The following is a 42,207-nucleotide window of genomic DNA, read 5'->3' as shown; positions in this document are numbered from 1 at the left end:
TGCAGCCGGCGTAGGTGTCGATCGGCTTGGCCGAGCGCAGGTAGTCGATCGAGAAGTCCACACCCCGGGGTGCCTGGCCCGTGTAGGGGTCGACTTCAGCAATGGCCGCCAGATGCAGCACCGCCGCAGTTTCGGCGAACCCGGCCAATACGCCGCCGTGCAAGGCTGGCAACATCGGATTGCCGATCAGATCGGGGCGGAACGGCAGCTTGAACAGCGGCGAGTTGTTGCTGCGCGGCATGCAGCGCACACCCAGGAAATCCACATACGGCGAGCGCCCGGTGGGCAGTGCAGGGGTGTCGCCTTCGCGGGGGGGCGACCATGTCGAGGCGGCAGACGTCTTGTCGGCGCCGGGCTCGCGTGCTCCCTTGGCCGTGGCGCGCATGAAGGCCGCGTGCACGGTCGCCACGGGTTCATCGTGCCCGGCCTGATGCAGATCGCCGCGCACGAAGGCCACGCTGCGCGACAGCCGGTGGCACTCGGCCCGGCAGATCAGCTCGTGGCCCGCCGGGGCGGGGCGCAGGTAGTCCATGCGCAGGTCGAGCGTGGCGAAAGGCTCCGGTGCGTCGAGCGCCATCGCCACGGCGGAGCCGCAGGCCGAGTCGGCCAGCACGCTCAGACAACCCGGGTGGATCAGATGGTGTTGCGTGTCGCCCGTCCAATCGGGGCGCGGGGGCAGCACCAGCGTGGCCATGGCTGGTTGGTAGCCGCGCATCTCCATGCCCGAGGCGTTGACGAAGGGGATGATGGAGTGAAAGCGCTGAATCCAGTGATCAGTGGGGGCCTGCTTGGTGTCAGTCATGGTGGATGCGATACCCAAGGGGGAAGATGAGCAGCAGCGGATATTGTGCGGCGTCTTGAGCCGCGCGGGGGCTCATGCCGTTGGCGAACGGCCCCGATGGGCTCGCTGCCGCCAAGTCAGTACCAGTTGGCCGCTGAGCCACACCACGAAGAAGGCGAAGACCACGTCGCTCAAGAAGTGCCCGCCCTGGGCCATGCGACCCAAACCGATGACCGATCCGGCCACCAAGCCTGCGGCAAACCAGCGGCGGCGTCGGGCGGGTGGGGCGGTCAAGCCCAATGCCAGCAAGAAGTAGCCGTTGGCCGCGTGGCTGCTGACGAATGAGTGATGGCTGGTGCACGGCGCGCAGTAGCGGAACGGGGCACGGTAGGGCTGGTCACCACCAAAGCTCTGAACTTGCACCGGGCGCGGGCGTTGCCAATAGGGCTTGAGGCCGACTTCAACGATCAGGCCTGGCCCCAGCAAGGCTGCGCTCAGTGCCACCACGGCCATGCGGCGGGTGGCAGGGCGAACGGCGGCGGGGTTGAGTCGTCCTCGCAGCGCGATGCCGGCTAGCACGACGACCAGTGCCCGGCCGATCCAGGGCGTCCAGTCGTACATCCAGAGCACCACCGGATGCTGCGCCCAGGTGAAACCAGCGCCCGGTGTGTAGAACCATTGCGAGACGCGCAGGTCCGTGTCGGGCTCGGCCACGAACCACGCGATGCATGCCAGTAGCGTCAGGGCGGTGAGGCGATCGTGCAGCGTCCAGGCCGGCGCTACCGTGGTGTTGTGCTCAGGGTTTGGCATAGCCCATGAAGCCCGACAGCAAATAGGCATGCAGCTCGATATAGCGACCAGGGTCCACTTCGACGCGGGCCTGGGCCACGGCGGCGTGGTGCTCGAAGCGCGCCAGGATCGGCGCGGCGGTGGTGTCGGTTTGCGTCAGCAGCAACCATTGGCCGCCTGCTTTCGCTTGCAGACGGGTAGTCAACTCGTAATGGTCTTCCATGCCGCCGCGCGGGTTCCAGGCCACGGGGTGCACGTCGAGATCGCGCCACTGGTAGGCCGACTGCGCCAGCAGCACGCGGTCTTCTGCGAGCACGGTCGGCATCGGCTGCCCTGGGTGGCTCAACGCTGGCACGCCTTGGCGCACTTGCTCAAAGGCGCGATCCCAGCCACGCATGCGGGCGAAGGCGTCCAGCTTGGCCGGCAGGGGGCGGCTGGTCAGATGGGCGAGGTCGCTGGCGTGGGTGACGAGGCCCACCAGCACCAGGTTGCTGATGAGCACCCAGTTGACGGCACGTTGCCGACGTTGTCCGGATGCCTGGTGCAGCGCCAACGCCATGAGCACCACGCTGCCGACATGAGCGGGCGCTGCCCAATTGAGATGGGCATGCGCCTTGTAGGCCTGGGCCACGGCCAGCATCAGCAGGGGCAGCGTGAGTACCAGCAGGTAGAGGCGGGTGCCAGGCGGCGTGCCGGCGACATCTTGCGCGGGATGCTGGCGGCCGACGTGGCGCAGACCACGCCAAGCCCACCAGGCGCCAAGGGGTCCGAGCAGCAAGGTCTGGCCGAGCAGAAATTCGACGGCCTCGCGCACACCGCCGGCCCGGTGGGCGCGGGTGGTGATGTCAGCGGTGTGCTTGAGCGTCGGGAAGTCGTGCGCGGCGTTCCAGGCCAGATTGGGGGCCAGCCAGGCGAGGGCGATGACCACGCTGACCCACGGCCCGATGCGCCGCAGGCCGCGTCGCGGGCCCGGCACCCACCACAACGCCAGCAGCGCGCTCGCGCCAAAGGCCGCCATCGTGTACTTGGACAGCAAACCGAGCCCGCAGGCTACGCCCAGCGCGATCCACCAGCCAAGGCGGTCGGTGGTCTGGGCCTGCCACAACGTGAACGCGGCGGCGCTCCAGAACAACAGCAGCGGCGCGTCGGTGCTGGTGAACAAGCTGAGGATGCCGGTGAGCGGCAGACACAGGAACAGCACTGCCGCCGTGGTGCCGGCGCGGGGGTGGAGCGCGCGGGCCAGCAGCCCGACGAACAGCGCCGTCAGGGGGTAGAGCAAGGTCGAGCTGAGCTTGATGGCCAGCATGCTGTCGCCGCCCAGGTGGATGGTGACCCAGATGAGCGCGGCGATCATCGGCGGCTTGGAGTAGTAGCCCCAGGCCAATTGACGAGACCAGTCCCAATACTGCGCCTCGTCGTAGAACACGGTGAAGCCGATGTGGTTGATCAGCCAGGCGCGGTAGAGCGTGAGCACAAGCGCCAGCGCGGCCACCACGCGCCACGAGTCCAGCAGATTGCGCTGTGCCGGTTGATTGAACGGCTGGCTCATGGTGCCTCGCGCTTGACGAGCAGCACACCACGCTCGGAAAACAGCGTCGTGCAATCCGGACAAGACTTGCGCGCCAGGCGGTCTGCGCGCGTCAGGGCCAACTGACCGGGCATGGGGTCGGCCAGGGGGGTCTCGGCTTCACGGTAGACGCTGAAGCTCGGTTGGTGCAGCAGCCATTGAACAGCCGGCTCCGGGCGAGTGCGAGCAAATTCAGCCGCGTGCTTGATCGGGCCTTGCAAGACCTCGCCCAACCAAGGCGTGAAGCAACCCACCACCAGCAGCGCCGACAAGGCGCCACCCAAGGCCGCCGCGGGCATGAACTGCCGCCAGCGCAGCAGCACCATCAGCCAGACCACAAAGGCCAGCCCGGCGAGGATCGGCCACAGCTGAGGGGCCGCAGCGGCCGCACCCAGCGCCAGCTCGCGGTAGAACGGGTCGGCGATGCGCCCACCTTGCGCGAGCGACTGCATCAGCTGCGGCGCCCAGGGCAGACTCAGCAACAACGCGGCGATCAGCAGCAGAACCAGCCCGCGCGAGATGCGCAGCAAGGTGCCCGCGTAGCGATCAGCCGCCACGCTGGCCAACCCGATGAAGACCGGCGAGCTGCCATACAGCACGTAATGCGGCAGCTTGGTGCCCGAGAGCGAGAAGAAGGCCAGCACGAACACGGCCCAGATCCACAAGAATCGGCCCAGCGGCTGTGCCCAGTGGGTGCGGACGCGCGCCAGCAGTGCAGGCAGCAAGCCCGACCACGGCAGCCAGAGCACCGGGCCGAGCACGAAGTAGTAGAACGGACTGCCCTTGTGCCCTTCGAGCGACGAGGTGTAGCGCGACACGTTGTGCTTGAGTAGGAAGCCGTTGACGAAGTCCATGCCATGACGGTGCAGCGCGTAGGCGTACCAGGGCGCCGCGATGGCAATCAGCAGCGCCCAGCCGGGCAGGTCGAGCGCGGCGCGGCGCAGCTTGGGCCATTGGCCGCTACTCAGGCAGTACAGCGCCCCCACTGAGCCCGGGATCAGCACGGCCACCGGGCCTTTGGTCAGGATGCCGAGCGCGACCCACACATAAGTGCGGCGCAAGGCCGGCAGACCGCCGCCTTCGGCGCCGCGTTCGAGATAGCGCCACAGGTCGAGCATCGACAGGCACATCAAGGTGTTCAGCAGGCTATCGGCCGTGGCTGATCGACCAATGGCCAGCACACCCAGGCTGGTCGCCAGGACGAGGCCGGCCATGCGACCGGCGCGGGCACCGAGACGAGCCCGCGCGAATCCCCAGACCGAAAAAGCCCAGACGGCCGCGCACAGGGCGGAAGGCAGGCGGAACGCCACTTCGCTCACGCCCAGCGCCGACACGCTCACGGCCTGCAGCCAGTAGACCAGGATGGGCTTGTCGAAACGCGGCACGCCATTGAGCGTGGTGAAGCCCCAGTCGTGGTGGGCGATCATCTCGCGCGTGGCTTCGCTGAAAGCGCCTTCATCCACATCGAACAGCGGCGCGCCGCCCAGCCGCAAGAACAGCGCGGCGACCACGGCCAGGGCGAACAGCGCGTCGGCCCAGCCCAGGCGGCGCGGCGTGGGATTCGCGAGATTCATGTCTTGCACGCCAGACCCGTGATCAGCCTTTGTGATGCCAGGCTTCGTTGGCCGCAATGTGCTCGGTTTCGGCCGTGTGATACGACGCTGCCGGGTCCACCGACTTGGGTGCGTAGTAGATACGGATCAACAGTTCGGCCAGCACGCCAGTGGTCAGGAACTGCAGCCCGCCCAGCACGAACAGAAAGCCCAACCAGAGCAACGGGCGGCCGCCAATGCTGTGCCCCATGATCTTTTCGCCCAGCAGGTAGGTGAGGATCAGACTGCCGACCGAGCCCAGCGCCAGACCCAGGCCGCCGAAGAAGTGCCCTGGGCGCGAGGCATAGCGCAAGAAGAAGTGCATCGCCAGCAGATCGACGATCACCCGGAAGGTGCGCGAGATGCCGTACTTCGAGGCACCAGCCACGCGGGCGTGGTGGCGCACGGGTTCTTCGGCCATGCGGGCCGGCGAGGTGACAGTGGCCATCCAGCCCGGAATGAAGCGGTGCATTTCGCCGTACAGACGGATGCGCTTGAGCACTTCGGCACGGTAGGCCTTGAGGCTGCAGCCCAGGTCTTGGAACGGCAGCTCGGTGATGCGGCGGATCAGGCGGTTGGCGATGCGCGACGGGATCTTGCGCAGGAACATGCCGTCCTGCCGGTCCTTGCGCCAGCCGGCGACGAGATCGAGATCGTCGCGCAGCAGGCGGTCGACCAGCTTGGGAATGTCGCGTGGGTCGTTCTGCAGATCGCCGTCGAGCGTCACGATCACGTCGCCACGGGCGGCATCGATGCCGGCCTGCATGGCCGCCGTCTGGCGGAAGTTGCGCCACAACGGGATGACGCGGATATGCGGGCCGATGCGCTTGGCGGCCTTTTGCAGCGCGGGCACCGTGCCGTCGAGGCTGCCGTCGTCCACCACCACGAGCTCCCACTCGCAGGGGTAGTTGGCCAGCGCGTTCTGCACGGCATCGACCATGGCTTCGGCGTTCTCGACCTCGTTGTACATCGGCACCACAACCGACAGTCGGTGCGGCGGTATGCTGGTGGGCATGGTGTAGTTGTCGAGGTCGGAGGTGGTAGCCATAGGTCTATCGTGCAATGTTGAATGCTTGGGGAGTCGGTTCATGGCCGACTGTGGCGCGGCGCGAACCTTCGATTGTCTCAGCGACTGGCCTCGTCGGGCGGCGGAGCCAGATTCAGCTGCCCCGGACGCAAGCCGGCGGCCATGCCGCTCAGGGTGGACACCGCCAGCATGGTGACGTGCCAGCACAGCGCGGCCAGGGCGGCGGCCTGGGGCGCGACCGCATGCGAGCCGCCCAGCCAGGCCATGCCCGCCGCCACACCGGCTTCGTAGGTACCGAACCCGGCAGGGCCCTGCACCGGCAGGATCACCACCAGCTCGCCGCCCAGGGCGCCCGCCCAGGCAACGGCGAACGAACTGCCGCAGGCGGCCGAGATGAGCACCGCGCCGGCGGCCAGCTTCACCAGCCAGTTGCCCAGCGTGTAGACCCATGACAGCGGATGGTGGTGCGTGGGGTCTTCAAGCGCCAGGCGCAGCCGGGCGGCAAATTGAACCCAGCGACGCGGGTCGTCCTCGGCTCGTGCGGGCAGCAGTCGGCCGAAGATCCAATGCGCCACGGGGCGCATCAGCAGCGCGCCAGCCAACCACAGGGCGACCAGGCCAAGCCGGTGCGTCAGCGTGAAGCCAGGCCAGGCCAGCACGCCCAGCAAGGCAAGCACGGCGACGTCCTGAATACGCATCCACAGCCATGCGGCCACCGAATGGGCGGTGGTCAGGCCGAGCTCGCGCGCCGCGAACCACGGAAAGCTCAGCTCGCCGCCGCGAAACGGCAGCAGGTTGAGCGCGGCGTTGTACATCAGCATGACGCGCCACACGCCCTTGCCAGCGATCAGCCGGCGCGGCGCGGGCGCCATCACCACCTGCATGCGCGAGGCGCGCAAGGCGTAGCTCAGCAGCAGGCCCGCCAGGGTTTGCGCCCACACCATCGGGTCGATGCGAGTCAGGGTTTCGGGCAAGGCGGCGAGCGGCAACTTGTGCAGCAGCCAGCCCAGCAGGCCCAACCCCAGGGCCCAGCCAATGGTCTGTTTGATGAGGCGGGAGGCGCGCTTCATGCCGCGGGCGCTCCTCGTTGCGCCCACAGGCGGTGAGCACGCCACAGCGCGCCGGCAGCGCAGGCCAGCCCCAGCGCCCATTGCAGCGGCACGGCTTGCGGGTAGCCGGTCTGCTGCGTGCACATCGCCAACCCCGCGCCGAACCAGGTCAGGGTCAGCACCCAACGGCCGGGCCGCGAGGCGCACCAGCGTGTCAAGCCACTGGTGGCGGCCAGGGCCACGCTCATGCCGCCGAAGACCCAACCCAGCGCGCTGCCCACCAGTACGTCGAGCGGCCAGTGCGCGCCTACCGCGATGCGCGACAGAGCAATCAGCGTCGCCGCCACCAGCACGGGCACCAGCAGCAGTCGGCGCAGCGACCACGGGTTGGGCGACAGCAGCATCACCGCGGCGAAGGCAAACGCGCTGGCCGAGTGGCCGGACGGCATCGACCGGGTGCGCAGCACGCTGCCGATCACGTGCAGTTCACTGAGCGACAGCACCGCAGGCGGGCGCGGGGCATCGATGGCGTGCTTGACCAGATGAACCAGCAGCCCGCCAATCAGCAGGCACAACAGATAGGCCGCCATCCAGCCGGGTTGCCGCTCGGCCCAGATGCCGAACACCAGAAACATGCTCAGCCCCAGCCCCATCACGGTGATGCCCGACCACCAGGCGCTCGCCAGGGGGGCAACCGGCTGCCCGGGCGCTTGGGCATTCAGCAGGTGGTTGAGCCCCAGCATCAGGGGCTGGTTCAGATTGTGAGACTCCACCCAGGCCAGCGCCCCCAGCAGGCACGCCAGCACGGCCAGCAGCAGTGCCGTCGATGCGGAAACGAATGGTGATGGTGCGGGTTGGGGCGCTGAGGACATGAGGGCGCGGTCAGGCAAGCCGGAGCACGGATGGGGCGGCTCCAATCCGGAGCCGTCACCGGCAAAAAGGCAACCTGAAATGGTAAACGATAAGGCCGTGCGAAGGTCTGCACCAGGCTTGCGCCGAAGTCGGGCGCACGATCGCCTTCGCTGGTGCCTGGCCGGGCTGTGGAAGCGGTCACAATCGCGCCTGCATATTTTTTTGAATCCGGAGCCCAGACATGACTCAAGAATTCGTCACCTGCGACCTGTGTGATGCACGCAAGAACGACACCGACGGCCGCTTTCGCGTGCTGCCGCCGGTGTTTCGTGACTTCGGCAAGCGCGTCAAGTTCGCCGGCCCGGTCAGCACGGTGAAATGCTTCGAGGACAACTCCCTTGTCAAGGCTGCCGTTGATTCGCCGGGCAACGGCCGCGTGCTGGTGGTCGATGGCGGTGCTTCGCTGCGCCGCGCGCTGGTGGGCGGCAACCTGGGCAAGGCCGCAGCCAAGAATGGCTGGGCTGGCGTGGTGGTCGATGGCTGCGTGCGCGACGTGGCCGAGCTCGCCGATTGCGACGTCGGCATCCGGGCGCTGGCGTCAATGCCGCTGCCGACTGAAAAGCGCAATGAAGGCCAGCGCGACGTGGCCGTGCAGATTCAGGGCGTGTGGGTGCGGCCGGGCGATTGGCTCTACGCCGATGAAGATGGCATCGTCGTCATGGACGAGCCCGCCGCATGAGCCCTGCGGGCGTGAACGCGCCGATCTTGCGGGCCCAGGGCCTGCACAAGCGATTCACCGAGGGGCCGCTCGACGTGGCGGTGCTGCAAGGCGTTGACCTGGCCGTGGATCGCGGGGAGGCGCTGGCCATCGTGGGCGCCTCGGGCTCGGGCAAGAGCACGCTGCTGCACCTGTTGGGCGGGCTGGAAGCGCCCAGCTCCGGCTCGGTCGAGCTCATGGGGCGCAAGCTGGCCGATTTCGGCGCGGCCGAGCTGGGCGCCTGGCGCAACCAGCATCTGGGTTTCATCTACCAGTTTCACCACTTGCTGCCCGAGTTCAGCGCGCTCGACAACGTCGCCATGCCGCTGCTGATTCGGCGCCAGCCCATCGACGCGGCCCACGAGCAGGCGCGCAAGATGCTCGAAGCCGTGGGCTTGGGCGCGCGCACGGCGCACCGGCCGGCCGAGCTGTCGGGCGGCGAGCGCCAGCGGGTGGCGGTGGCGCGGGCCCTGGTGACGCAGCCGGCCTGCGTGCTGGCCGACGAGCCCACCGGCAACCTCGACCGCCACACGGCCGACAACGTGTTCGCCTTGATGCTCGACCTGGCCCGGGCACAGGGCACCGCCTTCGTGATGGTGACGCACGACGAAACCCTGGCGATGCGCTGCCACCGGCAACTGCATCTGGTGCTGGGCCAGCTGGCCTGACGGCGCAAGCCGCACCCCGGAGCTGCCGATGTCGATAAGCTGGATCGACACCCACTGCCACCTCGACGCCCCCGAGTTCGATGCCGACCGAGACGCCGTGCTGACACGGGCTCGGCAAGCGGGCGTCGCGCAGCTGGTGTTGCCGGCGGTGCTGGCGCCGCACTTCGGCGCGGTGCGATCGCTGGCGCATCAGCACGGCCTGGCCTATGCGGTGGGCGTGCATCCGCTGTACGTCGATCAATCGCCCGACGATGCGCTGCAAGCCGTGCAACAGGCGCTGGCCGAGGGGCGCGACGACCCGCATCTGGTGGCCGTGGGCGAGATCGGGCTCGATTTCTTCGTGCCCGGGCTCGACCCGGTGCGGCAAGAGCGCTTCTATCTGGCGCAACTCAGCTTGGCCCAGACGGCCGGCCTGCCGGTGATCCTGCACGTGCGGCGCAGCGCCGATGCCTTGCTCAAGGCGCTGCGGCGGGTGCCCGTGGTGGGGGGCATCGCGCATGCTTTCAATGGCAGCGAACAGCAGGCGCAAGCCTTTCTCGATCTCGGCTTCAAGCTGGGGTTCGGCGGGGCGCTCACCTTCGACCGCGCCTTGCAGATCCGTCGCCTGGCGGCCACGTTGCCGCTCGACGCCATCGTGCTCGAAACCGATGCGCCGGACATCCCGCCGCACTGGCTCTACAAGACGGCCGAGCAGCGCGCCGCGGGCGAGCGCAGCCGCAACGAGCCGGCCGAGCTGCCCCGCATCGCGGCGGAGCTGGCCGCCTTGCGCGGCATCAGCGTCGAAGAACTGGCGCGCGCCACCGCAGCCAACGCGCGGGCCGCATTGCCGCGTCTGGCCGCCTTGCCGGCTACGCCATGAGCACGGACTTGCGCGTGCCCGATCCGGCCGGGCGGCTCCAGGGGCTGCCGCCGGTACTGGCGCCGCACACCCGGCTCATCGTGCTGGGCAGCTTCCCGAGCGTCGCATCGCTGGCGGCGGGGCAGTACTACGCCCACCCGCGCAACCAGTTCTGGCCGATCCTGTCGGCGTTGTGGGGGGTCGATCTGCGCGCCCAGCCCTATGCCGAGCGGCTGGACGAGGTGCGCCGTCGCGGCCTGGGCATCTGGGACGTCTACGCCGCCTGCAAGCGCGAGGGCAGTCTCGACAGCGCCATCGAATCCCCCGAGCTCAATGACCTCGCCAGCCTGCGCGAGCGGGCCTCGCAGTTGGTGGCAGTTGCCCACAACGGCGGCGAATCGGCGCGAGCCATGCGGCACACTCGGGCCTTGGGCGTGCCGGTGCTGCGTTTGCCATCGACCAGCCCCGCCAACGCGTCGTGGAGTTTCGAGCGCAAGCTCGCCGCCTGGCGCGACGTTTTTGAACGCTGCGGCATCGCCTAGTGCGGCCGCTCCAATGAAGTCAGCATGAGCAGCAAAGGCAGCACATCCACCAAGAAGAAGCCCGCCACCGAGCCGGCGTGGGAAGACGCGACCATTTCGGAAGAGGGCGGCGTGCGCTATCTGCATCTGGGCACACCCTGGGTGCAAGGCGCCATGCGGGTGCGCAAGCCGCATGAGATCGAGCTCGAATACGTGCAGCGCATGATGGTCTGGCTGCTGTGGCGCCCGCTGGCCGGGTGGCGCAACGCGCATGCGGTGCAGTTGGGGCTCGGCGCGGGCGCCATCACGCGGTTCTGTCACAAGAAGCTGCGCACGCGCACCACGGTGGTCGAGCTCAACCCCACCGTGATCGGCGTGTGCCGGGCCTGGTTTCACCTGCCCTTCGACGACGAGCGCCTGACCGTGCTCAACCAGGATGCCGCCACCTACGTTGACGAGCCGGCCCACTTCGGCAGCGTCGATGCCTTGTGCGTCGATCTGTACGACCACGACGCCGCCTCGCCGGTGCTCGACGACGACGCGTTCTACGCCGGCTGCTACCGCCTGCTGGCGGACGATGGCGTGATGACCGTCAACCTGTTCGGCCGCAACGCCAGCTTCGACAACAGCGCGGCGCGCATTGCCAAGGTGTTCGGCGAGCGGGTGGCGCAGCTCAAGGCCACGAAAGAGGGCAACACCATCGTCGTGGCCTGGAAAGGTAAAGAACTTCCGGAGCGTGACGTGTTGACGGCACGCGCCGATACCATCGAGCGAGAGCTGGGCCTGCCGGCCCGTAAATGGGTCAAATTGCTGGGTTCTCTGCAGATCTGACTCCGCCGCGCCAGCGGACACTCGTGCCACCTTCGTCTTCGACAAGCTGAACCGTTCTTACATGACCGCCCACGCCAAGCCGATCAAACGCCCCGCGCTGCCCTCGGGCAAGCTCGACATGTCCTACCTGCTGGCCTGGATGGGCGAAGACGGCCTGGTCGATGCCGCCGAGTTGGCGCGCCTGAAACAGCGCTACTCGGCCGGCGCCAGCGCGCAGCACCCCCTGATCCGGCTGGCCATGGCGGGCCTGACCGACGCCCGCAACGGCGGGGCTCTCGATATCGAAATACTCACCAAATGGCTGGCCGAGCGCTGCCAGTTGCCGTATCTGCGCATCGACCCGCTGAAGGTGGACGTGGCCCGCGTGGCCGACGTGATGTCGATCAACTACGCCGAGCGCCGCCGCGCCTTGCCGGTGCTGGTGGGCAGCCACGAGATCACCGTGGCGACCAGCGAGCCGCTCGACCGCAGCTGGGTACCCGAGATCGAGGCGCACACCCGCAAGACCATCAAGCTGGTGGTGTCCAGCCCTGAAGAGCTGCAGCGCTTCACGACCGAGTTCTACTCGCTCTCGCGTTCGGTGCGGGCCGCGCAAAAGAGCGGTGAATCAACCGGCTTGGCGAGTTTCGAGCAGTTGGTGGAGCTGGGCAAGACCAAGGGGCCGCTCGACGCCAACGACCAGGGCGTGGTGCAGGTGGTCGATTGGCTGTGGCAATACGCCTTCGATCAGCGCGCATCCGACATCCACCTCGAACCGCGCCGCGACATGGGCGCCATCCGCTTTCGCATCGACGGCGTGATGCACACCGTCTACCAGCTGCCGCTGACCGTGATGGCCGCGATGACTTCGCGCGTCAAGCTGCTGGGCCGCATGGACGTGGTCGAGCGTCGTCGCCCGCAAGACGGCCGCATCAAGACGCGCAACCCCAAGGGCGTCGAGGTGGAAATGCGCTTGTCCACCATTCCGACCGCCTTCGGCGAAAAGATGGTGATGCGGATCTTCGACCCGGGCAATGCGGTCAAGTCGATGGACGCATTGGGCTTTGCGCCCCACGATGCGCAGCGCTGGGAGCAGCTCGTCACGCAGCCGCACGGCATCGTCCTGGTGACCGGCCCCACCGGCTCGGGCAAGACCACCACGCTCTACGCCACGCTCAAGCGCCTGGCGACCGACGAGGTGAACGTCTGCACGGTCGAAGACCCGATCGAAATGATCGAGCCGGCCTTCAACCAGACCCAAGTGCAGCCGGCCATCGACCTGAACTTCGCCGAAGGCCTGCGCGCCCTGATGCGGCAGGACCCGGACATCATCATGGTCGGTGAAATCCGCGACCTGGAAACCGCCGAGATGGCGATTCAGGCCTCGCTGACCGGGCACCTGGTGTTCTCGACGCTGCACACCAACGACTCGCTTTCGGCCATCACCCGGCTCACCGATATCGGCGTGCCCAACTACCTGATCGGCGCCACGGTGATCGGGGTGCTGGCCCAGCGCCTGGTGCGTACGCTGTGCCCGAGCTGCAAGGTGCCGGACGACGCACTCAAGATCGAGCAAGTGGCCGAGATCATCAAGCCGTGGCGCCTGACCGGCGGCTTCCAGCCCTACAAGCCAGTGGGCTGCCTCGAATGCCGCATGACCGGCTTCCGGGGGCGGGTGGGCCTGTATGAGCTGCTCAATGTGAACGAGGCCGTGCAGTCGTGCTTCCAGCCGTCGCTCGATGCGCCGCGCCTGCGTCGTCAGGCCGTGCAAGACGGGCTGCGCCCGCTGCGCCTGAGCGGAGTCATGAAAGTGGCCGAAGGCTTGACCACGGTGGACGAGGTGCTGCGCTCCACCCCGCGGTGGGAGACGTGAGCGCCGCGGCGGCGGCACCCTCGCGCCGTGCGGCCGGATTTGCCTTCGCGCTGGCCGGGGCCGTGGCCTTTTCGGGCAAGGCGATCGTGGCCAAGCTGCTGTACCGGCAGGGCATCGATGCGGTCACCGCCGTGGGCTTGCGCATGGCACTGGCCTGGCCGTTCTTCTTGCTGATGGCGTGGTGGTCGGGGCGTGGCAAGCCGGCCTTGACGACGCACGATTGGCTGCGCGTGGCGGTGCTCGGCGTGACGGGCTATTACCTCGCCAGCATGCTCGACTTTGCCGGGCTGCAATACATCAGCGCCAGCCTGGAGCGCCTGATCCTCTACGTCTACCCGACGGTCGTGCTGCTGATCGGCATGGTGCGCGGCCGCAAGACGGGCACGGGGCGCATCCATCGCATGCAATGGCTGGCGCTGGGCGTGAGCTATGCCGGGGTGTTGCTGGCGTTCGGCAGCGAGGCGTCGTCGTCACTGCAAGTTCGTGGGGCGCAGGTGCCGCTGGGCGGCGCGCTGGTGCTCGGCAGCGCCATTTCGTATGCGGTGTACCTGGTGCTTAGCGGCGAAACCGTGGCGCGCTTCGGCTCGCTGCGCCTCACCGGCCTGGCCAGCAGCCTGGCTTGCGGGTTGTGCGTGGCGCAGTACCTGCTGCTGCGTCCGGTTTCAGACTTGGCCCACCTGCCGCCAGCGGTGTGGCAGTGGTCGGTGGTCAACGCCACGCTGTGCACCTTGCTGCCGATGTGGATGGTGATGCGCGCCATGGAGCTCATCGGCTCCGGGCCCACGGCACAGATCAGCATGGTGGGGCCGATGTCGACCCTGGCGCTGGCCGTGGTGGTGCTCCACGAGCCGTTCACCGCCACCATGCTCGCGGGCACCTTGCTGGTGCTGGCGGGCGTGGCCTTGCTGGCCCGCTCGCGAACCGCGCTCAGCGCATCGCGTCCAGCGTCTTGAGGACGCAATCTAGCTGCTTCAAGAGCGGTGCCGGGGCGGCTTGATCGCCGCGCAAGATGGCCTGGATGAAGCCGGCCGTGGTGTCGGCGGCGTAGCCGTCGGGCAACTCGGGCAGGGTGGCGAGCACGCCTTCTTGCGGAGCGACCGACAGATCGTCGCGCTGCTGGCCGGCCAGGAACACATCGAGCTTCGGCTGGCGGCGCGGGTCGGCCACCGGCTCGCCTTCGGTGCCACGCAGCAACAGGCCATCGACCCCGGCGTGCTGCAAATACTCGGCGTTGCCCTTGCCGTATTCGGGGTGGGTGTAACTCACCACACGCAGGCTGCGGCCGCCCACGCAGGGCGACATCAGCTTCACCACGGTGTGCCCGGGCCCGCGCAGGCCGATCGTCCAGCGTACATCGAGCAGGGCGCTCATGGCGGGGCACAGCACGTCGATCGGCATGAAGGCCGGTCGCTGGGCGGACCAGGCTTGTTGCGCATCGGCCGCGCTGGCGGCGAGCGGCCAGTCGAGCGCCTCGAAAACCTGGGCCGTGGTGACGCGGCCGGGGTCGGTGCGCGGGCCGTGCACCAGCACCGGCACGCCTTCGCGGGCCAGCAGCGCGGCCAGCAATGCGGTGAAGTTGGGCAGCTTGCGGGCGCCGTTGTGCGAGGGCAGCACCACGGCCGGGCGAGCCTGCTTGGCGAGGTCGATGGGCAGACAACGTTCTTCGCTAGCCCGCACGAAGCCCAGCAGCTCGTCGTTGGTTTCGCCCTTGACGCGCATGGCCAGCAAGAAGGCCCCGATCTGCAAGTCGTTGGCCGATTTGTCGAGCACGGCGCCGAACAGCTCGTGCGCCTGATCGGCGCTGAGCGAACGGGCGCCATCCTTGCCGCGGCCGATGAGCTTGATGTAGCTGCTGATCGGTGTACGGGCGTCGTGGGGCGGGGCGTTGGCGGTGTCCATGGGCAAGGGGGCGGGATGAGACGATCAAGCCGCGATTGTCGTCGCCAAGAAAACCCGAGTCAGCGACCCGACAAAGCCCGTCGCAGTTTGTCCTTGTCGAGTTCGCGCTCCCATTTCGACACCACGACGCTGGCCACGCCATTGCCGATGAAGTTGGTCAATGCGCGGGCTTCGGACATGAACCGGTCGATGCCCAGGATCAGCGCCAGCCCCGCCACCGGAATGGACGGCACCACGGCCAGCGTGGCCGCCAGGGTGATGAAGCCCGCGCCGGTGACACCCGAGGCGCCCTTCGACGTGAGCATCGCCACGCCCAGGATGGTGAGCTCTTGCGTGGGGGTGAGGTCGATGTTCAGCGCCTGCGCCACGAACAGCGTCGCCATGGTCAGGTAGATGTTGGTGCCGTCCAGGTTGAACGAGTAGCCCGAGGGCACCACCAACCCCACCACCGACTTCGAGCAGCCCATGGCCTCGAGCTTGCCCATCAGCGGCACCAGGGCCGACTCCGACGACGAGGTGCCGAGCACGGTCAGCAGCTCGTCCTTGATGTAGGCGATGAAGCGCAGGATGTTGAAGCCCGTGAGCGCCGCGATGGTGCCCAGCACGACGAGCACGAACAGCGCGCACGTCAGGTAGAAGCTGCCCATCAGCGAGGCCAGCGGCTTGAGCGCGGCCAGGCCGTATTTGCCGATCGTGAAGGCCATCGCCCCGCCAGCCCCGATGGGCGCGAGCTTCATGATCGTGCCCATCATGGCGAAGAAGATGTGCGAGATGTCTTCGATGAACTGGTGCACCGGCTGGCCCATCTTGCCCATGTGCATCATCGCGTAGCCGAACAGCACGGCGAGCAGCAGCACCTGCAGCAGATCGCCCGAACCCGTGAAGGCATCGGTGAAGGTCTTGGGGATGATGTGCAGCACGAAGTCGACCGTGCTCTGCTCGGATGCCGCCTTGGCGTAGGTGGCCACGGCCTTGGTGTCCAGCGTCTTGGGGTCGACGTTGAACCCTTGCCCCGGCTTGAGGATGTGCACCACCAGCAGCCCCACGCCCAGCGCGAAGGTGGACACCACCTCGAAGTACAACAGCGCCTTGCCGCCCACGCGACCGACCTTTTTCATGTCGCCCGCGCCGGCAATGCCCAGCACCACGGTGCAGAAGATCACCGGGCTGATGAGCATCTTCACCAGTGCGATGAAGCCGTCGCCCAGGGGTTTGAGGCTGGCGCCCGTCTTGGGCGCGAAGAACCCGATCAGGCCGCCGATCAGGATGCCGATCAAGACCCAGAAATACAGGTGACTGGTGAGTCGCTTCATGGTGATTGCCTATCGTTGTCGTTGCGGTAGCCAAGTTCGGCGCCAGGCAGGCCGGCGCGTGACCGCAACTTTACGCTTGGCGGCTTTGCACGGTTGTCGCGCGATCAAGAGCCGCGCTTGCGCGACTCGGCGTCGAAGTAGTAGGTGACGCGCTTGCGAGGCGCCAGGTAGGCGTGCATCTCGTCGGTGAGCTGCTGCGGGCGCATGGTCTTGCTCACCACCACGTCGGGCTCTTTTTCAAGATCGACCAGCATGGCCTCGTCGCGGGGCACGTTGGGGTCGTAGACCAGCACGCTGGGTTTGAGCGGGCGGGTGCTGTTGACCGAGGTGACCATGCCGATGGTGCCGTTGGACAGCACCACGATCGTGCCGGGCGGGTAGATGCCCATGCAGCGCACGAAGGTCATGAGCGCGGCGTTGTCGTAGCGCACGCGCTGCTGGCCATACATGATCGACAGGGCCTCGTGAGGCGTGAAAGCCTTGGCGGGGTTGGCCGGGTTGCACAGGTCGTCGTAGTCGGACGCGATCGTCACGATCTTGGCCAGCAGCGAGATTTGAGGGCCCTTGAGCCGCTTGGGGTAGCCGCTGCCGTCAACCGCTTCATGGTGTTGCAGGATGACTTGCAGCGCCTCGGCCGACAAGCCGAGCTTTTTGCCGATCTCGACGCCGCTGGCCGAATGCTGCTGAAACACGCCTTGCTCGGCCTTGCTCAGCACCTCGCCCTTGCGCGTGACGCGCTCGGGCAAGTCGTGCGTGCCCACGTCATGAAAGATCGCGCCCAGGCCCAGCTGCTTGATGGCCGTGGCGGGCACCTTCAGCTCGCGCGCCAGCATCATCGACAGCAGCATCACATTGAGCGCGTGGTCGTAGACCTCTTCGCCGCCCACCTTGTCGGCCATCAGATGGATGGCGATATCGGCATCGACCAGCATCGAAGCGGCCATCGACTGCACGAGCGACTCGGCCTGCTGCTGGGCGGCGGCTGGCCGGGCGAACAGGTTCTTGGTGATCGACTTGACGGTGCGTGCGCTGTTGAGCAACGCGCCTTCGCAAGCCTTGATCTTGGCTCGCTGCGCGGTCAGCTGATCGAGTCGCTGGCGCTTGATGGCAAAGGCGGGGTCGTCCGGCGCGCGCGAGGAGGCGACCGTCGGCGGGGGCGATTCGGGGGCGGGCAAAGGAGAGCCGTCGCTCTTGCCGGGGGTGTAGCGGATCTGCTCCAGCCCCAGCGATTGCAGGGTGTGGATCTGATCCAGGCTCTTGATCTTGAAGCTCGAAAACGTGAACGGGTGATCCGTCCAGGGCAGATCCAGGTGCACGAACAGCCCGATGCACAGCTGGGCGGGCGTGACGTAGACGAATTGTTCAGACGCGGCGAGCTGATTCACAGAAGCACCCTAACGGATCTCTCTTCCATTTTCATATGGCTTGTATCGGCAAAGCCTCGCCCCGGTTGAGTCAACGCAGCTCGGTCTGTGCAGTATTTGGTTCGCCCGCTGCTCGCATGGATCGGGGGCGCCGGAGGCGGCCGCCCGGTCTAAGGCCTTTGCCGCGGTTGCCGATACAGGAGATGGATTCCTTCACCCGCGGCCGCCCACTCCACATGAGCAAAACCATATTTGTCGTTGACGACCCGCTGAGCATTCGCACGCTGGCGCGCATGGTGATCAAACCGTTTCCGCCATCGTCGCTGGTCGATGCCGTGGCGCGGCTGGGGTCGTTGAAGAGCTGAGCCATGCGTCGCATCCTTGCTTTCTTGATGCGCCCCGGCATGGCGCTGGCCGCACGGCTGTCGTCGCCGATGAAGGTCTTGTTGATCGCCTTGCTGATGCTGGTCGGCCCGGTGGTCGGGGCCATGCCTTATGTGTTCCAGCTGCATGCGAGCGCGGGTGTCTGGCTGGGCATGTGTGGCGCGGTTGGCGCGGTGAGTCTCTATCTGGTCTTGTCGATCAGTCTCAACACGCTGCATCGTGTTCAACAGACGTGCACGAGCCTGGAGTCGATGACGCAGGGCAAGCTCGATGTTGAAGTCCCGGTGCTCGGGCGTGACGAGCTCTCGCAACTGGCCGCGCACATCAATGCGATGACGGTCAGCCTGCGCGCCACGGTCGAGCGCATCGTGCAGTCGTCCACCCAGGTGGCGAGCGCGGGTGACGAGATGTCGATGGCGGCCCAGACGCTGGCGATTCGCACCGAAGACCAGAGCAACGTGATCCAGCAGACCACGCATGCCGTTCACGATGTGCTGGACGCCGTGCGCCAGACCGCCGACATGGCCACCAAGGTGGATGGCGTGAGCAACCGGCTGTGCGAGCAGGCCGACAGCAGCAAAGAGATCGTCGAAGGCGTGGTGAAGGCCATCGAGCGCATCAAGCACAGCACCCGTGAAATGACCGAGGCGCTGGGCATCATCGATGGCTTGACCTTCCAGACCAACATCCTCGCGCTCAATGCCGCGGTCGAGGCGGCGCGCGCCGGCGAGGCGGGGCGCGGCTTCGCGGTGGTGGCGGCCGAGGTGCGTGCCCTGGCCAAGCGCACGGCGGAGTCGGCCGCCGAGATCAAGAAGATCATCGAGCGATCGAACAGCGAGGTGGCCGTGGGCGTGCGCGAGGTGCAGTCGGTGAAGTCGGTGATCGACGTGGTCACCGAAGGATTTCGCGAGGTGTCGCAGCAGATGCGCGACGTGAGCGGCAACAACCTTGTGCAAAGCGCGGCGGTGGGGATGATCAGCCAGGGGCTGGATCAGCTTTCCGAGATCACCAAGGCCAACACCGAGCTGGTGGCCGAATCGGTCGGGTCGTCCGAGAACCTGCGTGGCAGCGCGCAGGAGCTCAAGGATCTGGTCGACAGCCTGACCGGCCGCGAGGTGGATGGCCGCCTCGGCGGCGCCGGGTTTGAAGACTTCGGCGCCGACGCCGAGCCCGGACGCGAGCCGGCTCATGCCACGTCGATCGACGGGGTCGAGTTCTTCTAGACGCCGGGCCGCTTCGTCAGGCCACGGCCTTGCTGCGCCGGATGATCTTTTTCAGCTCCGGGACGCACGAACCGCAGTTGGTGCCGCACTTGAGGCGGTCTTGCAGCTGCGTCAGGCGCATGTCTTCGGTGCCGCGACAGTCTGAGAGGATCTCGAGAATCTGCGGCTCGGCCACGTTGTAGCAGGTGCACACCTGTTTGCCGCGTGCCTTGAGCGCTGACGGCGCCTTGGCGCTGGGCGCCAACAGCATCCGGCCATAGACGTCGGCGGGCAGGTCGTCTTCGAGCAGGGTGCGTACCCAGCCTTCGGCGCGGGTGTCGCCGCCCAGCAAGAAGGCGTCGAGATGGCGCTGGCCGTTGCGCCGCACCAGCCGCATGGCGCGGCGTTGTCCGGCGCGTTTGTCCTGGTAGCGCAGCACCTCGACCCCTTGCAAGCCGAGGAGGCTCTCGATGCGGCCCACGATTTCGTCCGATGCCGGTTCGTGGGCGGCGGCGCGAAACAGCACGCCAACGCGAGCGGGGGCGCCAGACTCGTCGGGCGCATCGGGCTCGCGACCGAAGGGCACGCAGGTGGCAAACGCGAAGGCGCGCATCAGCGGCTTGAGGGCTTCGCGCGCGTGGTGCGCCTGATCGGCAGGCAGCCAGGCCATGGCGGTGAGGCGCCAAGGCAGCTCGGCCTTGAGCACCTTGATGGCAGTGTGCTTGAACTCGGGTTGTTTCGAGATGGGGCAGCGCTCGGGCGTGGTGAGCGCGTTGACGCCGGTGACGCGTGCGCCGGTTGCGGTGTGGCCCGACAGCGCTTCTTCGCCCCAGTGCATGGCCATGAAGGCCTGCATCGGCGCCATGCCATCGCTGGCCTGCGCGGGCAAGATGAGCGAGCCGCGCCGCGAGGTGGCGTGCACGAGATCGCCGCACTTCAAGCCCAGGCGTTGCATGTCTTGCCGATTGAGCTCGATCACCGGCTCGGGCACGTGGCCGAACAGGCGGCCCAGCGTGCCGGTGCGGCTCATGCCGTGCCATTGATCGCGCAAGCGGCCGGTGGTCAGCGCGAAGGGGTAGCGGGCATCGCTCGGCTCGGCCACGGGGTGGTAGGCCACGGCGGCAAAACGGGCGCGGCCGTCGGCGGTCGGGAAGACGCCATCACCGTATAAGCGTTGCTGGCCGGCGCGCTCGCCCTCGCGCAGCGGCCATTGCTGCGGGCCTTGGGCTTCGAGCATGGCGTAGCTCAGGCCGGTGATGTCGAGATCGCGCCCGCGGGTGGATTCGCGGTGCTCGTTCCAGATGCTCTCGGCGTCGTCGTAGGGGAAGAGCGTGCTCAGCCCCGGCGCATGGTCGCGCAGCCGCTCGGGCATGCGGGCTTCGAGGCGGCGGGCGAAGTCGACCACGATGGCCCAGTCGTGGCGTGCCTGGCCAGGCGCCTCGACGGCCGGGCGCACGCGGCTGATGCGGCGTTCGCTGTTGGTGACGCTGCCGTCCTTCTCGCCCCAGGTGGTGGCGGGCAGCAGCAGATCGGCGTATTCGCAGGTGGTGGTGGTGCCAAAGGCTTCTTGCACGATGACCAGCTCGGCGCGCTCCAGCGCCTTGCGCACCGTGGCCTGGTCGGGCATCGACTGGGCGGGGTTGGTGCAGGCGATCCAGAGCGCCTTGATCTCGCCGCGCGCGGCGGCTTCGAACATCTCGACCGCGGTGGCGCCGGGCTGGGCGGGCACGTCTTGCACGCCCCACAGCCGGGCCACTTCGGCACGGTGCTCGGGGTTGGCCAGGTCGCGGTGGGCCGACAGCAGGTTGGCCATGCCGCCCACTTCGCGTCCGCCCATGGCATTGGGCTGGCCGGTGAGCGAGAACGGCCCCGCGCCCGGCTTGCCGATCTGCGCGGTGGCGAGGTGCAGGTTGATGAGCGCAGCGTTCTTGTCGGTGCCGCTGCTGCTCTGGTTCAGGCCCTGGCAATACAGCGACAAGGTGGCCTTGGAATCACCAAACCATTTGGCCGCTTGCACGAGCTGCTCTTCGCTGATGCCGCAGATGCGCGCGGCCTCTTTGGGCGAGAAGTCGCGCACCACGTCGCGTAGCGCGGCAAAGCCGTTGGTGTGCTCGGCGATGAAGCTGTTGTCGGTGAAGCCCTCCCACATCAGCACGTGCAGCATGCCGTGGAACAAGGCGACGTCGGTGCCCGGCAGGATGGGCAGATAGAGATCGGCCACCTCGGCGGTTTCGGTCTTGCGCGGGTCGGCCACGATCACGCGCATGCCGGGTCGGGCGCGGCGCGCGTCTTCGAGTCGGCGGAACAGGATCGGGTGCGCGTAGGCCATGTTCGAGCCCACGATGAACACCGTATCCGCGTGGTTCAAGTCGTCGTAGCAAGCCGGCGGCGCGTCGGCACCCAGCGTGGTCTTGTAGCCGGCGACGGCGCTCGACATGCACAGCCGCGAGTTGGTGTCGATGTGGTTGGTGCCGATCAAGCCCTTGGCGAGCTTGTTGAAGACGTAGTAGTCCTCGGTCAACAGTTGACCCGAGATGTAGAAGCCCACCGCGTCCGGCCCGTGCTCGCGCACGATCTGCGCGATGCGGCGGCTGGCGTCGTCGAGCGCGTCATTCCAGCTGACGGGCTGGAGTGCGCCACCCCGTTGCGCGCGGCGCTGGGGCTGCAACAGCCGAGTCTGCTGGGCGATGGCGGCCGTGGCCGTCAGGTGCAGCGTGCTGCCCTTGGTGCAGAGCCGGCCGAAGTTGGCGGGGTGGTCGGGGTCGCCCGTGACGTTGACGATCCGCGCGCCGTCGGACTCGATGACGACGCCACAGCCGACGCCGCAATAGCAACAGGTCGAACGTGTGAGCTTCTTCATGGGCTGGCGTGGCGTCAGTGGCTGCAGACGCAGGCGCCTCCGCAGCCGGAGTCAACCGGGTCGATTGCCAGCGAGGTCAGTTCTTGGTTGTCGAGATAGACGGTGCCGTTGTCCACCTTCACGCTGAAGGCCGGCGTGGCGCCTTCGTCGGGGGCATGGGCGCGGCCCGTGTCGAGCGCGATGTTCCAGCCATGCAGCGGGCAGGTGACGGCCGTGCCGTGCACCAGCCCTTGCGACAACTGACCGGCCTTGTGCGGGCAGCGATCGAGCAGGGCAAAGACGCGGTCGTCAGCCGTGCGAAACAACGCCACCTGGGGGCCGGCGGCACGTTGCACGCGCCGGGCACCGAGCGTGGGGATGTCGGAGACTTGGCAGATGGCTTTCCATTCACTCATAGCAGGGCCTCAGGTTAAGTAGATGTGATCTAGCAAGATGCCGGCCAGGGTGATGGGGAGGTCGGCCGGCACTCAAAAATGAAATTACGCTGCCTTGCTTTTGGCGTACAGCCCGGTGATGCGTTCCATCTGGCTGAGGATGTTTTCGCTCGCGACGAAGACTTCTGCCGCATGCCGCGCTGATTGCACATCATTGGTGCGATGGGTCAGCGCGTTGTCCAGAATCACCCATTGCTGCGAGGCGATATCCAGCTCTGCACGAATGGCGACGGTTGATTCGCTGGCGCTGCGCAAGGTTTGCAAGGCAGCAGAAAACTCGCCACGCGCCTTCGAGATCTCGGCTTGTGCCATGCCGCCATCGACGCCCCAGGCCGACGCCAGGTAAAACTTGGCGGCGCGCTGCGAGAGCATGCGCTGGCGTCCAGCAAGATTGATGACCTTGCCCAAAGGCTTGCCAGCCAAGCGTTCGATTTGTGTCGTGGCCTGCTGCGCGCTCTGCAACACATTGTCTTCAAGCGACAAAAGTGCGGCAGCACGACCACGGTCGGGGGGCTGCTGGGTCAGCGCCGTTTTAAGGTCTTTCCAGTGCCCATCCAATTGCGACAGCGTTGCCGTGATCGAGCTGTCAAAAGCTGTGTTGGCAAGTTCGGAGAGCTGCTTGTCGAACATGCTGACAGACTGCGCGAGCGCGCGCTCGGCCTTCGATGGCTCGATCTCTTGTCCCCAGGCTAGCCAAGCCTTGAGCATGCGCTGCGAGAGCATGCGCTGACGACCGGCGATGTTGATCGCTTCGTTGAGGTCTGGCGGGCTGGCCAGGCTGCGGCCGGGAACAATCGGCCAGGCGAGCGCGATGCATGCGCTCGTTGAGAGATGCATAAAGTGACGGCGGTTCATGGTGCGGAGCGTAAAGAGCAGCGCGCACGGCAGCTTGTGTACGCAAGATCAGCCGGGTGGGCGCTGGCAACTGAAAACCCCGGAAGCGATCAGCCGACGGGCCTGCAGGCGCTTGACCTGCAGGCATCCGCGTCGCCCCGGGTTCTTGCTCCTGCAGATCAGGCGGTCAAAGGCGTGAACTGCCGGGTATCGACGCCGGCCTTGTCGAACTCGAACCAAGGGTCGGGCTCGCCTTCGAGCGAATATTGCAACTTCGCCCACAGCGCCTTGCGGCCATCGTGATCGTCAAGAATTTTCTTCTTGACGTAGTCCAGACCCACGCGGCTGACGTAGTGACAAGTCCGTTCGAGATACCAGCCTTCTTCGCGGTAGAGCTGCAGGAACGCGCCACTGTATTCAAGGACTTCGTCGGTGGACTTGACCTTGGTGAAGAAGTGCGCCACCTCGGTCTTGATGCCGCCGTTGCCCGCGACATAAATCTCCCAACCCGAGTCCACGCCGATCACGCCCACGTCCTTGATGCCGGCCTCGGCGCAGTTGCGCGGGCAGCCCGAGACCGCGAGCTTGACCTTGTGCGGTGCATACATGCGCCACAGCGCCCGCTCGAGGTCTTTGCCCATTTGCGTGCTGTCTTGCGTGCCAAAGCGGCACCATTCGCTGCCCACGCACGTCTTCACGGTGCGCAAGCTCTTGCCATAGGCGTGGCCGCACGGCATGCCGATGTCCTTCCAGACGCCGATGAGGTCTTCTTTTTTCACGCCCAGCAAGTCGATGCGCTGACCGCCCGTCACCTTGACCGTCGGGATCTTGTACTTGTCGACCACATCGGCAATGCGGCGCAGCTCGCTGGCGGTGGTTTCGCCGCCCCACATGCGAGGCACCACCGAGTAAGTGCCGTCCTTCTGGATGTTGGCGTGGCTGCGCTCGTTGATGAGGCGGCTTTGCGGATCGTCCTTGGCCTCCTTGGGCCAGGTGCTGGTGAGGTAGTAGTTGATGGCCGGACGGCAGCTCGAACAGCCGTTGGGCGTGCGCCAATCGAGCGCGCGATACACGCCGTCGATCGTCAGCAGCTTGCTGCCGTCGGGCAACGGGCGGCGGATCGCGTTGCGCACTTCTTCGTGGCTGTAATCGGTGCAGCCGCACATGGCCTTTTTCTTCGGCGCGGTCGAGTAATCGCCCACCGTCAGCATCAGGATCTGCTCGACCAACCCGGTGCACGAGCCGCACGACGCGCTGGCCTTGGTGTGCTTGCGCACGTCTTCGATCGTGAACAGGCCCTTTTCCTTGATCGCCTTGCAAATCGTGCCCTTGGTGACGCCGTTGCAGCCGCACACCTCGGCATCGTCGGGCATGCTCGCGGCCTTGTTCTGGCCTTGGTGGCCGGCGTCGCCCAGGTGGTTCTCGCCGAACATGAGCTTGTCGCGCAGATCGGTCACCGGGCGGCCTTCGCGCAGCAGCCCGAAATACCACGCGCCGTCCGACGTGTCGCCATACAGGCAGGCGCCGACGAGCTTGTCGCCCTTGAGCACGAGCTTTTTGTAGACGCCGCCAAACGGGTCGGACAACACGATCTCTTCGGTGTCCTTGCCGCCCATGAACTCGCCCGCCGAGAACAGGTCGATGCCCGTTACCTTGAGCTTGGTCGACACCTGCGAGCCCACGTAGCGCCCGATGCCGAACTCGGCCAGGTGGTTGGCGCACACCTTGCCCTGCTCGAACAGCGGCGCCACCAGGCCGTAGGCGATGCCGCGGTGCGCGGCACATTCGCCCACGGCGTAGACGCGCGCGTCGGTGGTCGTCTGCATCGTGTCGTTGACGACGATGCCGCGGTTGCAATGAATGCCGATCTTCTCGGCCAACTCGGTGTTGGGGCGAATGCCGGCGGCCATCACCACCAGCTCGGCGGGCACCTCGGTGCCGTCTTTGAACCTCACCGCCTTGACGCGGCCATCGCCGTCGCCCACGAGCTCTTGCGTCTGCGCGCCGATCAAGAATTTGAGGCCGCGCTCTTCGAGCGACTTTTGCAGCATCTTGCCGGCCACGTCGTCGAGCTGGCGCTCCATCAGCCACGGCGCGATGTGCACCACGCTCACGTCCATGCCGCGCAGCATCAGGCCGTTGGCCGCTTCAAGGCCCAGCAGGCCGCCGCCAATCACCACCGCATGCTTGTGGTGCTTGGCAGACTCGATCATCGTGTTGGTGTCGGCGATGTCGCGGTAGCCGATCACGCCTTGCAGATCCTTGCCCGGCACCGGCAGGATGAAGGGGTTCGAGCCCGTGGCCAGCAGCAAGCGGTCGTACTCGGCCTCGGTGCCGTCTTCGGCCTTCACGACGCGGCGACGGCGATCGACGCTCACCACCTTCTTGCCCAGGTGCAGCGTGATGTGGTTGTCGGCGTACCAGCTCAAGGGGTTGAGGATGATCTCGTCGATCGTCTGCTCGCCGGCGAGCACCGGCGAGAGCATGATCCGGTTGTAGTTGGGGTGCGGCTCGGCGCCGAACACCGTGATGTCGTACAGATCGGGGGCGAGCTTGATCAGCTCTTCGAGGGTGCGAACCCCGGCCATCCCGTTACCCACCATCACCAGCTTCATTTTCTTCATGCTTGGTCTCAGTCACGTTCGTCGATTGCGATGCCGACTACTACTGCAAGCCTGATGCCAGCTCGATGGACGCCATCGCATTCATCGGGATAGCCCTTGGTGCACCAATTGCGGGCGTGCTTCTTGCTGCCGTCTCACGGGCCGGAGTTTGGGGGTGGCGTGACATGCACCAAGATGGTTGAAAAGGTGATGACCGATGAGTTTTGATGTCGAAGCGGCTGCGGTGAGCCAGTGCGGCCAACGCGAGCACAATGAAGACGCCGCCGCCGTGGCGCTGCCCGAATCCGAGCAAGACCCGCATGGACTCATCGCAGCCGTGGCCGATGGCGTGTCGGCTGGCGGGCGAGGGCGCGAGGCCGCGCAAACCGCCGTGCGCCACCTGCTGGCCGACTATCGAGCCACCCCCGCCACGTGGGACACCACCGTCGCCCTCGATCGGCTGATCTCGGCGCACAACACCTGGCTGGCCGATCACAACCGGCGCCGCAACGCCTATCAAGAGCGCAGCCCGCACGACGGCGGCGGCACGGCCATGACCACGCTGACCGCCCTCGTGTTGCGCGGCCAAACCTATACCGTGGCGCACGTGGGCGATTGCCGCGCCTACCTGATCCGCGAAAACCGCTGCCACCCGCTCACCGAAGACCATCGCCTCGCGCACCTCGATTTCAGCAGCGGCCTCACGCGTGCCATCGGGCTCGACGATCACGTTCACGTCGATTACCAGCAAGGCGAGCTCACCGTGGGCGACACCTTCGTGATCGTCTGCGACGGCATCCATCAAAGCCTCACGACGCAACGCATCCGGCAGCTCGCCCAAACCGGCAGCGCGCAAGACGCCGCGCAAGCGCTCGCGCAAGCCGCGCTCGATGCCGGCAGCCGCGACAACCTCAGTGCCGTCGTGGTGCGCGTGCGCGGCCTGGCGGGCGCGCAACTCGAAGACACCCTGGTGCGCGGACGACGCTTGCCGATTCCGCCCCGGCTGCGCGAAGGCGACGACCTCGATGGCCTCGAAGTCGAAACCTGCGCCGCCAGCAACGGCGTGCACCGGATCTACAAGGTGATCGACAGGCGAGGGCGGGCCTACGCGCTCAAGACCCTGCACGAATCGCGCGCCAATGACGCCCAAGAGCGCGCCATGCTGGCTCACGAATCCTGGTTGGGGTTGCGCCTCACCGAGCGCGACCCACGCGGCTTTGCGCCCGCCGTCGAGCCGCGCGAACCCAGCGCGTTCTATCTGCTGCACGAATGGATCGACGGGCAGACGCTGCGATCTCACATGCACGGTCGCCACAACTTCACCGTGCCCGACATCGTCGACGGCGCCCTGCAGTGCTGCCGTGCGCTGGCGCGACTGCACCGGCTCAACGTCATCCACCGCGACATCAAACCCGACAACCTGCACCTGGGTCGCGATGGGCAATGGCGCATCCTCGATCTAGGCGTGGCGCTATCGGGGCTCGAATCTGCCGAAATGCGCGCCCTGCACGCCGGCACCCCCAGCTACATCAACCCCGAGCAGTGGGCCGACGAGCCGGCCGACGCGCAAAGCGATCTCTTCGCCCTGGGCGTGACGCTGTATGAGTGGCTGACCGGCAAGTTGCCTTACGGCGAGATCGAGCCGTATCAAGGGGGGCGCTATCGGCGCGACCCGGTGGCGCCGTCGCGTCTGCGGCCCGACGTGCCGATCTGGCTCGACCTCATCGTGCTCAAAGCCGTGGCGTGCGACAAGAAGCTGCGTTTCGAGACGGCCGACGAATTCGCGTTGGCGTTGGAGCGCGGCGCGTCTCGGCCATTGGCGGCACCGGGGGGCGCGCCACTCATGTCGCGAGACCCGGCCGCGCTCTTCAAGCTGGCGCTAGGCATCTCGGCCACGCTGAATCTGTTGCTGATCTACTGGCTGCTGTTCTTGCCCAAGTAGCCGCCGGCCCGGATCAGGTCGCTTGCAGCACGCGGGCACGTCCGCCCTTTTCGGCCCAGGTGCGCGTCCAGCGCAGCTGCATCACGCGCATCATCAGCAGGGCGCACACGGCAATCAAGGCCAGGGCCACGAAGCCCCAGAGATAGGTGCCGGCATGCTGCTTCGACATCCCCATGGCATTGGGCACCAGCCCGCCGCCCAGTGCGCCGATCTCGCCAATCATCGAGCCTGCCACCGCGGTGCTCAGCGGCCAGCGCAGCGGCACCAGCTGAAACAGCGCGCCATTGCCCGCGCCCAGCGCGGCAAAGCACACCAGCAGGAGCAGGGTGGTCATGACCAGCGAGTCGCCCGCCAAGCCGCACAGCACCAGCGAAATGGCCACCGTCACGATCACGACGGTGAGGGTGTTGACACCGCCCCAGCGGTCCGAGATCCAACCGCCGAAGATGCGCAGCATGGCCCCCATGAAAGCGGCCAACATGGTCAGTTGACCTGCCTGCACCTTGCTGACGTGAAATTGGTCGTAGTAGTAGCTGGGCAAGAAGGTGGTGAGGCCGATGAAACCGCCGAACGTCACTCCGTAGATCAGGCTGAACGCCCAGCCGTCGCGCTCGAACAGACAGGCGATGTGCTCGCGAAAGCTGGCGTGAGCGTCCAGGTCGGGCGGCTCCTTGGCAAAGAGGATCATCACCAGCATGGGCAACGAAATGGCCGCGGCCGCCATGCCGTAAACGGTCTGCCAGCCGAAGTGCAGAGCCAGCGGCGGCGCCACCAGCACCGATACCGCCGTGCCGATGTTCCCGGCACCCACCAGGCCCATCGCGAGCCCCTTGTTCTTCGGCGGGAACCACCCCGATCCGAGTGACAACGCCACGCCGAAGCTGGAGCCGGCGATGCCCAGCAGCACCCCCATCGCCAGAAGATCATTGAAGGAATGAACGAAGAAGAAGCCAAAGAGCATCGCCACGGCGATCAGGCTCATCTCGACCAGCGTGGCGCTCTTGCGCCCGATGTACTGGGCCAGCACGCCCAGCGGAAAGCGCATCAGCGCACCCGCGAAGATCGGGATCGACAGCATCAGCCCCCTCTGGCTCGGGCTGAGCTTGAAGTCCTCGGTGATGAAGGGCGCCATCGCGCCATTGAGCACCCAGATGCAGCACGAAAAGGCAAAGTACAAAAAAGATGCGAACAGCGTCGGCCCGTGCCCGGACTGCAAGAAGGTCTTGAACTTGGTCATGGATGTCCTGAATCAGTGTGCACCGCCTTGGGGTGCTCCGCAGAAAACATCCGATAAGCCAGAAGCGTGCCCGGTTCTTGCTGGCGCAAGATCATTCGGACGCCGCCAGATGAAAAAAAACGGGCCCCGAAGGACCCGTTTCGCGTGCGACGAAGTGGCGATCAGTAGCGGCGGCCGCCGCCACCGAAACCACTGGGACGCTCTTCGCGCGGGCGTGCAACGTTGACGACCACGGCGCGGCCGTCCATCGATTGGCCGCTCATGCCGCGGATGGCGGCTTGGGCTTCTTCGCCGGAACCCATTTCGACGAAGCCGAAGCCTTTCGAGCGGCCGGTGTCGCGATCCATCATGACCTTGGCCGAAGACACCTGGCCAAAGCGCGAGAACTGTTGTTGGAGGTCGTCGTCACGCACCGAGTAGGGCAGATTGCCGACGTAGAGCTTGTTGTCCATGGTGGACCCTTTCAGAGAATGCAGCGGTGTGTTGAAGGCCTGCCGCGGCAACCAGGCCGTGTGAATGCTCGTTGGGGCGATGGATCAGAACCGACGACGTGGCGCGGCAGGCGCGGCACCGCTGCGCGGTTCGAGATGGCGGAAGGTGATGCGTCCCTTGGTCAGGTCGTAGGGCGACAGCTCGAGGGACACCTTGTCTCCGGCGAGGATGCGGATGTGGTTCTTGCGCACCTTGCCGCCGGTGTAGGCGATCAGCTTGTGCCCATTTTCCAGGGTGACGCGAAAGCGGGAGTCGGGCAGCACTTCGTCCACCTGTCCACGCATTTCAATGAGATCTTCTTTGGCCATGTATAAAAACTCGAGATAAAGCAAATCGGCCTGATGTGCAGGCTGCCGACGCTGGTTGGCGAACACGCCCCAGGTTGTTGGCCGGCATGTGCGGCGCGGCTGCTTGGGACGTTGTTGAGCGACAGATCAAGGCCCCGATTTCAACGCTCGCGCGGCGCAGGCGAGAACCGGAGTCGATGACCCAGACGAAGCTTGCCTGGGAAGGCAGACGACCACGATGAGGATCGGCGCTGCCGAGGATGCAACGCATCGAGGCGTGCAAGGCGACAAAGTGCTGCGGAGGTAAGCGAAACAGCAGCAATCGGCCCGACTATAACAGCGATCGGGTCGACGCAACGGGCTGGTTGCAACGGGCGACTACACCACCGCAGCGTCCAGCGGCAGGAAAGTGTGGTCAACGCGGGGGCGCACCCAGTCGTCGAGCCAGGACGGGAAGTCGCTGGCCGGCATGGGTCTGGCGATCCAGTAGCCCTGGGCCTGGTCGCAGGACAGCGCCTTGAGCAGCGGCCAGGCTTGCTCGTCTTCCAGTCCTTCGGCAACGACTTTGAGGCCGAGGTTGTGGGCCAGGTCGATGGTGGAGCGCACGATCTTGGCGTCCTGCTCGTCTCGCTGCATGTTCATCACGAAGGTCTTGTCGATCTTCAACTCATCGACCGGCAGGCGCTTGAGGTAGGCCAGCGACGAGTAGCCCGTGCCGAAGTCGTCGATCGCCAGCATCAGGCCCATCTTGTGGAACCGGTCGAGTGTCTGGAGCGCCCGCTGGGGGTCGTCCATGATCGAGCTCTCGGTGATCTCGATGTACAGGCGATGTGGCGGCACGCCGTGCTTTTCAAGAATGGCAGACAGCTTGTCGGGCAATTCGTGGTCGATCAGATCGCGTGCCGACAGGTTGAGCGAGAGCTGCAGGCGCAGGCCCTGCTCGGCCCATTGGCGCCAGGTGCGGGCCGAGGCTTCGAGCAGCCACGCCGTGATGTTGCGGATGAAGCCCGTTTGCTCGGCAAACGGAATGAACTGCATGGGCGGCACGAGACCGCGCTGCGGGTGTTGCCAGCGCACCAGGGCTTCGGCGCCGGTGACCTCGCCGGTGGCGAGCGATACCTTGGGTTGCAGGTACAGCCGCAACTGATCTTGCTCGATGGCTTGGCGCAATTCGCCCAGCAGGGTCAGCGCTTCTTTGGCGCGGACGTCGAGATCGGGGTTGAACACCACCGTGCCGGTCTGGGTCTGCTTGGCCTTGTAGAGCGCCATTTCGGCGCGGCGCTTGAGCGTCATGGCGTCGGCGGCGTGCTCGGGGTAGAGGGCGATGCCGATGCCGGTGCCCACGTCCACCGTCTGGTCGCCCAGCAAGAGGGGTTTTTCGAGCGCGGTCTGGATGCGACGGGCCAACTCCTGAGCGGCGCTCAGGTCGCTGGCGTGTAGCAGCACGGCGAATTCGTCTCCACCCAGCCGGGCCACCGTGTCGTCGGGGTCGGTGACCAGATTGCGCAGCAGCGTGGCGACTTGCTTGAGAAGCTGGTCGCCGGTTTCGTGGCCGAGCACGTCGTTGACATGCTTGAAGCGATCGAGGTCGAGCATCAGCACGGCGCATTGGGCCGGCTCGCCGGTCGTGGCGTTTGATTCGGGCGCGACGGATTGGCGAGTTTGGTCGACATGGCTCGTCCACTTGCGCAAGTCGGCGTTGAACTGGGCGCGGTTGGGCAACTGCGTGAGTGCGTCGATGAAGCCCTGGCGGCGGATCTCGTCTTCGCGCTCGCGCACGGCTTGGCGCATGGTCTCGAAGGCGTCGGCGAGCTCGCCGATTTCGTCGCTGCCGTGCGAGGGCACGGGGGCGTCGTAGTCGCCGCCCGCGAGTTTTCGGGCCAGTTTGGTCAGCGTGGTGATGGGCGTGGTGATCCGCCGCGCGGTGAGCATGCTGCCGATGGCGAAGACCAATACGCTGAACACGGTCAGGATCAGGACGCCAAGCTGCAGCCGCTGGTATGACGCTCCTGCGTCGTCAACCGGGCGCAGCAGCACGGCCACGCTTTGCTCGGCGCCGCGTGATTCGATCGACACGACCCGGCCGATGTAGTCACCCGACGGCAGCTTGAACAGCGTGGGGGAGTCCGAGTGCGCGGAGGCGGCTGCCGGCGCGGCACTCCATTGCTGGCTCAAGGCGCGAATCTGGTCGGCCCGGAGCGCGGTCAAGGTCACGCGCCAGGAGCCGTTGCCGGAGCGAGTCAGGATCGCGACGTCCATCCCGGTGAGCTGGCGCATGTCGTTCAGCAGCCGCTCGTCGAGCTTGAGGCCCATGACTACCCAGCCGATGACGAACGGCGCCTTCACGGGCACCACCGCCACTTGATAGGGCTGCTCGGCCACTTGAACGATCCGGGTGGTGACGGGGCTGTCGAGATTCGGGTTGGGGGGTACCAGGGTGTGCAACAAAGGCAGCGCGTCGATGGCGGCGTCTTCGGTGCCGGCCTTGAGTCGCAGATGGGTATCGACGACCACCGCGAGACCCGCGCCGAGGCGCTCGCCGTGCTCGGCCAGAGTCGATGCCAGCGCGGCGCGATCGCCTCGGGCGGTCGCCGAGCGAAAGCCATAGTCGGCGGCGAGCAGGCGGGTCGATTCGACGAGGTGATCGGCGTTTTGCCGCAGCAGGCGCAAGAACACCTGCTCGCCGTGGTCGAGCGTTTCGTTCTGGTTGGCGCGAGCGCTGTCGTCGATGCTGTGGCGGATCAGCGCGAAGCTCATGGCTTGCACCGCCAGCAGCAGGCCCAGGAACACCACCACGATGCGCAGGGCGAGGCTGCGTCGGGTGTGGTTGGGGGTCAGGGCCAGCGAATCGCTCATGTCGGATCGGGAGTCGATCCTGGTATTTCGACCAGTCGGTCGATGTTCTGAAGCGTGTCGCCGCCGCGCGGGTGCGACTTACTTGGCGGCGCGCAAACCTAGCAGGCCCGTGCGCAATTCTTCGGGCGCCGCGGCGCTGACGTACATACGCATGTAGATTTCCCAGAACAGATGGCTCTTGAAATCGTCGCGCTCATTGAGCAATTTGCCGTTGATGGCGGCCTTGATGCCTTTTTCAGGCGTCCAGTCGATGGTGACGATGTCGCCCTTGCGCACGCGGTCGATGGTGCCGTAGATCATGCCGAGGTTGCCCACCTCGTTGATGGTCTGCTTGAACTCGGTGTCGGACGCCACCTGCTTGAAGTCGCTCACGAAGTAGCGGGTGATGGTGGCGGACGGCACATCGCGCAGCATCACCAGCACCAGGCGCATCGGGATGTCGCCCTTGTAGATGGCGTCCGGCTTGGTGGTGCGCTGAGGCAGGTACAGGCCGACGACGTCGGTCTTGAAGTAGGCGCGCTTGCGAACCGTGGCGCCGTTCAACACCAGCTTGGTTCCACCCACGGCGGTGCTGTCGTCGAGTTGAACGCCTTCGATTTCAACGCTGGCGCGAGCCGAGGCCGCCAGCAGTAAGCCAAGGGTGAAGGCCGAAGCCAATCGGACAATGAATTTCATGGATCAGTGGCAGCGAATGGTTGACGAACCGGTGCGGGCTTTCAGTGTGCCTGTCACCTTTCGTTTGTCACGCCTGCTGCTCGATCGCCGCGCGCGACGACCGTGAACGTTTACCAGCCTGCGCGTCGAGGCTGTCCCGGGGCGATGCGGGTTTGCATCGGGGTTGGTTGTTATATCGCTTGCGTGCGGGTTTGGAGCCACGACCGGGTGAGGGCGTCGCCGTCGCGCAAATGCGGGCCGATGCGACGCAGCGCTTCGGCGTGGTAGGCGTTGAGCCAGGCGCGCTCGTCGTCGCGCAGCAAGGCGAGGTCGATGCAGCGCGTGTCGATCGGGCAGAGCGTGAGGGTCTCGAAATCGAGGAAGGGGCCGTAGCCCTCGCGGTTGTCCTCGACCTCGACGTTCAGCACCAGGTTTTCAAGCCGGATGCCCCACAGCCCTTCGCGATAGAGCGCGGGTTCGATCGACGTGATCATGCCGGGCTGCATGGCCATGTCGGGTACCGGAATGGCCTTCGAGATGGACTGCGGTCCCTCGTGCACGTTCAGGAAGTAGCCCACGCCGTGACCGGTGCCGTGGCCGTAGTCGAGCTGCTCGGCCCACAGCGGCGCGCGGGCGATGGCGTCGAGCATGGGCGACAGCGTGCCGCGTGGGAAGCGCGTGCGCGACAACGCGATCAGGCACTTGAGCACCAGCGTGAAATCGCGTTGGTGTGCGGCGTTGATCTGCCCGATGGGCCAGACGCGGGTGATGTCGGTGGTGCCGCCCAGGTATTGCCCGCCGCTGTCGATCAGCAGCAGGCCGTTGGTCGCCACGCCGGTGGGCGTGCTGATGACGGCGTGCGATTCGGGCAGCGCGCGGTAGTGTGGTTGGGCGCCGTTGGCGTTGAAACCGGCGATGGTGGCGAAGCTGGTGGTGACGAAGCCGGGTTGCCGGGCGCGCTCGGCGGTGAGGCGCTCGTCCACCGTCAGCTCGGTGATCTGCTTGCGGCCCAGGGCGGACTCGAACCAGGCGTAGAACGCGGCCATCGCGGCACCGTCGCGTTCCATGGCCTCGCGCACGAAGCCGGCCTCGGCGGGCGTCTTGCGCGATTTGGACAGCACCGTGGGGTTGAGCGCCTCGATCACGCGCACGCCGTCGGCCACCGCCTCGCGCAGGCCGAGCGTCACGCGCTTGGGGTCGATCAGCATCACGCCGTCGGCGGGCAGGGCGCGCAGCGCCGCTTGCGCTTCAGCGTAGGGGCGCAGTTGCACGCAATCGGCCGCCAGCGCGTGGGCCAGGGCGGTGTCGATCTTGTTCTCGCCCACGAAGAGCGTGGCACGTTCGGCGTCCACCAGCAGGTGGGCCAGGAACACCGGGTTGTGTTCGACGTCCGCGCCGCGCAGGTTGAGCAGCCAGGCGAGGTCGTCGAGCGTCGAGATCAGGTGGTGCGTGGCGCCGCGTTCGCGCAGGGTGGTGCGCAGTTCGGCCAGCTTGGCGGCGCGGGGCGTGGCGGCGTGCGGGGGGAGGTGCTCGTAGACCGGGGCGGCAGGCAGGGCCGGGCGCTCGGGCCAGATGGTGTCGACCAGATCCAGGTCTGTCCGCAGTTGCCAGCCTTGCGCGGCCAGTGCCTCGCGCAGCGCCTGGGTCTGGCCCAGACCCAGCACGGCGCCGTCCACCGCCAGGGTGCCGCTGGCGCCCTGGGCCCGCAGCCAAGCGGCGTAGGCGGGCACGGCGGCGCCCGTCAGGCGTTCGAGTGCGATGCCGCTGCCGGCCAGCTCGCCCTCGGCTTGCGTCCAGTAGCGGCTGTCGGTGAACAGCGCTGAGTTGTCCAGGCCCACCAGCAGCGTGCCGGCCGAGCCGGTGAAGCCACTGAGCCAGGCGCGGCCTTGCCAGTGCTCGGGCAGGTATTCGGACAGATGGGGGTCGCTGCTAGGCACCAGGCAGGCGCTGATGCCGCTTTGCCGCATGGCCTCGCGCAGGTGTTGAAGGTGCTTGGGGCGTGCGGCTTGGTTCACGGGCGAGCTCTCGCGGGGAGGTGGCGAAGCGGCCGTGGCGAGCTGCGTGGCGGCCCCGGCCGGGATGGTGTCCGCCATTTTGCCGGCTGCCGCGCCGCCATGCCGCGAGGCGGGGGCGAGCCTAAAGCAGTTGCGTGCCGAGCCGGTCGCAAGTCTGGCGCACGAGCGGGCGGACGGTGTCGCGGCTGGGCTCGATGTCGCAGACCAGGCTGTAGCGGGCCTTGCCGCTGCGCTTGGCGGTGTACATCGCGGCGTCGGCGCGGCGACACAGCGATTCGGCGCTTTCGCCGGATTCGTACAGCGCCACGCCAATGCTGGGCGGCGCGGTGACGTTCGCGCCGGGGTCGCAGATCGCGCCGAGCTGGTGCGGCAGGCTGAGCTGTTCGAGCACGCGCTCGCACAGCCGGCGCACGTCCTGCACCTCGCCCGCGGCTTCGAGAATGACCGTGAATTCGTCGCCACCCAGGCGTGACACGGTGTCGGTGGTGCGTACGCAGCGCTGCAAGCGGCGGCCGACCTCGATCAGCAATTCGTCGCCGGCTTCGTGGCCGTGGGTGTCGTTGACGGCCTTGAAGCCATCCAGATCGATGTAGAGCAGGGCGAGTGTCTGGCTCGATCGACGGGCGCGCTCGACCGACTGGCTGAGGTGCTCGTTGAAGTGGCGGCGGTTCGGCAGCTTGGTGAGGCTGTCTTGCCGAGCCAGTTCGGTCAGCTGGCGCTGCTGGTGCTTGAGCACCGAGATGTCGCTGAACACGCGGGTGTGGTGCGTCAGGCGGCCGTCTTCGTCGCGCAGCGTGCCCACGCTGAGCCAGGTCTCGAAACGGGTGCCGTCGGCGCGGTGCTGCAGGCTGTCGCCCGTCCAGCGCCGGTTGCGGGCGCAGGCTTCTTCCACGCCGCGCAGCACGGCTTCTTTCAAAGAGGGCAGGCCGGCTTGTTCGGCCGGCAGGCCGGTGATGCGCGCCAGGTCGTGGCCGGTCATGCTCAAGAAGGCCGGGTTGGCCATCACGATGTGGTCTTGCGCGTCGGTCACGACCACGGCTTCGCTGGTTTCATCCACCACCTTGGACACCAGCCGCAGGTTCTCGGCCGTGCGGCGCCGCTCGGTGATGTCTTCGGCAATGATCAGGATGTGATCGACGCAGCCGTCCGCGCCGAACACCGGGGCCTTGATCAGGTCGATGTAGCGCTCGCCCAGCGCGGGGCTGTTGAACGGCAGGTCGCAATAGCGGCGCGGGCGCGGGTCGGCCAGCACCTCGCGGTCTTGCTCGTCGCTGCGCTGCACGATGTCGGGCGCGAAGCAGTCGCTGAATTTGCGCCCCAGGGCGCGGCCGGCGGGCAGCTTCATCGCCTTTTCGGCCGCGCGGTTCCAGCAGATGATTTCGCCGTCGCTGCTGGCACGCGTGCTCTTGGCGTAGATCGGCAGCGGCAGGCTGTCGATCAGGGTGCGGTAGAACTGCTCGCGCTCGGCCAGCGCCAGCTCGGCGCGGCGCCGGGCAGTGATGTCGCGGGTGATGAGCGTGAGGCCCGCTTCGAGGGGCACGGCCTGGTGGTGCAGCCAGCGAACCTGGTCGCCGTCCGGCATGGTGTGCTCGAACTCCACCAGCTGGCCGGTTTCGTGGGCCTGGCGCAGGCGCGCGAACAGGTTCAGCTCGCGCAGCGTGGGCAGCAGCGCGTTGAGCGTCGTGCCGACCAGCGCGTCGATCGCGCGTCCATGCAGCCGTGCGGCCGGGGTGTTGGCTTGCACCACGGTGAAGTCGACCAGCCGACCTTCCGCATCGTGGACGGGGTGGGTCATCAGCACGGTATCGAGGCAGCCGTCGAGCGTGGCGCGGTAACGCGCTTCGAGCTGCCGCGCCTTGGCGCGCGAGCGCTCGATGGTGCAGGCTTGCAAGGCGAACATCGCGGCGCACAGGCCTATGGCCACGGCCAGCACGGCAGCCCATTTCATCAGTTGGGACTTGGTGTGCGCGTAGCTGGCAAAAACCACTTCGGACGGCTGCCCGACCAGCACGACCAGCGGAAAGTCGTCCAGCCGGGTGGTGACCACGTGGCGCACCTCGTGATCGACGGGGCTGCTCACCGGTTGCATGTGGTGGCGCATCTCGGCCTCGTGCTGGATCAGCCAGTTGATGTCGATCTTCTCGCCGAAGCTGACTTGGCCGCCGAGCTGGCGCGAGCGGTAGACGCCGTCCAGGCCGAGCACGCCGACCACGGTGCCCTGATCTTCTCCGCGCGCGAAATTCAGCGTGAGCGCGGCGGGGTCGACCATGGCCACGACCAGACCGTCGAACTGCCCGCCGGGCGTGGTCAGGCGCCGCGTCACCGGAATAACCCAGCGGCCGCCGGTGCCGATGTCCAGCGGCTTGGCGATATTCACCTCGGGGCTGTCCGCCGCGCTCAGGCGGGCCCACTCGCCCCACACTTCGGGCGCGATGGGTACCGTGGCCGCGCCGATGTCCATGTCGCTGCGATCAAGCACCCGGCCTTCGGCGTCCAGCACCATCACGGCCAGGGTCAGGCCGTTGGACAGCAGGCCGTCTCGGCTCATGGCCGTCAGTGAGCCGCCCGGGCCCGCCGCGCGCATGTGCTTGACCAGCAAGGTGGTTCGGCTCACGTGGTTCAGCGCCTCGTTGGTATGCGCCGCAAGCTTGGCCGCGATGTGGTCGGCGGCGCTCATGGCGCGGTCGAATGTCACTTCCTTTTCGTTGCGCAGCGTGAGCGCCAGGCACAAGGCCAGCAGCGCCAGCAGGGTCGCGCCGGCGACGATCAGTCGCGCCGGCAAGGCCAGCCAGGCGCGGGGGATGTGCATCCCGTGCAATGGTGTTTTCATGGGGCGGATCCCTTTTGTTCAGGGTGCGGAGCGTTCTTCGGTTACTGCGATTGCCAGCCCGCCCGTCTGGCGTCAAGTGGGGCTATCGGAGCGAAATGCCAACTACTTGAGGAACTCCTCGCGAATCGTCTGCTGGTTTCCTCTCGGGTTCGGTCGCGCGGCGCCCTGCTGGGGTAAGCTGGCCTCCTTCTTTTCGATGGAAGGGTTTTGTTGACGGCGCAGGCCAGGCCGTCGGCTCCTTGTTGCCGCTGCACATGCCCCAGGCCTCTGCTTCCGATCACGACGTCTTGCCGGCCGGCACTCGCCTGGCCGAATTTGAAATCGAATGCGTGCTGGGCTGCGGCGGCTTCGGCGTGGTCTATCGGGCCATCGACCACGCCCTGCAGCGCCGCGTCGCCATCAAGGAATACCTGCCGTCTGCCCTGGTGGTTCGTGGCCCCGAAGGGCGGATCGAATTGCGCTCGCCGGCGCACGCCGACACCTTCGAGCTGGGCCGCCGATCGTTCATCAACGAGGCACGCCTGCTGGCGCGCTTCGACCACCCGTCGCTTGTCAAGGTCTACCGCTTCTGGGAGGCCAACGACACGGCCTACATGGCGATGCCCTACTACGAAGGCGTCACGCTGCGCGAGGCTCGGCGCGACATGACCAAGCCGCCCAGCGAGGCCTGGCTGCGCGGCCTGCTCGGGCCCTTGCTGGGGGCGCTCGACGTGCTGCACCGCGCCCAGGTCTACCACCGCGACATCGCGCCCGACAACATCCTGCTGCTGGGCGACGTCAGCGGCGAGGGCGAGTGCCAGCCGGTGCTGCTCGACTTCGGCGCCGCCCGCCATGTGATCGGCGACCACACCCAGACGCTCACCGCCATCGTCAAGCCGAGCTTTGCGCCCATCGAGCAATACGCCGAGTCGGCCCAGCTCAAGCAGGGCCCCTGGACGGATCTGTACGCCCTGGGCGCGGTGGTGCATTACTGCCTGACGGGGCGCCCGCCCATGCCGGCCACCACGCGGGTCGTGCATGACGACTTGCCCGCCTTGCGCACCATCGGTCCGGCCATCGAGCGCGATTTCGGGCGGCGTTATGGCGCGGGGCTGTTGGGGGCGATCGACCATGCGCTGGCGGTGCGGCCCGCCGATCGCCCCGCCAGCGTGCAGGCTTGGCGCGACGAGTTGCTGGCATCTGGCCAAGCTCTGGATGAGGACGGCGGAGGCGCCGATGCGATCGACCCGACGCGCATCGAGCGCACCGTATTCGTGAGCCCGGTTCCGGGCAACTCGCTGGCCGACAACGCCAAGCGCGACGCCGAGGCCTATGCCACCACCGCTCCAGCGGCGGGGCCAGCACGCTACAGCGACGCCTATGCCCGCACGATGCCCGACCCGTTCAAATCGCGGCGCGACGAGCGAAGCCTCGGGGGAGTGCAGCAACCCGATGCCGGCGCCCAGCCGGGCTCGGCCCGAGCATTCCAGCCTTCGCGCCTGGCTGCCGACGACGAGCCCGACACCAGCGCCTGGGGGCGGGTGCTGCGTCATCCGATCTGGCTCGGGCTCGTGGTGCTGCTGCTGTTCGCGGCACTGGTGGCCACGCTCAAGCGGCATCAGCCTGCGGCGCGCGAAGCGGCGCCGGCCACGGCGCAGGCTGCGTCGGGCAATCGGGCAGGCGACGCAGTCGCCCGCGACGAGCGTCAGGAAGCCCGCGCCATCGCGCGAGCCCACCGGGCCGAAGCGCTGGCCGGGTCTTCGGCGCCGCTCGCCAGCCCATCAATCCGGACCAGCGAACGCCAGACGCGCGCGGCCAGGCGCGAAGCCGAGGCCGCCGAAGCCGCGCGCGCCAGCAGCCCGGCAGAGCTCTGCGGCGGTCGCAACTTCTTGTCTCGCGTCTTCTGCATGAAGCGCGAATGCGCAAAGCCCGAACTCACGCAGCATCCGCAGTGCGCGCGCATGCGGCAGCAAGAAGAGGCCAATCGGCCGCACACGCCGTAGCGCGGGCCTGCGAACACGCGCGGCCCTCATTCCGCATCGCCGTTACCATCCTGCCTTGCTTCATCGAGGCCTGTGCTCATGTCCGTGCTGACCATTCCTTCTCGTCCCGCGCCTGCCCAGCCATTGCAGGCTGCGTTGCTCCAGTTCAACCCCATCGTGGGCGACATGGCCGGCAACGCGCGCAAGATCGTCGAGGCGGCGCGCCGGGCCCATGCCGACGGTGCGCGGCTGGTGGTCACGCCCGAGCTGGCCTTGTGCGGCTACCCGCCCGAAGACCTGCTGCTGCGTCCGGCCTTCATGCGCGCTTGCGACGACGCCCTGGCCGACATCGCGCGGCAACTCGCCGATCTGGCGGGCTTGCACCTGGTCGTGGGGCACCCGCAGATCTGGGGTGGTGGCGATGTTCGCACGCGCTCGTTTGCCGTGCACAAGCGCCTGAATGCCGCGAGCGTGCTGCACGCCGGTCAGGTGATCGGCACCTACGCCAAGCGCGAGCTGCCCAATTACCAGGTGTTCGACGAGCGCCGCTATTTCGTGTCGGGCCGCGACGTCGGGCTGGCGCCGCTGGTCGTCGAGGTGCAGGGCCGGCGCGTGGGGGTGTTGATCTGCGAAGACGCCTGGTTCGACGAGCCGGCGCAAGCCGCACTCGACCTGGGTGCCGACATGCTGGTAGTGATCAACGCCTCGCCGTACCACATGGGCAAGGTGGCCGAGCGCGAGGCACGCATGATCGAGCGGGCCCGCTCGGCCGGGGTGCCGCTGCTGTATGCCCACCAGGTCGGCGCGCAAGACGAAGTGGTGTTCGATGGCGCGTCGTTCGCCGTCAACGCGAAGGGGCTTGTGCGGGCGCGGGCGCCGGCGTTCGACGACGCCATCCTGCGCGTCACCGTTGACGGCGCAGACGTCAGTGGCGATGTGGCGCCCACCCTGTCTGGCGAGGCCGAGGTGTGGGGAGCGCTGGTAACGGGGGTGCGCGACTACGTCGGCAAGAACGGCTTCCCTGGCGCGATCATCGGCTTGTCGGGCGGTATCGACTCGGCCCTGGTGCTGGCGATTGCCGTCGATGCCCTGGGGGCCGACAAGGTTCGCGCCGTGATGATGCCGTCGCCCTACACGGCAGACATCTCCTGGATCGACGCCCGCGACATGGCCGCGCGCCTGGGCGTGCGCTACGACGAGATCAGCATCAGCCCCACCTTCGACAGCTTCAAGTCGGCGCTCTCGCCCTTGTTTGCCGGTCTGGCCGAAGACACCACCGAAGAGAACATCCAGGCCCGCATTCGCGGCACCTTGCTGATGGCCTTGTCCAACAAGACCGGCGCCATCGTGCTGACCACCGGCAACAAGAGCGAAATGGCCACGGGCTACTGCACGCTCTACGGCGACATGGCCGGAGGTTTCGCCGTGATCAAGGACGTGGCCAAGACGCTGGTCTACAAGCTGGCGGTCTGGCGCAATGGGCAAGGTGCGGTGCCGATGATCCCCGAGCGCATCATCACCCGGCCGCCCTCGGCCGAGTTGCGCCCCAACCAGGTCGACCAGGACAGTCTGCCGCCCTACGAGGTGCTGGACGCCATCATCGAGCGCTACATGGAGCAAGACCAGAGCATCGACGAGATCGTCACCGCCGGCTTCAAGCCTGCCGACGTGGAGCGCGTCACGCGCTTGATCAAGCTCAACGAATACAAGCGCCGGCAGGCGCCGATTGGCGTGCGGATCACGCATCGCGCCTTTGGCCGCGATTGGCGATACCCCATCACCTCGAAGTTTCGTGCTTAAATTTCATCAATTTCGCCAGATCGACATATTCGCCGTGCCGGCCTGATCGCGAGCCAGATCGTCGCTTACCTTTCCGGAGTTCTCGTCATGAAACAAATCACCGCTGTCATCAAACC

The 42,207-nt window shown here is 66.9% G+C and carries 32 protein-coding genes and 1 pseudogene; 12 read left to right on the top strand and 21 right to left on the bottom strand.

What is annotated here, in order from left to right:
* From ACE3SS_RS06985 to ACE3SS_RS06955, 7 genes are all read right to left on the bottom strand, one after another.
* Window positions 1–802 (bottom strand): PaaI family thioesterase (locus ACE3SS_RS06985; RefSeq protein ID WP_374592446.1); only part of this gene is annotated, 802 nt, incomplete at its 3' end.
* A 72-nt stretch (window positions 803–874) separates the two neighbouring features.
* On the bottom strand, window positions 875–1,591 hold the full coding sequence (locus ACE3SS_RS06980) for a phosphatase PAP2 family protein (protein ID WP_374592445.1): 717 nt from the start codon (window positions 1,589–1,591) through the stop codon (window positions 875–877).
* Window positions 1,578–3,119, bottom strand: coding sequence for an ArnT family glycosyltransferase (locus ACE3SS_RS06975; RefSeq protein WP_374592444.1), 1,542 nt, complete (start codon window positions 3,117–3,119; stop codon window positions 1,578–1,580). The genes ACE3SS_RS06980 and ACE3SS_RS06975 overlap by 14 nt, the downstream gene beginning before the upstream one ends.
* Window positions 3,116–4,711, bottom strand: a complete 1,596-nt coding sequence (locus ACE3SS_RS06970; RefSeq protein WP_374592443.1) for an ArnT family glycosyltransferase — start codon at window positions 4,709–4,711, stop codon at window positions 3,116–3,118. The genes ACE3SS_RS06975 and ACE3SS_RS06970 overlap by 4 nt, the downstream gene beginning before the upstream one ends.
* A gap of 22 nt (window positions 4,712–4,733) precedes the next feature.
* Window positions 4,734–5,777 (bottom strand): glycosyltransferase family 2 protein, encoded by a 1,044-nt coding sequence (locus ACE3SS_RS06965; protein ID WP_374592442.1) that lies wholly within the window; start codon window positions 5,775–5,777, stop codon window positions 4,734–4,736.
* 77 nt (window positions 5,778–5,854) lie between these two features.
* The gene (locus tag ACE3SS_RS06960) at window positions 5,855–6,826 is read right to left on the bottom strand and encodes a lysylphosphatidylglycerol synthase transmembrane domain-containing protein (protein WP_374592441.1); all 972 of its coding nucleotides are present in this window, start codon (window positions 6,824–6,826) and stop codon (window positions 5,855–5,857) included.
* Window positions 6,823–7,677, bottom strand: coding sequence for a phosphatase PAP2 family protein (locus ACE3SS_RS06955; protein WP_374592440.1), 855 nt, complete (start codon window positions 7,675–7,677; stop codon window positions 6,823–6,825). The genes ACE3SS_RS06960 and ACE3SS_RS06955 overlap by 4 nt, the downstream gene beginning before the upstream one ends.
* A 221-nt stretch (window positions 7,678–7,898) precedes the next feature.
* Between ACE3SS_RS06955 and rraA the strand changes: the two genes are divergently transcribed.
* The 7 genes from rraA to ACE3SS_RS06920 all read left to right on the top strand — a co-directional run bounded on the left by rraA (window position 7,899) and on the right by ACE3SS_RS06920 (window position 14,077).
* Window positions 7,899–8,396 carry a ribonuclease E activity regulator RraA gene (gene rraA, locus ACE3SS_RS06950; RefSeq protein WP_374592439.1) on the top strand — a complete coding sequence of 166 codons (498 nt, stop codon included), beginning with the start codon at window positions 7,899–7,901 and terminating at the stop codon, window positions 8,394–8,396.
* On the top strand, window positions 8,393–9,082 hold the full coding sequence (gene lolD, locus ACE3SS_RS06945; protein WP_374592438.1) for a lipoprotein-releasing ABC transporter ATP-binding protein LolD: 690 nt from the start codon (window positions 8,393–8,395) through the stop codon (window positions 9,080–9,082). The genes rraA and lolD overlap by 4 nt, the downstream gene beginning before the upstream one ends.
* A gap of 28 nt (window positions 9,083–9,110) precedes the next feature.
* Window positions 9,111–9,941 (top strand): TatD family hydrolase, encoded by an 831-nt coding sequence (locus tag ACE3SS_RS06940; protein ID WP_374592437.1) that lies wholly within the window; start codon window positions 9,111–9,113, stop codon window positions 9,939–9,941.
* The gene (locus ACE3SS_RS06935) at window positions 9,938–10,462 is read left to right on the top strand and encodes a DNA-deoxyinosine glycosylase (RefSeq protein ID WP_374592436.1); all 525 of its coding nucleotides are present in this window, start codon (window positions 9,938–9,940) and stop codon (window positions 10,460–10,462) included. Before ACE3SS_RS06940 ends, ACE3SS_RS06935 begins: the two co-directional genes overlap by 4 nt.
* A gap of 24 nt (window positions 10,463–10,486) precedes the next feature.
* The gene (locus ACE3SS_RS06930; RefSeq protein WP_374592435.1) at window positions 10,487–11,272 is read left to right on the top strand and encodes a spermidine synthase; all 786 of its coding nucleotides are present in this window, start codon (window positions 10,487–10,489) and stop codon (window positions 11,270–11,272) included.
* A gap of 61 nt (window positions 11,273–11,333) precedes the next feature.
* On the top strand, window positions 11,334–13,124 hold the full coding sequence (locus tag ACE3SS_RS06925) for a GspE/PulE family protein (protein WP_374592434.1): 1,791 nt from the start codon (window positions 11,334–11,336) through the stop codon (window positions 13,122–13,124).
* Window positions 13,121–14,077: a DMT family transporter gene (locus ACE3SS_RS06920; RefSeq protein ID WP_374592433.1), complete on the top strand. Its 957-nt coding sequence runs from the start codon at window positions 13,121–13,123 to the stop codon at window positions 14,075–14,077. Before ACE3SS_RS06925 ends, ACE3SS_RS06920 begins: the two co-directional genes overlap by 4 nt.
* Here ACE3SS_RS06920 and ybiB read toward each other — a convergent pair.
* From ybiB to ACE3SS_RS06905, 3 genes are all read right to left on the bottom strand, one after another.
* On the bottom strand, window positions 14,052–15,023 hold the full coding sequence (gene ybiB / locus ACE3SS_RS06915; RefSeq protein ID WP_374592432.1) for a DNA-binding protein YbiB: 972 nt from the start codon (window positions 15,021–15,023) through the stop codon (window positions 14,052–14,054). The genes ACE3SS_RS06920 and ybiB overlap by 26 nt on opposite strands.
* A 59-nt stretch (window positions 15,024–15,082) precedes the next feature.
* Complete coding sequence (locus tag ACE3SS_RS06910) at window positions 15,083–16,336, bottom strand: dicarboxylate/amino acid:cation symporter (protein WP_374592431.1); 1,254 nt, start codon at window positions 16,334–16,336, stop codon at window positions 15,083–15,085.
* 104 nt (window positions 16,337–16,440) lie between these two features.
* Window positions 16,441–17,721, bottom strand: coding sequence for an HD-GYP domain-containing protein (locus ACE3SS_RS06905; RefSeq protein WP_374592430.1), 1,281 nt, complete (start codon window positions 17,719–17,721; stop codon window positions 16,441–16,443).
* 215 nt (window positions 17,722–17,936) lie between these two features.
* Between ACE3SS_RS06905 and ACE3SS_RS06900 the strand changes: the two genes are divergently transcribed.
* Both ACE3SS_RS06900 and ACE3SS_RS06895 read left to right on the top strand, forming a co-directional pair.
* A complete protein-coding gene (locus ACE3SS_RS06900) occupies window positions 17,937–18,065 on the top strand; it encodes a hypothetical protein (RefSeq protein WP_374592429.1) in 129 nt (42 codons plus the stop codon).
* Window positions 18,066–18,068: 3 nt separating this feature from the next.
* Window positions 18,069–19,307 carry a methyl-accepting chemotaxis protein gene (locus tag ACE3SS_RS06895; RefSeq protein WP_374592428.1) on the top strand — a complete coding sequence of 413 codons (1,239 nt, stop codon included), beginning with the start codon at window positions 18,069–18,071 and terminating at the stop codon, window positions 19,305–19,307.
* A 16-nt stretch (window positions 19,308–19,323) separates the two neighbouring features.
* On the opposite strand, the gene ACE3SS_RS06890 is transcribed toward ACE3SS_RS06895, so the two are convergent.
* The 4 genes from ACE3SS_RS06890 to nirB all read right to left on the bottom strand — a co-directional run bounded on the left by ACE3SS_RS06890 (window position 19,324) and on the right by nirB (window position 26,038).
* On the bottom strand, window positions 19,324–22,146 hold the full coding sequence (locus ACE3SS_RS06890; protein WP_374592427.1) for a molybdopterin-dependent oxidoreductase: 2,823 nt from the start codon (window positions 22,144–22,146) through the stop codon (window positions 19,324–19,326).
* 14 nt (window positions 22,147–22,160) lie between these two features.
* Window positions 22,161–22,541 carry a nitrite reductase small subunit NirD gene (gene nirD / locus ACE3SS_RS06885; RefSeq protein WP_374592426.1) on the bottom strand — a complete coding sequence of 127 codons (381 nt, stop codon included), beginning with the start codon at window positions 22,539–22,541 and terminating at the stop codon, window positions 22,161–22,163.
* A gap of 84 nt (window positions 22,542–22,625) precedes the next feature.
* Complete coding sequence (locus tag ACE3SS_RS06880; protein WP_374592425.1) at window positions 22,626–23,435, bottom strand: type IV pili methyl-accepting chemotaxis transducer N-terminal domain-containing protein; 810 nt, start codon at window positions 23,433–23,435, stop codon at window positions 22,626–22,628.
* A 158-nt stretch (window positions 23,436–23,593) separates the two neighbouring features.
* Window positions 23,594–26,038, bottom strand: a complete 2,445-nt coding sequence (gene nirB / locus ACE3SS_RS06875) for a nitrite reductase large subunit NirB (protein WP_374592424.1) — start codon at window positions 26,036–26,038, stop codon at window positions 23,594–23,596.
* A gap of 196 nt (window positions 26,039–26,234) precedes the next feature.
* On the opposite strand from nirB, the gene ACE3SS_RS06870 reads away from it, so the two are divergent.
* On the top strand, window positions 26,235–27,959 hold the full coding sequence (locus ACE3SS_RS06870; RefSeq protein ID WP_374592423.1) for a protein kinase: 1,725 nt from the start codon (window positions 26,235–26,237) through the stop codon (window positions 27,957–27,959).
* A 13-nt stretch (window positions 27,960–27,972) separates the two neighbouring features.
* Here ACE3SS_RS06870 and ACE3SS_RS06865 read toward each other — a convergent pair whose 3' ends face one another.
* From ACE3SS_RS06865 to ACE3SS_RS06835, 7 genes and pseudogenes are all read right to left on the bottom strand, one after another.
* The gene (locus ACE3SS_RS06865; protein WP_374592422.1) at window positions 27,973–29,196 is read right to left on the bottom strand and encodes a nitrate/nitrite transporter; all 1,224 of its coding nucleotides are present in this window, start codon (window positions 29,194–29,196) and stop codon (window positions 27,973–27,975) included.
* A gap of 173 nt (window positions 29,197–29,369) precedes the next feature.
* Window positions 29,370–29,648: pseudogene (locus tag ACE3SS_RS06860) on the bottom strand (RNA recognition motif domain-containing protein); the annotation flags it as partial.
* A gap of 84 nt (window positions 29,649–29,732) precedes the next feature.
* A complete protein-coding gene (infA, locus tag ACE3SS_RS06855) occupies window positions 29,733–29,996 on the bottom strand; it encodes a translation initiation factor IF-1 (protein ID WP_374592447.1) in 264 nt (87 codons plus the stop codon).
* Window positions 29,997–30,353: 357 nt separating this feature from the next.
* A complete protein-coding gene (locus tag ACE3SS_RS06850; RefSeq protein ID WP_374592421.1) occupies window positions 30,354–32,831 on the bottom strand; it encodes an EAL domain-containing protein in 2,478 nt (825 codons plus the stop codon).
* A gap of 78 nt (window positions 32,832–32,909) precedes the next feature.
* Window positions 32,910–33,506 (bottom strand): chalcone isomerase family protein, encoded by a 597-nt coding sequence (locus ACE3SS_RS06845; protein WP_374592420.1) that lies wholly within the window; start codon window positions 33,504–33,506, stop codon window positions 32,910–32,912.
* A gap of 170 nt (window positions 33,507–33,676) precedes the next feature.
* Entirely contained in the window at window positions 33,677–35,500 is a 1,824-nt protein-coding gene (locus ACE3SS_RS06840) for an aminopeptidase P family protein (protein WP_374592419.1), read from the bottom strand.
* Window positions 35,501–35,621: 121 nt separating this feature from the next.
* Window positions 35,622–38,330 carry a diguanylate cyclase domain-containing protein gene (locus ACE3SS_RS06835; RefSeq protein WP_374592418.1) on the bottom strand — a complete coding sequence of 903 codons (2,709 nt, stop codon included), beginning with the start codon at window positions 38,328–38,330 and terminating at the stop codon, window positions 35,622–35,624.
* A gap of 254 nt (window positions 38,331–38,584) precedes the next feature.
* Here ACE3SS_RS06835 and ACE3SS_RS06830 point away from each other — a divergent pair, with 254 nt between their 5' ends.
* Both ACE3SS_RS06830 and ACE3SS_RS06825 read left to right on the top strand, forming a co-directional pair.
* Window positions 38,585–40,312 carry a serine/threonine protein kinase gene (locus ACE3SS_RS06830; protein WP_374592417.1) on the top strand — a complete coding sequence of 576 codons (1,728 nt, stop codon included), beginning with the start codon at window positions 38,585–38,587 and terminating at the stop codon, window positions 40,310–40,312.
* 78 nt (window positions 40,313–40,390) lie between these two features.
* Window positions 40,391–42,091 (top strand): NAD+ synthase, encoded by a 1,701-nt coding sequence (locus ACE3SS_RS06825; RefSeq protein WP_374592416.1) that lies wholly within the window; start codon window positions 40,391–40,393, stop codon window positions 42,089–42,091.
* Window positions 42,092–42,207: the final 116 nt, after the last annotated feature.

It is taken from the genome of Aquabacterium sp. (genome assembly GCF_041915145.1).
In the GTDB taxonomy this organism is placed as follows: domain Bacteria; phylum Pseudomonadota; class Gammaproteobacteria; order Burkholderiales; family Burkholderiaceae_C; genus Aquabacterium.
This window is presented reverse-complemented; position numbering and strand designations above follow the sequence as displayed.

Coding starts and splice junctions, on each gene's coding strand:
- ACE3SS_RS06980 (WP_374592445.1), bottom strand. CDS start 1,591: ATGCCAAACCCTGAGCACAACACCACGGTAGCGCCGGCCTGGACGCTG.
- ACE3SS_RS06975 (WP_374592444.1), bottom strand. CDS start 3,119: ATGAGCCAGCCGTTCAATCAACCGGCACAGCGCAATCTGCTGGACTCG.
- ACE3SS_RS06970 (WP_374592443.1), bottom strand. CDS start 4,711: ATGAATCTCGCGAATCCCACGCCGCGCCGCCTGGGCTGGGCCGACGCG.
- ACE3SS_RS06965 (WP_374592442.1), bottom strand. CDS start 5,777: ATGGCTACCACCTCCGACCTCGACAACTACACCATGCCCACCAGCATA.
- ACE3SS_RS06960 (WP_374592441.1), bottom strand. CDS start 6,826: ATGAAGCGCGCCTCCCGCCTCATCAAACAGACCATTGGCTGGGCCCTG.
- ACE3SS_RS06955 (WP_374592440.1), bottom strand. CDS start 7,677: ATGTCCTCAGCGCCCCAACCCGCACCATCACCATTCGTTTCCGCATCG.
- rraA (WP_374592439.1), top strand. CDS start 7,899: ATGACTCAAGAATTCGTCACCTGCGACCTGTGTGATGCACGCAAGAAC.
- lolD (WP_374592438.1), top strand. CDS start 8,393: ATGAGCCCTGCGGGCGTGAACGCGCCGATCTTGCGGGCCCAGGGCCTG.
- ACE3SS_RS06940 (WP_374592437.1), top strand. CDS start 9,111: ATGTCGATAAGCTGGATCGACACCCACTGCCACCTCGACGCCCCCGAG.
- ACE3SS_RS06935 (WP_374592436.1), top strand. CDS start 9,938: ATGAGCACGGACTTGCGCGTGCCCGATCCGGCCGGGCGGCTCCAGGGG.
- ACE3SS_RS06930 (WP_374592435.1), top strand. CDS start 10,487: ATGAGCAGCAAAGGCAGCACATCCACCAAGAAGAAGCCCGCCACCGAG.
- ACE3SS_RS06925 (WP_374592434.1), top strand. CDS start 11,334: ATGACCGCCCACGCCAAGCCGATCAAACGCCCCGCGCTGCCCTCGGGC.
- ybiB (WP_374592432.1), bottom strand. CDS start 15,023: ATGGACACCGCCAACGCCCCGCCCCACGACGCCCGTACACCGATCAGC.
- ACE3SS_RS06910 (WP_374592431.1), bottom strand. CDS start 16,336: ATGAAGCGACTCACCAGTCACCTGTATTTCTGGGTCTTGATCGGCATC.
- ACE3SS_RS06900 (WP_374592429.1), top strand. CDS start 17,937: ATGAGCAAAACCATATTTGTCGTTGACGACCCGCTGAGCATTCGCACG.
- ACE3SS_RS06895 (WP_374592428.1), top strand. CDS start 18,069: ATGCGTCGCATCCTTGCTTTCTTGATGCGCCCCGGCATGGCGCTGGCC.
- ACE3SS_RS06890 (WP_374592427.1), bottom strand. CDS start 22,146: ATGAAGAAGCTCACACGTTCGACCTGTTGCTATTGCGGCGTCGGCTGT.
- nirD (WP_374592426.1), bottom strand. CDS start 22,541: ATGAGTGAATGGAAAGCCATCTGCCAAGTCTCCGACATCCCCACGCTC.
- ACE3SS_RS06880 (WP_374592425.1), bottom strand. CDS start 23,435: ATGAACCGCCGTCACTTTATGCATCTCTCAACGAGCGCATGCATCGCG.
- nirB (WP_374592424.1), bottom strand. CDS start 26,038: ATGAAGAAAATGAAGCTGGTGATGGTGGGTAACGGGATGGCCGGGGTT.
- ACE3SS_RS06870 (WP_374592423.1), top strand. CDS start 26,235: ATGAGTTTTGATGTCGAAGCGGCTGCGGTGAGCCAGTGCGGCCAACGC.
- ACE3SS_RS06865 (WP_374592422.1), bottom strand. CDS start 29,196: ATGACCAAGTTCAAGACCTTCTTGCAGTCCGGGCACGGGCCGACGCTG.
- infA (WP_374592447.1), bottom strand. CDS start 29,996: ATGGCCAAAGAAGATCTCATTGAAATGCGTGGACAGGTGGACGAAGTG.
- ACE3SS_RS06850 (WP_374592421.1), bottom strand. CDS start 32,831: ATGAGCGATTCGCTGGCCCTGACCCCCAACCACACCCGACGCAGCCTC.
- ACE3SS_RS06845 (WP_374592420.1), bottom strand. CDS start 33,506: ATGAAATTCATTGTCCGATTGGCTTCGGCCTTCACCCTTGGCTTACTG.
- ACE3SS_RS06835 (WP_374592418.1), bottom strand. CDS start 38,330: ATGAAAACACCATTGCACGGGATGCACATCCCCCGCGCCTGGCTGGCC.
- ACE3SS_RS06830 (WP_374592417.1), top strand. CDS start 38,585: ATGCCCCAGGCCTCTGCTTCCGATCACGACGTCTTGCCGGCCGGCACT.
- ACE3SS_RS06825 (WP_374592416.1), top strand. CDS start 40,391: ATGTCCGTGCTGACCATTCCTTCTCGTCCCGCGCCTGCCCAGCCATTG.